This window comes from Ornithinibacillus bavariensis (assembly GCF_050433565.1).
Lineage (GTDB): Bacteria > Bacillota > Bacilli > Bacillales > Amphibacillaceae > Ornithinibacillus > Ornithinibacillus bavariensis.
Window position 1 is genome coordinate 1 of sequence record NZ_JBNPWZ010000012.1, and the last position, 57,671, is coordinate 57,671.

61 protein-coding genes (1 of these 61 running past the window's edge) are annotated in these 57,671 nt (G+C 36.6%); 22 read left to right on the forward strand and 39 right to left on the reverse strand.

Annotated features, from left to right (window positions below; all coding sequences use genetic code 11):
• Nucleotides 1-103 precede the first annotated feature (103 nt).
• On the reverse strand, nt 104-574 hold the full coding sequence (gene bcp / locus HNR27_RS15570) for a thioredoxin-dependent thiol peroxidase (RefSeq protein WP_429340430.1): 471 nt from the start codon (nt 572-574) through the stop codon (nt 104-106).
• Between the two features lie 58 nt (nt 575-632).
• Nucleotides 633-1,025 carry a potassium channel family protein gene (locus HNR27_RS15575; protein ID WP_429340431.1) on the reverse strand — a complete coding sequence of 131 codons (393 nt, stop codon included), beginning with the start codon at nt 1,023-1,025 and terminating at the stop codon, nt 633-635.
• A gap of 185 nt (nt 1,026-1,210) precedes the next feature.
• Here HNR27_RS15575 and HNR27_RS15580 point away from each other — a divergent pair, with 185 nt between their 5' ends.
• Entirely contained in the window at nt 1,211-2,509 is a 1,299-nt protein-coding gene (locus tag HNR27_RS15580) for a glutamate-1-semialdehyde 2,1-aminomutase (protein ID WP_429340432.1), read from the forward strand.
• Nucleotides 2,510-2,577: 68 nt separating this feature from the next.
• Here HNR27_RS15580 and yidC read toward each other — a convergent pair whose 3' ends face one another.
• The 6 genes from yidC to mutY form a co-directional block, all read right to left on the reverse strand.
• Entirely contained in the window at nt 2,578-3,387 is an 810-nt protein-coding gene (gene yidC, locus HNR27_RS15585; protein ID WP_429340433.1) for a membrane protein insertase YidC, read from the reverse strand.
• Nucleotides 3,321-3,710, reverse strand: a complete 390-nt coding sequence (locus HNR27_RS15590) for a hypothetical protein (RefSeq protein WP_429340434.1) — start codon at nt 3,708-3,710, stop codon at nt 3,321-3,323. The genes yidC and HNR27_RS15590 overlap by 67 nt, the downstream gene beginning before the upstream one ends.
• Nucleotides 3,711-3,800: 90 nt before the next feature.
• Nucleotides 3,801-5,549, reverse strand: coding sequence for an ABC transporter ATP-binding protein (locus HNR27_RS15595; RefSeq protein ID WP_212921577.1), 1,749 nt, complete (start codon nt 5,547-5,549; stop codon nt 3,801-3,803).
• Nucleotides 5,550-5,642: 93 nt separating this feature from the next.
• Nucleotides 5,643-6,173: a nucleoside tri-diphosphate phosphatase gene (gene ntdP, locus HNR27_RS15600; RefSeq protein ID WP_212921325.1), complete on the reverse strand. Its 531-nt coding sequence runs from the start codon at nt 6,171-6,173 to the stop codon at nt 5,643-5,645.
• Nucleotides 6,174-6,468: 295 nt separating this feature from the next.
• Nucleotides 6,469-6,633, reverse strand: coding sequence for a gamma-type small acid-soluble spore protein (locus tag HNR27_RS15605; RefSeq protein ID WP_212921326.1), 165 nt, complete (start codon nt 6,631-6,633; stop codon nt 6,469-6,471).
• A gap of 110 nt (nt 6,634-6,743) precedes the next feature.
• A complete protein-coding gene (mutY, locus tag HNR27_RS15610; protein ID WP_429340435.1) occupies nt 6,744-7,817 on the reverse strand; it encodes an A/G-specific adenine glycosylase in 1,074 nt (357 codons plus the stop codon).
• Between the two features lie 181 nt (nt 7,818-7,998).
• On the opposite strand from mutY, the gene HNR27_RS15615 reads away from it, so the two are divergent.
• Entirely contained in the window at nt 7,999-8,985 is a 987-nt protein-coding gene (locus HNR27_RS15615; RefSeq protein ID WP_212921328.1) for a metal-dependent hydrolase, read from the forward strand.
• Nucleotides 8,986-9,036: 51 nt separating this feature from the next.
• Here HNR27_RS15615 and HNR27_RS15620 read toward each other — a convergent pair whose 3' ends face one another.
• The gene (locus HNR27_RS15620; RefSeq protein WP_212921329.1) at nt 9,037-9,372 is read right to left on the reverse strand and encodes a YfhH family protein; all 336 of its coding nucleotides are present in this window, start codon (nt 9,370-9,372) and stop codon (nt 9,037-9,039) included.
• A gap of 102 nt (nt 9,373-9,474) precedes the next feature.
• Between HNR27_RS15620 and HNR27_RS15625 the strand changes: the two genes are divergently transcribed.
• Nucleotides 9,475-10,134: an SDR family NAD(P)-dependent oxidoreductase gene (locus tag HNR27_RS15625; protein WP_212921330.1), complete on the forward strand. Its 660-nt coding sequence runs from the start codon at nt 9,475-9,477 to the stop codon at nt 10,132-10,134.
• 73 nt (nt 10,135-10,207) lie between these two features.
• Here the strand turns inward: HNR27_RS15625 and recX are convergent, their stop codons facing one another.
• Nucleotides 10,208-11,026 carry a recombination regulator RecX gene (recX, locus tag HNR27_RS15630; protein WP_212921331.1) on the reverse strand — a complete coding sequence of 273 codons (819 nt, stop codon included), beginning with the start codon at nt 11,024-11,026 and terminating at the stop codon, nt 10,208-10,210.
• A 68-nt stretch (nt 11,027-11,094) separates the two neighbouring features.
• Here recX and HNR27_RS15635 point away from each other — a divergent pair, with 68 nt between their 5' ends.
• The 8 genes from HNR27_RS15635 (at nt 11,095) to HNR27_RS15670 (ending at nt 16,655) form a co-directional block, all read left to right on the forward strand.
• On the forward strand, nt 11,095-11,979 hold the full coding sequence (locus HNR27_RS15635) for a TIGR01777 family oxidoreductase (protein WP_212921332.1): 885 nt from the start codon (nt 11,095-11,097) through the stop codon (nt 11,977-11,979).
• A 271-nt stretch (nt 11,980-12,250) separates the two neighbouring features.
• On the forward strand, nt 12,251-12,805 hold the full coding sequence (locus HNR27_RS15640; protein WP_212921333.1) for a GNAT family N-acetyltransferase: 555 nt from the start codon (nt 12,251-12,253) through the stop codon (nt 12,803-12,805).
• A 57-nt stretch (nt 12,806-12,862) separates the two neighbouring features.
• Nucleotides 12,863-12,979, forward strand: a complete 117-nt coding sequence (locus tag HNR27_RS15645) for a YfhE family protein (RefSeq protein ID WP_212921334.1) — start codon at nt 12,863-12,865, stop codon at nt 12,977-12,979.
• A 283-nt stretch (nt 12,980-13,262) separates the two neighbouring features.
• A complete protein-coding gene (locus HNR27_RS15650; RefSeq protein ID WP_212921335.1) occupies nt 13,263-13,655 on the forward strand; it encodes a GntR family transcriptional regulator in 393 nt (130 codons plus the stop codon).
• On the forward strand, nt 13,652-14,752 hold the full coding sequence (locus HNR27_RS15655; protein ID WP_429340436.1) for a DUF1648 domain-containing protein: 1,101 nt from the start codon (nt 13,652-13,654) through the stop codon (nt 14,750-14,752). Before HNR27_RS15650 ends, HNR27_RS15655 begins: the two co-directional genes overlap by 4 nt.
• A 21-nt stretch (nt 14,753-14,773) precedes the next feature.
• Complete coding sequence (locus HNR27_RS15660; protein WP_429340437.1) at nt 14,774-14,965, forward strand: PLDc N-terminal domain-containing protein; 192 nt, start codon at nt 14,774-14,776, stop codon at nt 14,963-14,965.
• The gene (locus HNR27_RS15665) at nt 14,965-15,879 is read left to right on the forward strand and encodes an ABC transporter ATP-binding protein (protein ID WP_429340438.1); all 915 of its coding nucleotides are present in this window, start codon (nt 14,965-14,967) and stop codon (nt 15,877-15,879) included. The genes HNR27_RS15660 and HNR27_RS15665 overlap by 1 nt, the downstream gene beginning before the upstream one ends.
• Complete coding sequence (locus tag HNR27_RS15670) at nt 15,879-16,655, forward strand: ABC transporter permease (RefSeq protein WP_429340439.1); 777 nt, start codon at nt 15,879-15,881, stop codon at nt 16,653-16,655. Before HNR27_RS15665 ends, HNR27_RS15670 begins: the two co-directional genes overlap by 1 nt.
• Before the next feature lie 38 nt (nt 16,656-16,693).
• On the opposite strand, the gene HNR27_RS15675 is transcribed toward HNR27_RS15670, so the two are convergent.
• From HNR27_RS15675 to HNR27_RS15690, 4 genes are all read right to left on the reverse strand, one after another.
• Complete coding sequence (locus HNR27_RS15675; protein WP_429340440.1) at nt 16,694-17,395, reverse strand: hypothetical protein; 702 nt, start codon at nt 17,393-17,395, stop codon at nt 16,694-16,696.
• A gap of 2 nt (nt 17,396-17,397) precedes the next feature.
• Nucleotides 17,398-18,252, reverse strand: a complete 855-nt coding sequence (locus tag HNR27_RS15680) for an ABC transporter ATP-binding protein (RefSeq protein WP_429340441.1) — start codon at nt 18,250-18,252, stop codon at nt 17,398-17,400.
• Complete coding sequence (locus HNR27_RS15685) at nt 18,242-18,616, reverse strand: GntR family transcriptional regulator (protein WP_212921342.1); 375 nt, start codon at nt 18,614-18,616, stop codon at nt 18,242-18,244. The genes HNR27_RS15680 and HNR27_RS15685 overlap by 11 nt, the downstream gene beginning before the upstream one ends.
• Nucleotides 18,617-18,762: 146 nt before the next feature.
• The gene (locus HNR27_RS15690; RefSeq protein ID WP_212921343.1) at nt 18,763-19,647 is read right to left on the reverse strand and encodes a ComEC/Rec2 family competence protein; all 885 of its coding nucleotides are present in this window, start codon (nt 19,645-19,647) and stop codon (nt 18,763-18,765) included.
• Between the two features lie 138 nt (nt 19,648-19,785).
• On the opposite strand from HNR27_RS15690, the gene HNR27_RS15695 reads away from it, so the two are divergent.
• The gene (locus tag HNR27_RS15695; RefSeq protein ID WP_429340442.1) at nt 19,786-20,346 is read left to right on the forward strand and encodes a maltose acetyltransferase domain-containing protein; all 561 of its coding nucleotides are present in this window, start codon (nt 19,786-19,788) and stop codon (nt 20,344-20,346) included.
• A 69-nt stretch (nt 20,347-20,415) separates the two neighbouring features.
• On the opposite strand, the gene HNR27_RS15700 is transcribed toward HNR27_RS15695, so the two are convergent.
• The 6 genes from HNR27_RS15700 to HNR27_RS15725 form a co-directional block, all read right to left on the reverse strand.
• A complete protein-coding gene (locus HNR27_RS15700) occupies nt 20,416-20,712 on the reverse strand; it encodes a hypothetical protein (RefSeq protein ID WP_429340443.1) in 297 nt (98 codons plus the stop codon).
• Nucleotides 20,713-21,047: 335 nt separating this feature from the next.
• Entirely contained in the window at nt 21,048-23,204 is a 2,157-nt protein-coding gene (locus HNR27_RS15705; protein ID WP_429340444.1) for an ATP-dependent Clp protease ATP-binding subunit, read from the reverse strand.
• A gap of 380 nt (nt 23,205-23,584) precedes the next feature.
• A complete protein-coding gene (mbcS, locus tag HNR27_RS15710; protein ID WP_429340445.1) occupies nt 23,585-25,174 on the reverse strand; it encodes an acyl-CoA synthetase MbcS in 1,590 nt (529 codons plus the stop codon).
• Between the two features lie 115 nt (nt 25,175-25,289).
• Entirely contained in the window at nt 25,290-26,090 is an 801-nt protein-coding gene (pdaA, locus tag HNR27_RS15715) for a delta-lactam-biosynthetic de-N-acetylase (protein ID WP_212921348.1), read from the reverse strand.
• A 73-nt stretch (nt 26,091-26,163) separates the two neighbouring features.
• Nucleotides 26,164-27,471, reverse strand: a complete 1,308-nt coding sequence (locus HNR27_RS15720; RefSeq protein ID WP_429340446.1) for a Na+/H+ antiporter family protein — start codon at nt 27,469-27,471, stop codon at nt 26,164-26,166.
• Nucleotides 27,472-27,643: 172 nt separating this feature from the next.
• On the reverse strand, nt 27,644-28,438 hold the full coding sequence (locus HNR27_RS15725) for a YfkD famly protein (protein ID WP_212921350.1): 795 nt from the start codon (nt 28,436-28,438) through the stop codon (nt 27,644-27,646).
• A 133-nt stretch (nt 28,439-28,571) separates the two neighbouring features.
• On the opposite strand from HNR27_RS15725, the gene HNR27_RS15730 reads away from it, so the two are divergent.
• A complete protein-coding gene (locus tag HNR27_RS15730) occupies nt 28,572-29,747 on the forward strand; it encodes an MFS transporter (protein WP_212921351.1) in 1,176 nt (391 codons plus the stop codon).
• A gap of 36 nt (nt 29,748-29,783) precedes the next feature.
• Here the strand turns inward: HNR27_RS15730 and HNR27_RS15735 are convergent, their stop codons facing one another.
• Both HNR27_RS15735 and HNR27_RS15740 read right to left on the reverse strand, forming a co-directional pair.
• Entirely contained in the window at nt 29,784-30,482 is a 699-nt protein-coding gene (locus HNR27_RS15735) for an amino acid ABC transporter permease (RefSeq protein ID WP_429340447.1), read from the reverse strand.
• A gap of 9 nt (nt 30,483-30,491) precedes the next feature.
• Complete coding sequence (locus tag HNR27_RS15740) at nt 30,492-31,334, reverse strand: transporter substrate-binding domain-containing protein (RefSeq protein WP_429340448.1); 843 nt, start codon at nt 31,332-31,334, stop codon at nt 30,492-30,494.
• Between the two features lie 248 nt (nt 31,335-31,582).
• Between HNR27_RS15740 and HNR27_RS15745 the strand changes: the two genes are divergently transcribed.
• A complete protein-coding gene (locus HNR27_RS15745; protein WP_429340449.1) occupies nt 31,583-33,508 on the forward strand; it encodes a heavy metal translocating P-type ATPase in 1,926 nt (641 codons plus the stop codon).
• 32 nt (nt 33,509-33,540) lie between these two features.
• Here the strand turns inward: HNR27_RS15745 and HNR27_RS15750 are convergent, their stop codons facing one another.
• From HNR27_RS15750 to HNR27_RS15760, 3 genes are read right to left on the reverse strand one after another with little or no spacing between them, the layout of a single operon-like run.
• Nucleotides 33,541-34,350 (reverse strand): YihY/virulence factor BrkB family protein, encoded by an 810-nt coding sequence (locus HNR27_RS15750; protein ID WP_429340450.1) that lies wholly within the window; start codon nt 34,348-34,350, stop codon nt 33,541-33,543.
• 21 nt (nt 34,351-34,371) lie between these two features.
• Nucleotides 34,372-34,662, reverse strand: a complete 291-nt coding sequence (locus HNR27_RS15755; protein ID WP_429340451.1) for a YtxH domain-containing protein — start codon at nt 34,660-34,662, stop codon at nt 34,372-34,374.
• A gap of 21 nt (nt 34,663-34,683) precedes the next feature.
• A complete protein-coding gene (locus HNR27_RS15760) occupies nt 34,684-35,154 on the reverse strand; it encodes a low molecular weight protein-tyrosine-phosphatase (RefSeq protein WP_212921357.1) in 471 nt (156 codons plus the stop codon).
• A gap of 170 nt (nt 35,155-35,324) precedes the next feature.
• Between HNR27_RS15760 and HNR27_RS15765 the strand changes: the two genes are divergently transcribed.
• Nucleotides 35,325-36,680: an alanine/glycine:cation symporter family protein gene (locus tag HNR27_RS15765; protein WP_212921578.1), complete on the forward strand. Its 1,356-nt coding sequence runs from the start codon at nt 35,325-35,327 to the stop codon at nt 36,678-36,680.
• 96 nt (nt 36,681-36,776) lie between these two features.
• On the opposite strand, the gene HNR27_RS15770 is transcribed toward HNR27_RS15765, so the two are convergent.
• On the reverse strand, nt 36,777-37,319 hold the full coding sequence (locus HNR27_RS15770) for a transcription repressor NadR (protein WP_212921358.1): 543 nt from the start codon (nt 37,317-37,319) through the stop codon (nt 36,777-36,779).
• Between the two features lie 205 nt (nt 37,320-37,524).
• Here HNR27_RS15770 and HNR27_RS15775 point away from each other — a divergent pair, with 205 nt between their 5' ends.
• Together HNR27_RS15775 and HNR27_RS15780 are read left to right on the forward strand one after the other, a co-directional pair.
• Nucleotides 37,525-37,713, forward strand: coding sequence for a hypothetical protein (locus HNR27_RS15775; RefSeq protein ID WP_212921359.1), 189 nt, complete (start codon nt 37,525-37,527; stop codon nt 37,711-37,713).
• A gap of 1 nt (nt 37,714) precedes the next feature.
• Nucleotides 37,715-39,199 carry a sodium:solute symporter family protein gene (locus tag HNR27_RS15780; protein WP_429340452.1) on the forward strand — a complete coding sequence of 495 codons (1,485 nt, stop codon included), beginning with the start codon at nt 37,715-37,717 and terminating at the stop codon, nt 39,197-39,199.
• 111 nt (nt 39,200-39,310) lie between these two features.
• Here HNR27_RS15780 and HNR27_RS15785 read toward each other — a convergent pair whose 3' ends face one another.
• The 3 genes from HNR27_RS15785 to HNR27_RS15795 form a co-directional block, all read right to left on the reverse strand.
• Nucleotides 39,311-39,979, reverse strand: coding sequence for an SOS response-associated peptidase (locus HNR27_RS15785; protein WP_212921361.1), 669 nt, complete (start codon nt 39,977-39,979; stop codon nt 39,311-39,313).
• Between the two features lie 25 nt (nt 39,980-40,004).
• On the reverse strand, nt 40,005-41,000 hold the full coding sequence (locus tag HNR27_RS15790) for a glutaminase (protein ID WP_212921362.1): 996 nt from the start codon (nt 40,998-41,000) through the stop codon (nt 40,005-40,007).
• 155 nt (nt 41,001-41,155) lie between these two features.
• On the reverse strand, nt 41,156-41,929 hold the full coding sequence (locus tag HNR27_RS15795; protein ID WP_429340453.1) for a lysophospholipid acyltransferase family protein: 774 nt from the start codon (nt 41,927-41,929) through the stop codon (nt 41,156-41,158).
• 398 nt (nt 41,930-42,327) lie between these two features.
• Between HNR27_RS15795 and mreBH the strand changes: the two genes are divergently transcribed.
• The 5 genes from mreBH to HNR27_RS15820 all read left to right on the forward strand — a co-directional run bounded on the left by mreBH (nt 42,328) and on the right by HNR27_RS15820 (nt 48,147).
• A complete protein-coding gene (gene mreBH / locus HNR27_RS15800; RefSeq protein ID WP_429340454.1) occupies nt 42,328-43,335 on the forward strand; it encodes a rod-share determining protein MreBH in 1,008 nt (335 codons plus the stop codon).
• A gap of 465 nt (nt 43,336-43,800) precedes the next feature.
• Nucleotides 43,801-44,958 carry a CaiB/BaiF CoA transferase family protein gene (locus HNR27_RS15805; RefSeq protein ID WP_429340455.1) on the forward strand — a complete coding sequence of 386 codons (1,158 nt, stop codon included), beginning with the start codon at nt 43,801-43,803 and terminating at the stop codon, nt 44,956-44,958.
• A gap of 5 nt (nt 44,959-44,963) precedes the next feature.
• On the forward strand, nt 44,964-45,383 hold the full coding sequence (locus tag HNR27_RS15810; protein WP_429340456.1) for a DUF1801 domain-containing protein: 420 nt from the start codon (nt 44,964-44,966) through the stop codon (nt 45,381-45,383).
• Between the two features lie 15 nt (nt 45,384-45,398).
• Nucleotides 45,399-46,601, forward strand: coding sequence for an acyl-CoA dehydrogenase family protein (locus HNR27_RS15815; protein WP_429340457.1), 1,203 nt, complete (start codon nt 45,399-45,401; stop codon nt 46,599-46,601).
• A gap of 97 nt (nt 46,602-46,698) precedes the next feature.
• Nucleotides 46,699-48,147 (forward strand): NAD-dependent succinate-semialdehyde dehydrogenase, encoded by a 1,449-nt coding sequence (locus HNR27_RS15820; RefSeq protein WP_429340458.1) that lies wholly within the window; start codon nt 46,699-46,701, stop codon nt 48,145-48,147.
• Between the two features lie 48 nt (nt 48,148-48,195).
• Here the strand turns inward: HNR27_RS15820 and HNR27_RS15825 are convergent, their stop codons facing one another.
• The 10 genes from HNR27_RS15825 to dhaL all read right to left on the reverse strand — a co-directional run.
• Nucleotides 48,196-49,233 (reverse strand): hypothetical protein, encoded by a 1,038-nt coding sequence (locus HNR27_RS15825; protein WP_429340459.1) that lies wholly within the window; start codon nt 49,231-49,233, stop codon nt 48,196-48,198.
• The gene (locus HNR27_RS15830; protein WP_429340460.1) at nt 49,220-49,744 is read right to left on the reverse strand and encodes an RNA polymerase sigma factor; all 525 of its coding nucleotides are present in this window, start codon (nt 49,742-49,744) and stop codon (nt 49,220-49,222) included. The genes HNR27_RS15825 and HNR27_RS15830 overlap by 14 nt, the downstream gene beginning before the upstream one ends.
• Before the next feature lie 123 nt (nt 49,745-49,867).
• Entirely contained in the window at nt 49,868-50,683 is an 816-nt protein-coding gene (locus HNR27_RS15835; protein ID WP_212921371.1) for a ZIP family metal transporter, read from the reverse strand.
• 176 nt (nt 50,684-50,859) lie between these two features.
• Entirely contained in the window at nt 50,860-51,699 is an 840-nt protein-coding gene (locus HNR27_RS15840) for an alpha/beta fold hydrolase (protein WP_429340461.1), read from the reverse strand.
• A 3-nt stretch (nt 51,700-51,702) separates the two neighbouring features.
• A complete protein-coding gene (locus HNR27_RS15845) occupies nt 51,703-52,164 on the reverse strand; it encodes an NUDIX hydrolase (protein ID WP_429340462.1) in 462 nt (153 codons plus the stop codon).
• 357 nt (nt 52,165-52,521) lie between these two features.
• Nucleotides 52,522-54,180: a glycerol-3-phosphate dehydrogenase/oxidase gene (locus HNR27_RS15850; protein WP_429340463.1), complete on the reverse strand. Its 1,659-nt coding sequence runs from the start codon at nt 54,178-54,180 to the stop codon at nt 52,522-52,524.
• A 276-nt stretch (nt 54,181-54,456) separates the two neighbouring features.
• On the reverse strand, nt 54,457-55,947 hold the full coding sequence (glpK, locus tag HNR27_RS15855; RefSeq protein WP_429340464.1) for a glycerol kinase GlpK: 1,491 nt from the start codon (nt 55,945-55,947) through the stop codon (nt 54,457-54,459).
• Between the two features lie 45 nt (nt 55,948-55,992).
• Nucleotides 55,993-56,793, reverse strand: a complete 801-nt coding sequence (locus tag HNR27_RS15860) for an MIP/aquaporin family protein (RefSeq protein WP_429340465.1) — start codon at nt 56,791-56,793, stop codon at nt 55,993-55,995.
• 409 nt (nt 56,794-57,202) lie between these two features.
• The gene (gene dhaM / locus HNR27_RS15865; RefSeq protein WP_429340466.1) at nt 57,203-57,577 is read right to left on the reverse strand and encodes a dihydroxyacetone kinase phosphoryl donor subunit DhaM; all 375 of its coding nucleotides are present in this window, start codon (nt 57,575-57,577) and stop codon (nt 57,203-57,205) included.
• Nucleotides 57,578-57,579: 2 nt separating this feature from the next.
• On the reverse strand, nt 57,580-57,671 hold the 3' end of the coding sequence (gene dhaL / locus HNR27_RS15870) for a dihydroxyacetone kinase subunit DhaL (protein WP_429340467.1). Its footprint extends 529 nt past the window's final position; the window shows 92 of its 621 coding nt (coding positions 530-621); the start codon falls outside the window, past its right edge — the gene reads right to left on this strand; it ends in the stop codon at nt 57,580-57,582.

Consider the following 57,671-nt stretch of genomic DNA (forward strand, 5'->3'; position numbering starts at 1 on the left):
AAAGGTGTCCTTTTTGTGTGCATAAAAAGAGTGGTATTCACCTGTTTAGGTAAGTACCACTCTTTTTTTATTTACTGGGGTTTTGTCCCAGCCTCCTTCACTATCACGATAAATTTTCACGAATATAATCGAGAGCTTCCTGTACATGGCCTTCCACTTTTACTTTTCGATATTCTTTTTGAAGAATTCCATTCTTATCGATGATAAAGGTAGAGCGTTCAATGCCATAGTACTCCTTACCAAAGTTCTGTTTTAGCTTCCAAACACCGTATGCCTCTGCTACCTCATGTGATTCATCTGCTAATAGCAAAAACGGTAAATCATGTTTGTCCATAAATTTTTGATGGGAATCAATTGGGTCAGGACTAACACCGATAATTACAGCATTAAGTTCACCAAAGCTTACATGGTGATCTCGAAAATCACAAGCTTCCGTTGTGCACCCTGGCGTCATATCTTTTGGATAAAAATATAAAACAACATGTTTTCCTTTGAAGTCTGCCAAGCCAACTTCCTTACCATCTGAACTAGGTAAAGTAAAGGTAGGTGCAGTTTTTCCTATCTCTAGATGCATTTTATTACCTCCAACTATCTATTGTATCTTCACTATAACACTTCAAAAGCTGGAAAAGCTAATCTCTTGTCCGTTCCCCCTTATGCTGTACGATATGGAAAACAAAAGCTGTCGGAAGAATATAGCCGATTAACGCTTCAATCAATGCTAATAAGCGTCCAATCCCAATTGGAGTAATATCGCCATACCCGATAGTTAACATAGTAACCCCACTAAAATAAAAGGAATGGACCATGGAACCTAATGGGCTCACTTGCCGTAGCTCCCCTCCCTCAACTAGTAAAACACCTTCAAATGAAAGTATAAAATAGATTAAACCAAAGCCAAGAATAACAATAGTATAGGTAATGATTAATGCATAGAAAATTTCAGCTGAAAATCGCTTATCCCTCATACTAATTCCAAGTAGATTTTTTTCACCTGAGATGAACTGAGACAAACTTTTTATCATTACAAAACAAACTCCTACTATGAGGAGCCATGGCAGTATATTCATATAATCTCCCTTTACAATCTGCTATTATATGTATATGCCGTAAACTAGAAGGGCTTGTCATTTAATTTTCATCTTATTTGCGTTAAAATAGGTAAGTATGAATCATGGTCAATTGACCATTTATATAGGAGGTTTACATAGTGGATTTTACGAAGTCAGAGCTTCTACATGAAGAAGCGCAAAAACATATAGTCGGTGGTGTTAATTCACCTTCACGTGCGTATAAGGCTGTTGGTGGAGGAGCACCGGTTTACATGGATCGAGCAAAAGGAGCATATTTTTGGGATGTGGACGGTAATAAATATATCGATTATCTTGCAGCATATGGTCCAATTATTACGGGACATGCTCACCCGCATATTACAGAAGCTATTAAGAATGCAGCAGAAAATGGTGTCCTGTATGGAACACCAACACCTCTGGAAAATAAATTTGCTAAAATGCTAAAAAAAGCGATTCCTTCATTGGAAAAGGTACGTTTTACAAACTCTGGAACAGAAGCAGTAATGACAACTATCCGTGTAGCAAGAGCCTACACTGGGCGTACAAAAGTCATCAAATTTGCTGGTAGCTATCATGGTCACTTTGATGCTGTTCTTGTCCAAGCCGGATCAGGACCGTCCACATTAGGAACTCCTGACTCTGCTGGTATTCCATTATCTGTAGCACAAGATATGATTACTGTACCATTTAATGACATCGATGCTTATAAAGAAGCTTTAGATAAATGGGGAGACGATCTTGCTTGTGTACTAGTAGAGCCGATTGTTGGTAACTTCGGTATTGTTGAGCCTAAGGAAGGCTTCCTTCAAGCAGTAAACGACTTAACCCATGAGGTTGGAGCACTAGTTATTTATGATGAAGTTATTACTGCTTTCCGCTTTACTTATGGAAGCTCTCAGCAAATCTATGGTATTGAACCGGACATGACCGCTATGGGTAAAATCATAGGTGGCGGGTTACCAATTGGTGCTTATGGTGGTCGTAAGGATATAATGGAACAGGTTGCTCCACTTGGCCCAGCATATCAAGCAGGAACAATGGCTGGTAATCCTGCATCCATGTCAGCAGGTATCGCTTGTCTAGAGGTTTTACAACAAGAGGGCGTTTACGAAAGACTAGATGAACTTGGAGAACGACTTGAAAATGGAATACTTGCAAAAGCAGACAAGTATAATATCGCCATTTCTATTAACCGATTAAAAGGCGCTTTAACTGTTTACTTTGGTAGCACGAATGAAGTAACTAACTATGCCGAAGCTGAGGCAAGCGATAGTGAAGCCTTTGCGAAGTTCTTTAAGCTAATGCTTAAGCAAGGCATAAATTTAGCGCCATCCAAATACGAAGCCTGGTTCCTGACTACTGAACATACTGAAGCAGATATAGATGAAACAATTGATGCTGTTGGAAATGCTTTTAAAGAAATGAGTACAAATTAATTTTTATATTCATTAAGGCAAACTAAAAATCGCCTACAAATTCTAGTTATTTGTAGGCGATTTTTATATTACTTTTGCTCAGATTGTTCTATCTCACGTTTGTGTGCCAAGTAAATTCTCTTGGAGATTAAGGTTTGAATAATAACGATAATACCTCCAACTGTCCAATATAACGGTAAAGCAGAGAAGGTGTTTAATGATATTACACCAATCATAATTGGTGACATTAATCCGATTATAGCCATTTGTTTTTTCATTTTTGGATCAAGACCAATTTGTGATACCTTATATTGAATAAAATAGACAATCACCGCTATTGCTATCATCAACATATCTCTTTCTCCTAGATTGAACCAAAGAAAGGTATGTGTCGCTATTTCTGGTGTTTGCCGGATTGCATAATAAAATCCAATTAGAAACGGAAACTGTATAAGTACCGGTAAACAACCACCAAATGATGCTAAAGGATTAAAATTATGCTTTTGATATAGTTGCATCATTTCTGCTTGCATCTTACGCTGAGACTCAGGATCTTTTTTATCCTTATATTTCTTCTGGATTTCGTCCATTTCTGGCTTAAGTTCTTTCATCTTATCTTGCATAATCAGATTATTCTTCGTTTGTTTAATCATAAATGGCATGACGACTAATCGAATAGCAATTGTGATTATGATGATGGATAAGCCATAATTATCATTAAAAAACTCTGCAATAAATTTAATAAGTGCGGAGAAATTATCAACGAATACTTCATGAAACCAGCCTGATGAATTAGCTGAATTACTACCTGAGCATCCTGCCAAAAAGACGGTTAATAAGATAAATACTCCGATGATATTTGTTTTCTTAAGGAAAGTGAATACAGACTTTTTTTGCATAGTAATCCTCCTTGTAATGTGAGTCGTAGTAGGTTTGTTGAGGATTTCGTTGCATCTTCTTCTTCATCTGGAAGTTCAATTCTTTTCGTGACTATAGCACGCCAGTTCCGCCTTGTTATAATTTCATTAGTAGCATTTTGATTTATCTTTAATTGTACTTTACTTCGTTTTATGCCATGTATGTCTATAGATGTATCACGATATAACTGATTTGCAACGACAGAAATGAATTGAAACGCACATAGAACAGATAACAGCACACTCAAATAAAAATACATCGGTGAAAAATCACTAAAAAGCTCTATTAAAAAGTCCAAAATCATCTGTATTCACCTCCAATCTCTATCCTTTTCTACGTAACTAATCTTAATTCTGTTTCATCTTCTTTACAAAAGGAAATTTTTTCCTTTATATCAATCGTTTAAATGCTGAACTTGGTATAAATCATAGTAACTTCCCTTTTTCTCCATCAATTCCGAGTGTGATCCTATTTCAGTTATTTTTCCATTTTCAATTACTACAATTCTGTCGGCATGAGTTATAGTTGCTAAACGATGTGCAACTATAAATGTTGTTCGATCAGATGCTAATTTTTCAACAGCTTCTTGAATCATATGTTCACTCTCTAAATCTAAAGCAGATGTAGCTTCATCAAATATTAATATAGGCGGATTCTTTAAGAATACACGGGCAATAGCAATGCGCTGTTTTTGACCACCAGAAAGTTTGACACCTCTCTCACCTACTAGAGTAGCATAGCCCTCGGGCAATTCTTGAATAAAATCATGTGCATTTGCAGCCTTAGCTGCTTGAATAACCTCTTCATCTGTTGCATTTGGATTTCCCATCCGTATATTCTCTGCTACTGAATCACTAAATAATATATTATCCTGTAAAACCATTCCAATGTTATCGCGAAGTGAACGTGCTACAAAATCACGAAGATCGATTCCATCTATTTTAATCGCACCATCAGTCACATCATAGAGACGTGGGATCAAACTAATTAAAGTTGATTTCCCACCTCCACTCATACCAACAAAAGCAATTGTTTCTCCCTGTTTAACCCGAAGATTAATCCCTTTAAGAACTTCGGAATCTTCCTCGGCATATTTAAACGATACATTTTCAAAATCAATAGCACCATTTAATCGTCCAGCTTTTATAGCATTTGGCTTATCCACTATTTCATACGGCTCATTCATTAATTCAAAGACACGATCAATTGAAGCAATAGATTGTATGAGAATAGTTGAAGAGTTAATTAATCTTCGCAAAGGACTGTAAACTCTTTCTAGATAACCAACAAAGGCTACCATGGTACCAAGAGTTAAATTATCTGTAATAACCTGGTAACCTGCAAAAGTTATAACTAATAAAGGTGCCAAATCGGTAATTGTATTCGTGACTGCAAACGTTTTTGCATTCCAAGTCGTATGTTCTAGTGCCTTGTTTAAAAAGCTCTTGTTTCGAACATTAAATTGCTCTTGCTCATAATCCTCTAATGCAAAGCTCCTAGTGACAGGTACGCCTTGAACTCGCTCATGCAAATGCCCTTGTACTTCAGCCAGTGCCTGAGAGCGCTGGCGTGTTAACTCTCTTAAGCGACTAAAGAAAAACTTTATGGAGAAACCGAACAACGGGAATAAAATGATTGCTACAATGGTTAACCAGATATCCATAGTTAGCATGATGCCAATCGCAATTAATATTGTTATTAAATCTAGCCATACATTCATTAATCCTGTCATCACAAAATTCTTTGTTTGTTCGACATCATTTATTACCCGGGAAATAATTTCGCCAGTTTTTGTCGATGCATAATAACGAAGACTCAGATTCTGCAAGTGTCCAAAAAGCTTATCTCGTATATCGTAAAGTATCTTATTCCCTACCCATTGGGCAAGATATTGCCGAATATACTCAATCGGTGGACGTAACACTAGAAAAATAAAGAAGGAACCACCCATTATCCAAAATAAGTGACTTAGTTTTTCATTTGTATTCCAACCATTATGTCCGATTATGTCATCAATCACATATTTTAGAATTAAAGGTATCAATAATGGTATTCCAAATTTTAGGATTCCGATTAATATCGTCCAAAGTATTTTCCATTTATATGGTTTTACAAATTCCATATACTGCTTAATACTGCTCATTTTCATCAACTTTCTCTTCATATTTAGTAAACAAGCTAAAAAAGTAGAAAAGCCTTGCTACATTTGGTGTAACAAGGTTACTGGTGATGCAATTTACCAACGATACGTCAAAAATCGTTCATACCATTGATCAATAAAGCCGGGTGAGAATGGCCCCTTTCTTTGGTGAACCCAGCGTTGTAAATCATTAATATTATTATAAAGAATACGATCTAGCACTCCAGGATAATTCATTTGATTACGATGCATTTGATACTCATCTTCATCTAATAAATCAAAGGTCATATCTGGATATACTTTTAAATCTAGGTCATAGTCAATATATTTAATAGCATCATCTTCATAGACAAATGGTGAACTTATATTACAGTAATAATGAATTCCATCGTCACGTAGCATTCCAATTATATTAAACCAATGCTTTGAATGAAAATAACAAATAGCCGGCTCTCTTGTAACCCATGTGCGACCATCACTCTCCAGCACTAAAGTCCTATCATTTGCCCCGATAATAACCTGTTCGGTCCCCTTTAACACAATACTACTTTCCCATACACGGTGTAGGTGACCATTATGCTTATAGCTTTGTATTTGTATTTTTGATCCAGCCCTCGGAGCAGTCATGATAATCCCTTCCCATCTTACTGATTAGAAAAACTTGCATTCGCTCATCTCTTAACGAATAGGTTAGTTTTTCTTATGCCGGCGGAAAGTTGCTATACTTTCCTAACTGCCAAACAAGGATGTCCTTACCTTTTTTTGTTACTATTATATAGGTAAAGAAATAAAAGATAAAGCCAAAGGGCTTTTACAGGAAAGGTAGTTTTCTTTTCCAAAAAATATCCTGTAGTACGTGTTTCAAGCAAAAAGAGCTTCCGGGAGAGTGGAAGCTCTTTTTGTAGATTCGAGGGTAGTTAGATTATTTTTTGTTAGCTTGAGATTGTTGATTTTGCTTTTTAACTTCTTGTACATCTGTTTCAGAAGCAAACTCTGTACCGTATTTTCCTTGTTGTGCTGCTGCGTTCTGCTGTTGTACTTTTTGAACATTAGTTCCTGAAGCAGATTGGTTAGGATTTTTAGCCATCTATATCACCTCCGCAGTTTTAATTTCTCCAGTTCTCTATTTGTTATCCAAGATAATTTACTTCCATATTTTTTCTTTTTATGAAAACTGTACTTGCGGAGAGGATTATTTTAAAGATACTGCATCATTTTTTGATGTGATACCGGAAATGGATAAGAACTTAACTCTTCTACTGGTACAAAGCACAAACTATGATTAGTCCCATCCTCTACAATTAATTGTGCAGGATGAACCTCAAGTTCCCACGTTATATGGGAAAAGACATGTTTTAATTGTCCCTGCTTTTTCCCCATTTTAATTCGCAATCCGTATTGGTTATAAAACCATTCCTCAACAGGACTACCGTTTAATTCTTTTACAGGAATCATTGGAAATTGCCAAAGATTAGCTAAAAGTCCATCCTTTGAACGTTTTTCAATTGCCACTTCTCCATTTTCATTTCGTATTTGCAAAACATGATAAGAGATTGTTTTGTTCTTCTTTGCTTTTGCTTTTACAGGTAGTTGATCTTCGATTCCAAGTGCAAAAGCTTGGCAATGTTCTTGAACAGGACAAAATAGACAGGAGGGCGATTTTGGCGTGCATACTGTTGCACCTAAGTCCATAATTGCTTGGTTAAATGATGATGGATCTTCATGGGAAATAACTTCATGTATGATTTGTTCAAAAAGTTTTTTTGTCTTCTGCTGAGCGATATCATCATCTATATTTAAAAGTCGAGAAAAGACACGCATTACATTCCCATCAACTGCTGGCACTGGTTTATTAAATGCTATGGATAAAATTGCACCTTTTGTGTAAGATCCTATCCCCTTTAATTGTTCTAGGTCCTTAGGATTATCAGGAACTTGTCCATTATATTGCTCCACCACCTCACGTACAGCATGCTGTAAATTTCTAGCTCTAGAATAATAACCAAGTCCTTCCCATGCTTTTAATACTTCCTGTTCCTCAGCAGCAGCTAAGTCATACACTGTCGGAAATTTTTCCAAAAAGTTATGGAAATATGGAATAACTGTATCTACTTTCGTTTGTTGAAGCATAATCTCAGAAACCCAGACTTTGTATGGATCCTGGTCTTTCCTCCATGGCAAATCTCGTTTATTAGCTTCATACCAGGACAGTAAATCCTGTTGAAAGCCCAAAATATTAAAATTATGTAACGTTCTATCTTGAACTGTCATATTAACACTTCCTTTATGGTACACTAAAGAAACACTACCAATACTTTGTTCATACATTTTTTTAAGTGAATCTTTTCAGATTTAATGTTGTAGAGAAAATTAAAACCTCATATTGCTATAAAAACGATTCATATAAAACAGACTATATCACATTTTAATTGTACAAGGAGGAATCTGCTTCATGGATACTGGAACCCACATTGTTATGGGGGTTGCATTGGCAGGCCTATCCACACTTGATCCTGTCGTCAGCAATGATCCTGTACTATTTCACGCTATATTTGCCGGCACAATTCTTGGTTCACATGCACCAGATTTTGATACGGTGTTAAAATTACGTAATAACGCTACCTATATAAGACACCATCGAGGTGTAACGCATTCTGTTCCTGCTGTTATCTTCTGGGGGGTTCTTATTGCAAGTATAATTCATCTATTTGTACCACAAATCAATTTCTTTCATTTATGGCTGTGGACTGCTTTAGCAGTTGTTATCCATGTCTTTGTTGATATTTTTAATGCGTATGGAACGCAGGCATATCGCCCATTTACAAATCGATGGATTGCCCATGGCTTTATAAACACCTTTGATCCATATATTTTCACCTTGCATTTAGCAGGTATAGTTGCTTGGATTATAGGTGCAAATCCCGGGTACACTTGGCTCATCGTATACGCAGTGATTGTATTATATTACCTCAAACGGTATATGGATAAAAAAGAAATTGTAAGAACGATACGAACATATTTTCCAAATACAATAGAAGTTGCAACTTCGCCGACGGTTAAGCAAAACTATTGGCGAATAGCCATTACAACATCAACTCATTTTTATGTTGGAACAGTGGAGAATGGTCACATTGAAATTATTGACGAGTTCGAAAAGATTCCATTACCAGATTGGCCGATTATCAATATAGCGAAACAAGACAAAAACATTTCAGCATTTTTATCCTTTTCCCCGGTGTATCGTTGGGAAGTAAGTGAATTTAATGATTACACAGAGGTACGCTTTATTGATTTACGTTACCGGTCCAAGTCATACTATCCTTTTGTGGCGGTTGTAAAAATAAACCAGGATTTAGAAATAATTAGTTCCTATACTGGCTGGATTTTCTCTGAACACAAGCTACAGAACAAACTATATGTTGGAGATAGTCCTATTTAAGCTTTATTAGAAAAGAGGTGCTAATCTTATCGATTAGTACCTCTAATCTTATTAGCCTAATAGCTTTTTCCCTAATAATGAAATGGGAATTGCTTCTTCTTTTTCATATACTTCATCCAATAGATTAACTCGGTGCCCCCATGCAAAAACACCTTCCATATAATTTATTTTGAAGCTATGTCCTAAGTCATTACGCATTTCGTATATGCTCCCTGGTAAAAAGTCTTCTGGGTTTAATGTATATGCTAATGCTACTTGCATTTTACGTTCGTACACAGCTAATTCACTAATATTTCCTAATTGTTCTGCCTTTTGTGCTTTCTCCTTAAGCTTCCCGATTTCCGCATATAGCTGTTCAACAGACAAATCACTGTAACGATAGTTCATATTGTTCTTCCCCTTTCAACTCTCTTTACATTTTATCAATTCTTTAGGACAATTGAAATGGTAATCACTTCAAAATACTTTCTAAAAAGGTGGTAATTCATCATGCCTTCAGTTGCAATAACTGGTGCAGGAACTGGGCTTGGGAAGGCCTTAGCATTTCAATATGCTAAAAATGGCTATAAGGTATATTTATTGGGTAGAAGAAATGCTCCATTACAGATTGTCCAACATGGAATACTTCAAAATGGTGGTGAGGCTGAGGTTGTACTCTGTGACGTAAGAGAAATTGCTTCCGTTCAAATTGCATTCCAACGAATTGAGAAGCTCGATGTTTTTATTAATAATGCTGGAATAGGTATTTTTGGTCCTGTAATGGATTACTCTGTTGATGATATAGATGCTATATTAGATACGAATGTAAAAGGAACCGTACTGACTGTACAAGCTGCCCTTCCTCTTATACGAGAAAGTAAAGGAAGAATCTTAACGATTATTTCCACTGCGGGATTGCGTGGGAAGGTAGATGAATCCTTATACTGTGCAAGTAAGTTCGCGGTTCGTGGCTTTACAGAAGCTCTTCAAGAAGAATGGAACGATGAGGACTTCACGATAACTGCGGTATATATGGGCGGAATGAATACTCCATTTTGGAATAAATCTAAACATGTTAAGGATCCCTCTAACCTTAAAGCTCCAGAGATAGTTGCTGAGCAAATTTTTGCAGAGGATGATGGGCGGAAGGAAATTATAATTGACCGATAGACGGGTCCTTTAAAAGCATCAAAATATAATCAATACTCAAAACAAGGACTTGCCTAAAGTGACAAGTCCTTTACTATACTCTATCTTCTATTTCATCAATAAATTGATTTATTAATTCCATATGAAATCCTTTCCGATACAAGCCTTCTTTCACTTTCATCTTTAATTCATAACCAAATTTCTTACCTTCATATTTACGTAAAAGCTTATCGCCTTGATAAACTAATGCTTCCCATTCATCCGTATCGTTTGCCTGATTTCTTAGTTGCATGATGACATCGCTTATTACAGGCTGTTCAAAGCCCTTTTGGATCAAGGTCATTTGCAGCTGTTGGAGCTGCTTTTTATAGGATTCCTTTTTACTTGTACCTATTTTTTTATTTACCCATTTCATTGCTTTTTCAAATTGTGTATCATAGGTGTAAAGAGCTATAGCCTCATCAGCTATAACAGCAGAAACGCCTTTATCCATTAGTTCTCGTTTAACCAAAAGTGGCCCTTTGGATGAAGTATTGATCCGTGTTAGCGTAAAAGCCTCAGCAAATTGCTGATCATTCAAAAGTCCTTCCTTCGTTAAGCGTTCCATAATTACTGCTATATGCTCTTCTTCTACTTCTTTTTGCTTTAGATAGTCGTACATTTCTTTACGAGAACGCATCCGGTAGCTTAAATAGTTTATGGCCAGAAGATACGATTTCTGAATAGTATCCTGCTTAATAAGTTGTTCTATTGTAGCTTCATCTAATTCAAGACCTTTACGAAGTCCAAACTCCACCAGGATAGCTTCATCAACACTGAATCCATAGGCATCGCTATCACCTTCAACTAGATAAACATTATATCGCTGTTTACTTTTTTTCTGTGTTGTAATACGGCTAATTTTCGCTGGCAACTTCTTCACCTCTTTTACTCATCATAACATGATAAAAAGAAAAAAGTTCGAAAAAGTGAGGGATCCTTATGAATTATCTATTAACTGGTGGAACTGGATTTGTCGGAAAACATCTCGTACAAAAACTAGTACAAAATGGCCACCAAGTATATATCTTAACCCGTACACCTGAAAAATTCCCCAATAAGCAAAATATCACTTACATCGGTTTTGAAAATTCTCTTCTTCTCCCGCCCATTCACGGTATCATTAATCTTGCTGGGGAAAGCCTGTATGGATACTGGACGAAAGAGAAGAAACAAAGAATAAAATCGAGTCGTATCAAAATAACACAAAAACTAATTGACATAATGAATAATATGAAAGAAAAGCCAAACGTTTTTATTAGTGGTTCGGCTGTAGGCTTTTATGGTGTATCGGAAGAAAAGATTTTCACGGAAGCAACCAAAAAGCCAGGAAAGGATTTTTTAGCAGATGTCGTTGTCAATTGGGAAGAGACTGCCTTCCAGGCGAAACAGCTAGGAATCAGAACTGTTTACGCAAGGTTTGGAGTAATCCTTGGAAAGGATGGAGGTACCTTTCCATTAATGACTTTACCAACTAAATTATTTTTTGGAGGTAGAATTGGTAGTGGAGAGCAATGGACGTCATGGGTTCATATAGAAGATGTCGTTCAGATGCTGTTATTTGCTCTACATAATGATCAGTTATCTGGGGCTTACAATATAACTGCACCTTATCCAGTTCGTAATAAAGAGTTTAATCAGGTCCTAGCCAAAAGCCTTCATCGTCCATACTGGTTCCCAACACCAAATATATTCGTACGAATTGCCACTGGTGAAATGAGTCAACTTGTTTTGAATGGGCAGTATGTCTTACCAAAAAAAGCATTGGATTATGGCTATTCCTTTGCTTATCCTTCACTCGAGTTGGCATTAAAAGACCTATGTTAATATCTGTTAAAAAAATTCACAAATTTTGTCGAGATTTTTGTTAAAAAAGTTGTTCCCTTTTGGATTAAATCATAGTATTATATGTATTGTTATAAATGAAAGTCAAAATATAATAGGGAAGGCAAATGGTGCGCCACCAGTTAATCTGGTTCTAGTGGGTTCGATTCCCACCCCGAATTTTTGTTGATCTTAATAAAAATTCGCGGGTGGGGTCCTAAACTAGATTCCTTTTCTTAGAACACCCTCCTGCTTAAATAAGGAGGGTTTTTCTATGCTAAAAAGACGTGAGTTGTGTGAGGTCCCGGTATTATTTGAGTTGATGTCACACCCTGAAGTCTTTCCTTTCGTTAGACATAAAGCAGCAACTAGTGATGAATTCTACTTTATCACCAAGAAAACTATAGAAGCAGAAGAATCTGGGAGATTAATATCAAGAACAATAGTTGACGAATACCAACAACCAATAGGGACAATTAATTTATTTGATATAGAAAATAATTATGGCTTTTTAGCAACATGGATTGGCCAGCCTTATTTTGGAAAAGGATATAATCGACTGGCAAAGGAACAGTTTTTCGACGAGTTATTTTTAGAATATGGTATCGAGACCATCTTCATGAAAGTAAGAAAAACCAACATCCGCTCCACTAAAGCCGTCCTTAAACTTCCTTACGTTGCCTTAGCCAACACTATTTATCCAGATATTTATACAAAAGTAAATGATAGAGAAGAAATTTATGATATTTTTGCAATTTCACAAGAGCATTATCTTTCCTATAGACAATTTGCAATTATCGACGCAAATGCAGATGGTGAGGTTGTTTAAATTTGTATAAAAATTCCTAAGTTGGTTATCCTAAGCATTAAAAAGCGAGGGATGACCATGCCTAAGGAAAAGCGTGAAATAAGGGATAAATATTTAAACAAAACCCAAGAAGTACTATATCAAAAAGAGTTTAAACGTGCTGACCGTGCAAGACATCAAGGAGATCGAGGCTAACCGCTTCGGTCTTTTTTTATTGTCTATAAAAAAACTAGATAATTTTAATTGAGCAACTTACCACCTCCTACTTCATGTTATTCACATAGTATTGTTGATATCTATTCACATACGCTTGTTGATAATGTGGATAATCAATATATATTCCTTTCCTTTAGTAAACAACTTGTGGACAAAGCTGTTGATAAAGTACGTTTCACTTCAAAATACTTTTCATTGACAGATTTGTTCCATCTGTTATACTATAAATATAACAGATGGAACAAAAGGAGTGTGCTGCAATGTGCTTATAAACCTTGACTTTGAAGCAAATGAGCCTATTTATCAGCAATTAACTAACCAAATAATTGATGGAATTGCACGAAAGGAGTTAAAGCCTGGTGAAGGCTTACCGTCTGTTCGATCCCTTGCAGCTGATATCGGTATCAATCTTCATACAGTGAATAAGGCTTACCAGCAATTAAAACAAGAAGGTTTTATCCTCATTCACCGTCAAAAAGGGGTCGTTATTAATCCAGATGGAGTGCCCAAGGCTGACGAGTCCTACCGTGCACAACTACAAAAAAAATTACGACCAATCATTGCTGAGTCAATTTGTCGTGATGTAGATGAACTCGAGTTTTTAGAGCTCTGCCAATCGATTTATAACTCATACAAGGGAGGGACTACCTCATGAACAATATCATTTTACTAACAGTATTGTTACCAATATTTATCTCGACTATCTTTATTCCGTACTGGACTAGGAGAACTGAAAGCTTTGGAATCACTATTCCTGAAGAGATTTATTATACGGATAGGTTAAAAAAAATGCGCAAGCAATTTGTGATTTTTTCCGCAGTTGCAAGCGTAATACTTACCTTATTATTTTTTATCGTCATTTCCATAAATGATATAAACGATGAAATATTTGCCATTTATTTCAGCTCTCTTATTGGGCTATATCTAATCGCTCATTTTTCCATTTATTATTATTTTCACCGCAAGATGAAAAAATTAAAGCAACAAGAGAAGTGGGGAAGTGATAAACCGCAGCAGGTATTTATAGACACTGAGTTTAGAAGACAACGACTAAATCATTCTAATCTTTGGTTTGTTATCCCTTTTCTTATTTCATTTGCTACCATTGCCGTATCATTCAAGTTTTACGATAATATTCCAAACCAGTTTCCTGTGCAATATAATTTTTCTGGTGAAGTAACGAATTGGGTTACAAAATCGCCACGAACAGTACTGGCTCTACCAATTATCCAGCTATATTTAATTCTATTATTTATGCTTTTGAATACAATGATTGCGAAAGCAAAGCAACAAATCCATGCTGAAAGACCAGTGGAATCCATGCAGCAAAATATAATTTTTAGAAGAAGATGGTCCATATTCTTGATAGGGACTGGAATCGGAACTTCCTTACTTCTAACATTAACCCAATTTTTTATTGTTTTCTCAATAAACCCAACGGTTATATCGTACATTTCAATAATCTTTACTTTTATACTAGTTGTCTGGGCTATAATTTTGTCGATCACAACAGGGCAAGGTGGTAGCCGAGTGAAAATCGCAAAAGGCAATAGTGGGGAAATCATCAATCGAGATGACGATAAGCATTGGAAATTAGGGGTTATCTATTTTAATCCAAATGACCCAGCAATATTCTTAGAGAAACGTTTTGGGGTCGGCTGGACAATTAATTTAGCAAGACCTCTTGCTTGGATTATATTTATCGTTCTAATTGGAACGTTAATTGCAATTCCTTATTTATTAGGAGTTTAAAATGAAAGGAGATACCATTAAATGGAGGCTATAAATTGGGCTTTACTTGCACCCTTACTAATTATTGAATTCCTTTTGCTAATTGTTGCAATCGTTGACCTGATAAAGGTTAAAGAGACGAATGGACCTAAATGGATGTGGGCTTTAATTATAATAGTGATAAGCATTATTGGTCCGGTCCTTTACTTTATTTTTGGAAGGAGACAGCGCTAATGGTTGCTTTACTAACGGTAGAAAAACTAACAAAAAAATATGGTACAAAAACGATCGTTGATCAGATAAGCTTTAAATTTGGTCACCACAAATGTGTAGCTTTAATCGGACCAAACGGGGCTGGTAAGACGACTACACTCCGTACCTTGGCTGGTCTTCTGAAACCTACCGAAGGAATTATTCAATTTGAATCACAAGCCAAAAATCAGGATATCCGTTCGTGGATTGGTTATTTACCACAGTATCCATCCTTCCATTCTTGGATGACTGGAAAAGAGTTTTTAACCTATAGTGGAAGACTAGCAAAGCTCCCTAAAATAGAAGCAGCTCAAAGAGCTATAGAGCTATTAAAGGTAGTTGGAATTTCTGAAGAGGCCAGTAATGAGCGTATTTCAAGGTATTCCGGTGGAATGAAACAGCGACTTGGCATAGCTCAAGCAATTATTCATAAACCAAAATTATTAATACTTGATGAGCCTGTTGCCTCTTTAGATCCAATTGGTAGAAGAGAAGTGCTTGTTCTAATGGAGCAGTTAAAACAAGTAATGACCATCCTTTTCTCCACACATATTTTAAATGATGCGGAAGAAGTTAGTGATGAACTCTTACTATTAAACAAGGGGAAAATAATTGAGTCTGGCTCACTTCAGGACTTACAAAAAAAGTATCAAACAACTGTAATAAAGTTAGAAATAGACGATAGTGTAGATATTTATCAGGAAAAAATTAATGCGCTTGAATCCGTAGCTAATACAAAGATAGAGCGGGGTGCTCTATTTATTTCTACTGTAGATTTGAAGATAGCACGCGAACAAATTTTAACTCTAGCAGCGAAGGAACACTGGCCAATAACAACGTTTTCAATTAATCGCGCTTCATTAGAGGATATGTTTATGAGGGTGGTGAATAACTAATGCAATGGTCTACATTATTTCAAAAGGAATTACTAGAGAATTGGAGAAACAAAAAATGGATTTGGGTTCCGCTTGTTATTATTTTAGTATCTATCATGGACCCAATAACGAATTATTTCCTGCCGCAAATAATTGAATCAGTAGGCGGTATGCCTGATGGAACAGTATTTGAACTACCTGATTTTTCACCCTCTGAGGTGATTATGATGAGTCTATCACAGCTTAGTAGCTTAGGCGTATTAGTTATTGTCTTACTTTCCATGGGAACAATTAGTGGAGAACGGAAAAGTGGTGTATCGGAACTAATTTTAGTGAAACCCGTTTCCTATAGTAATTATATTACATCAAAGTGGCTGTCTCTACTTTTACTTGTCTGGCTATCTCTTTTCCTAGGCTTATTAATGAGCTGGTACTATACAAATATTCTATATGGGACCTTATCCTTCGTCGATTTCACTAAAGTATTTTTCTTCTATGGAATATGGCTTACATTAGTTGTATCACTCAGTATTTTTTATAATTCAATTTTTAAATCCTCCGGTTTAGTAGCATTTTTTACGATATTGACCATTATGATCATGAGCATTATTACGAAAATTTTTCACCATGTTCTGGACTGGAGCCCGAATAATCTATCAATCTACATCCAGGAAATGCTAACTACAGAAAAAATTAACGGCGATCTTTGGGCGACTTCAGGTGTTGCGTTGGCTATTTCAGTGCTGTTGGTACTCGTCTCAATACAAATGTTTAAACGAAAAGAAATGGCAGGTTAATAATAAGCAGACTGGAAAGGCTATCCAGTCTGCTTATTTTAATTACGCTTCTCAATGGTAACTCTTCGAACAAATATAAAGGAGAATAAGTATAGTACTACACCTACTCCGAGGAGCTCAATAAAGAATACCATATCTAATTGTTTTGAAACACTGATGATAAATTCAAAAATCCACCCTTTTGCAATCCCAATGAGGAAAACGATAGCTAGAGTTCCAGCTACAATTCCACCACCAGCAAGACCATATTTATAAAATAATAAGCCCATAATAAACATAAATGCAAGGAGGAAAAACATTAAGCTAGTATCGATAAGAACACGGTTTAACCAGTTGTCTTCTACTAACATTGCTGGGTGTAGAAATTTAAAGTTATCGAGCACAGTACTTTTCGTAAGGAAAAGTACAATCTCCTGAATCGTATTAGCCACCAACGCTTTTACAAGAGCTACACCAAGAAAAAATATGCCTAAACTAATAAATAAATTTTTACGAGTTGCTCCTATTTTTATTGCAAATGGAATCGTTTCCTTTACAGTCAAAAATCCTAGGATGATGCAGTAGATGTAAATAGCGAATGGAAATCCAAATGTAAAAGCTCCATCTTCAATTCCGAGAAGATAGTATGAAAAAGCTAATGATACAATTAAAACAAGTAATAGAATTGACCAAAAAATGAGTAGGGAGTGACGAATATCAGTGATATAAAAATAGAGTAAACCCTTTATTTGTTTATTCATGACTATGCCCCCTTCCTTTCTGTTAAATAAATCATAAGATCTTGAATAGGTACACCTTCAACCGTAAGACCCGATACCTTTGCCTCTTCCATATTTCCAAAAACATATGCGGTCATCATACCTGCAAGTTGCTTCGTAGTTATTACCTCTTTATTTTGAATGAAGGCTTTCACCTGCTCGAGAGACCCTGATACTGCATAAGACCTTTTTCGTAATACATCAGCATCCTCTTGCAGGGCTAATTTTCCTTCTTGTAAAATGATAACCTCTTCAAACATTAAGCTAACCTCATCAATAAGATGTGTAGAAAATATAATCGTTCGTGGCTCCTCTTCAAACTCTTCTAATAAGATATTATAAAACTTCTTCCGTGCTGCGGCATCAAGACCAATGTATGGCTCATCAAAAACCGTAATTGGCGCCTTACTAGCGAGTCCGACAATAATTCCAAGTGCAGATTCCATCCCTTTGGATAATGTTTTCACCTTTGCCTTTGGATTAAGATTGTATTCCTTCACTAACGTATCTGCTAGTTTTTGATCCCAGGATGGATAGAAATAAGAATTAATTTTTAAGATGTTTTTTATGGTTAAATCTTTTTTAAAATTATTCCCCTCTTTGATTAAACAAACTGACTCTGTCAATGATTGATTGTCAAAAGGATTTTCTCCGTCTATTAAAATTTCACCATCACTAGCTAAAATCTGTCCTGCTAAGATCTCCATAAAGGTTGTTTTACCTGCACCATTCCGCCCTAGCAACCCATATATCTTCGGCTCATCAAGTTGAAAGGTTAGGCTATTTAATGCTAATTTTTCCCCATACTTCTTCGTTATATTTTTTACTTCAATCTTCATCCCCTTGTTCTCCCTCCATCATACTTATTAGCTCTGCTTGGCTAATGTGTAACTTTTTAGCTTCTTCCTTTAATGGCAAAATATAGCTTTCATAAAAGGTCTGCTTACGCTTATCTATAATAATTTCTTTTGCATCTTCTGTGACAAACATTCCGACACCCCTTCGTTTAAACAAAATATTCTCAGCCACTAGCTCATTTATCCCCTTTGCTGCGGTAGCCGGATTTATTTTATAAAAGGATGCAAATTCATTTGTAGAAGGTACTCGTTCCCCGGCTTTTATCGAGTCATTGATGATGGAATCTTCGATATGCTCTTTAATTTGGAGGTAAATTGGCTTGTTTTCATCCAATTGGTTTTTCATTTTTCTTCTCCTCGTTATATGGTTCATTACTTATGTAACTAACCATATAACAATAGAACCTTTTTGTCAACAATAATTTGCAAATTTTCTTAACAAATTTCAACAGGTGCCAGGAATCACAATACTGTGGCCCTGGCACCTGTCGTTTAGTTGGCATCCTGCAAGATTCCTTGCAGTGGTGATTTTTGAGGATAAATAAAGTAGTTTTTTCCTTCTGTATATATAACTAAATCACCAAATGCTGCAGTGGAATATATATGTGTGTTTAATTCGATTAGTTTTTCGATAACGCGATTGACGGGGTGACCAAAACGATTAAATTTACTGTAGGAGATAATGGCTACACTTGGATCCACTTCTTCTAGAAACTTACTGGAGCTACTTGTTTTAGATCCATGATGAGCAATCTTAATTATTTCTGCTCGTACATCATATTTTTGGGCGATTTTCTTTTCTTGTCTATCCTCAATATCTCCTAGAAACAAAAAATCCACGTCATTATAGCTAAGCTTAAGTGCAATCGAGGATTGATTATTACTCTTTCGTTTTCCATATCCATTTAAAATGCGAAAATCTAGTAGTGGATCAATGGAGATATGTTTGCCTACTTTGGCAATTGTCATTGGTATTTCCTGCCTTCGAACCTCATTCATGTAGCTAGCATAAGCCCTTGTTACATGTAGCTTCCCTGAATCTAAAATATGTTCCACCTCAAATGTATTCAAAACAGCTGGGAGCCCACCGATATGGTCTCGGTCTGGGTGAGTAGCTATAACAAGATGAAGCTTATCAACGCCAAGTCCTTTCAAATACTGAACTACTATTTTCCCTGCTCTTGGTGGTCCGGCGTCAATTAAGATATTCTTACCATTCGGAGTTTTAATAAATATGCTGTCACCCTGCCCTACATTGATAAAATGGACATCCATTTTTTTGGCAAGCTGTTTAGCATAGGTAGGTGACTTGTCTACCGCCGCAAAAACAAGGAAAAACAGCATTATGAGTGCAAATAATCTTTTGTATTGCAGCATGACGAATACATCCTTTTTATTTAATTCTTTATTATACTTTCACGCTTTCGAAAGAATTATTGTTTATTTTACTTTTCCCCTATTTAACAAGATAATAAGGCTAGATAGATTATTCACTAAGCTAGGGAGGGGAAACTTTTGAAAAATGAAAAAGAAAAAATGGTGAATGGTGAACTATATAATCCAGCTGACCCAGTATTAGTTGCGGACAGAATTAATGCTCGTAGGCTAACGAGATTATATAACCAGACCGTTGAAACAGAACTCGAGAAAAGAACAGAAATATTAAAAGACCTATTTGGATCAACTGGAAGTGAAATATATGTAGAGCCATCATTTCGTTGCGACTACGGCTACAATATTCATGTTGGGGAAAACTTCTATGCTAATTTTAATTGTGTATTTTTAGATGTATGTAAAATTAGTATAGGTGATAACTGTTTTATTGCACCAGGTGTTCACATTTATACGGCAACTCATCCACTCAATGCAAAAGAAAGAACCTCAGGAGTAGAATTTGGTAAGGCTGTTAGTATTGGTGGCAACGTCTGGATTGGTGGGGGTTCTATTATTAATCCAGGGGTTACGATAGGTAATAACGTTGTCATTGGTTCTGGAGCTGTTGTGACGAAGGATGTACCAGATAATGTAGTGGTTGGTGGAAACCCTGCAAAAATAATAAAACAGATTGAAAACTAAAATAAATATTAAAGGTAAAGGAATAACACCTCATTAAGAGAGACGTTATTCCTTCCCACAGAAACATATCTATTGAAGATTATTCATATTATCAGATACTTCTTTAGGCACCTTAAAGCTAAATGTTTGTTTTTTAATTTGAAAGTCGATATACGGAACATCCTGAAAAACCATTATCTTAGCGACTTCCTTTAGTTCTTTTTCTTTATCATTGGACCCGCCAAGTTTTTTCGTTTCACTATTAAATAAAATGAATCTCTTTTCAATGCTAGAATTTGAAGGTGCTTTTTCTAGTTTCCACTTATTTATCTGAAGTGCCTGAACAAATTCTTCTTTGCCCTCGTAATCCGTAATGGTTGCTATCACTTCCGAATTATTTTCTCCTAACACTTCAATTTTTTGTGTTTCTTCTAAGCTAGTGTTCCAGTCATTACGATTATCCTCACTCTTTCAGCCAAGTATAATAATAAGAAAACAGATTGCTAACACTAGCAAAACTTTTTTCAGCCTCATTTTATTCTCCTTTAAACATTTGATTATTTTTCTTTACAAATTGTTTATTATTCATCTTTATGTAAGAAGGTTAGTAATACCAACAATTGGTTTCATTCTAACATAGCTTATTCTATGGAGAGAAATAAAGGAAAATATCCGAAAAAAAACGCATTGGAAACTATTCCAATGCGTCACAACATTTTTACTTATTCAGATGCCATATTTACTACTATTTCGCCATCTTTCACTGACACGTGAATTTTGTCTACATTCTCTTCTTCAAGTAAAAGATCTGTTAACGGATCTTCTATTTTATCTTGGATTACTCGGCGTAATGGTCGAGCACCAAATTTAGGATCATAGCCAAGTTTTACAAGTGATTTCTTCGCATCACTAGTTATCGTAATTTCCATATTATTTTCTTTAATCGTGTTCTTCAATTCACCAAGCATTAAGTCAACAATATCCATTAAATTATCTTCACTTAATTCATTGAACTCCACTATAGAATCGAAACGGTTTAAGAACTCTGGTTTAAAATAAGCACTTAAATTTTCTAATGTTGATACAGACTCATGTTTGTCTTTATTAAAGCCAACCGTGATTGGTTTAAAACCTGTTCCAGCATTACTTGTCATGATAATAACAGTATCCTTAAAGCTTACCTTTCTGCCTTGGGAATCTGTTAAATGACCATCCTCCATGATTTGGAGGAAAATATTTTGCACATCAGGATGAGCTTTTTCAATTTCATCTAGCAAGATAATAGAGTATGGACTACGACGAACACGTTCTGTTAATTGACCTGCTTCGTCATGGCCAATATATCCTGGAGGTGCACCGATGATTTTAGACACAGAATGTTTCTCCATGTACTCACTCATATCAAGACGAATTAACACTTCACGCGAACCGAATAACTCTTCGGCTAATGCTTTCGTTAGTTCTGTTTTCCCAACACCAGTAGGGCCAATAAATAAGAAGGAACCGATTGGACGATATTTAGATTTTAGGCCTGCTCGACTGCGTCGAATTGCCTTAGCAACTTTATCTACTGCTTTATCCTGACCAATTACTTTTTTACGAAGATTTTCACCAATATTTTTCATTTTCTCTTGTTCATCAGCTTGTAGCTTCGTTACAGGAATACCCGTTTTCTCTTCAACAATCAATTGTATATCAGAGACATCCACATCTATTACCTGTTCTTCACCTTTTGCCTTTTCCAGCTGCTTTTGTAATTGTATTTCTTGGTAACGAAGATTTGCTGCACGTTCATAATCCTCTTGTTCTGCAGCAGCTTCTTTTTCCTTCACAATTTCATCAATACGCTTTTGAATGGAGACAGAATCGTTTTGTGAATTAGTTAGGTTTAATCGTGAACCAACCTCATCCATTAAATCAATTGCCTTGTCTGGTAAAAAGCGATCCTGAATATAACGTGCAGAAAGTGTAACAAATGCACGGATTGCTTCATCCGAATAGCGAACTTCATGGAATTTTTCAAAACGTTCTTTTAAACCATTTAGTATTTGAATTGCTTCTTCAATAGTTGGTTCCTTTACCATAATTGGTTGGAATCGACGTTCAAGAGCAGCATCTTTTTCTATTTGACGATACTCTTTTAGGGTTGTTGCACCAATTATTTGTAACTCACCGCGGGCTAAGGCAGGCTTTAAAATATTACCTGCATCCATCTGAGAACCTTCTGCAGTTCCTGCACCTACTAAAAGATGGACTTCATCCACAAATAAAATGGTATCCTTTCGTTGATGCAATTCTTTTATTAATTGTTTCATACGTTGTTCAAATTGACCGCGAATGCCAGTATTAGCAACTAGTGAAGCTACATCTAAAAGATATATTTCTTTATTCATTAATTTTGCTGGTACGGCACCCTCAGCAATTTTTAATGCTAGTCCTTCCGCAATTGCTGTTTTACCAACTCCAGGCTCACCAATTAATACGGGATTATTTTTTGTTCTTCTATTTAAGGTCTCAATTACTCGCTTAACCTCTTGATCACGACCAATGACTGGATCAATTTCGCCAGCACGAGCTGCGTCTGTTAAGTTTTTACCGAGCTGATCTAGTAATCCATTACGTTTCTTCGCTTTTTGTTTGGTTTGTGTAGCAGTGTTAGAATTTGCATTTGCGAAACCGTTATCCTGGAAAAAATTTGGTGCAAATGCATCATTTTCTCCATCAAAGAACGGATTTTGGAAAAATCCATTTGCATTCATCATATTTTCTTGGATTTCACGGAAACATGAATTGCAAAGGTGCATCTGCATTTTTTCATCATTAAATTGCATTGCCATGTTAATATTCGCTTCATTTACACCACATTTTTGACATTTCATATTCCATTCCTCCTATTTCATCGTTAACCATTTTAGTAAGATCAATTTGACTTTGACTATCTTTGACCTTATGCCTACATTATACTCTGACCTTTTTTGACTTTCAAGTATTTTGTTATGTTTTTTAGAAATTTATTTTTAGATTGATATGATGGTAGATTTTATAGTGGGTTGGTATCTTGAACTACAATTATTTCGCAGGTTTGAATTTTATATATCGTGTACATTTTGGAGGTTTATATTTTGGTTTATTGAGCATATTATCGTCTCGTTGGGGTTCATACTTTTGACTATTGGGTACATGCTCATCTCGTGAGGCTCATAATCTTTAACTACTAAGCACGAAGAAAAAGACAGCAAGTGCGCTGTCTTCACATCTATTAATTGGACTTAACATTCCTATCTGCTTCTAACTGCCGTAATTCCACTCGTCTAATTTTCCCAGATACTGTTTTGGGAAGCTCTTCGATGAACTCGATCACACGAGGATATTTATAAGGGGCAGTTAAATTTTTTACATGCTCCTGTAATTCCTTCACTAGTTCGTCGGGATCTATTAATATATTTTTCTTTAGCACAACAAATGCCTTAACAATACTTCCCCTAATTTCGTCTGGACTAGCAATAACTGCACACTCTGCCACAAAAGGATGTTTAACTAAGGCATCCTCTACCTCAAAAGGACCGATAGTGTATCCTGAGCTAATGATTATATCATCACTTCGTCCCTCAAACCAAAAATATCCATCTTCATCTTTTCTTGCTCGATCTCCAGTAATATAAAAATCACCACGTCGAGAACGATTAGTACGGTCCGGATCCTTATAATATTCGAGGAATAATGCAGGACTATTTAATCGAACAGCAATGTCACCAACCTCGTTTACTCCCACCGGTTCCCCAAATTCATCAACAATTTCCACATCATTACCAGGGGTTGGTTTACCCATCGAACCTGGCTTCACCTTCATATCCTTCATAACACCCAACAATAACGTATTTTCAGTTTGACCATAGCCATCACGAACGGTAACATGAAAATATTTTTGGAACGTGTTAATTACCTCTACATTTAATGGTTCACCTGCTGAAACTGCACTATTTAAATGTGGAAGGTGATATTTATCTAGGTTATCCACCTTTGCCATCATACGATATTCCGTTGGTGTACAGCAAAGAACATTTATTTCATGTCTTTCTAACAGAGACAAATATTTTTCAGCATGAAACTTTCCGTTATATATAAAACCAGTTGCACCCATACCAAGGACAGACAAGAAAGGACTCCAAATCCACTTTTGCCAACCAGGTCCTGCAGTAGCCCAGACCTTATCCCCTTCTTTTACACAGAGCCAATTTTCTGGTGCTGTTTTCAGATGTGCGAATCCCCAACCATGTGTATGTACAACCCCCTTCGGATTACCAGTCGTACCTGAGGTATAGGAAATAAAAGCAATATCGTCCCGAGTCGTTTCTTCCATATTAAGTTCCATAGAAGCGTCTTCCATCAGTCCATCAAGATACTTCCAGCCATCTACAGATTCTCCAACTACAAATTTAACTAATGAATTATATTCAGAAAGCCCCTTGTATTGCTCTGTAAAGGGATAGTAGCTTACAACACCATTTATTTCACCGTGGCTTATACGGTATTGGAGATCCTGTGTTTTTAGCATTTCAGAACTTGGCACAATGATGATTCCATTCTTAAGTGCTGCCAAGTATACCTCGTATGCTTCAATCATTCTAGGGATCATGACAAGTAGTTTATCGCCTTTTTTCAGACCATTACTTTTAAAAACATTCCCTATTTTATTCATATTTTCTATGAGTTTACCATAAGAAATTTCCCGTATATCTCCACGTTCATTTTCCCAAATTAATGCTTTTCTGTTCGGTTGACTAGCATATTTTTCAACTTCCATTGCGATGTTATAATCCTCTGGTGCTATTAATTCCTCTCTATTCATACAATCACTCCCCTATTATAATTGTAGGGTTTATTATATCAATAATTCTGAAATGTTTAAATATTATTCAGCGAAAAATAAAAAAGAGACAGATTGTCTCTGTCTCAGTTCTACCTTAAAATCCGTATATTCCTTTAGGAACCTTATCTTTTATCACAAATTCGTCCAGACTCTTAAATGTATAGCCATTCTTTTTTAAATCCTGAAGCATTTTTTCCATTGCCATCGCATTATCCTCTGAAACTGCATGCAGTAGAATTATTGCACCAGGGTGCACCTGTTCCATGACTTGGTCATAGGCATACTGCCAGCCCTTTTGTGCATTTGTATTCCAATCAATTATAGCTAATGACCAGAATACATGAATGTACCCTAGTTCATTTGCCCATTCTAATGTTTGTTGATTGAACATCCCCTTGGGTGGTCGAACATACTTTATATCATCTTGACTAGATACCTTCCGAACAGCTTCCTCCAGCGTTTCTAATTCTCTCTTCATGACCTCTTTGGTAAGAATGGTAAAATCGGGATGGTGATACGAGTGGTTTCCGATTATATGTCCTTCATCAACCATTCGCTTAATTAACTCTGGTTGACTATTTACATAATGGCCGGTCACAAAAAACGTTGCAGGGACTTTTTCTTTTTTTAAAACATCCAATATCCCTTCCGTATAGCCCTGTTCATAGCCATTATCAAAGGTTAAGTAAAGTGTCTTTTCACCCGAGTCGTCTACATAATATGCGCCATACTCTTTCAAGATTTCTCCATATCTTCCAACGTCAGGAATCTCATGATCTTTATTTTTTTTATACCCCCAACCATACCCTGCAGCTTCTGTCCCATGAATATTAACGAAAAAAAAGGCAAGAAAAAACACAAAGGCAGTTGGTCGTAAACGATTTATTCTAAACATAATACCCCACCTATTTTTTTCTTACCTTTTGCTAAATGAACTATTTTTATACAGGTTAATACTTCTATGCCTATTACAGGAACAATGCAGCCATCCATCCAAATAAGAATAGTGGAATATTAAAATGAGTAAATGTAGGTACACAGGTGTCCCAAATATGATTATGTTTTCCATCTGCATTTAGTCCTGATGTTGGCCCAAGGGTACTATCTGATGCAGGTGATCCTGCATCACCTAACGCTCCCGCTGTCCCTATTAATGCAGCTGTTGCAATCGGACTAAAACCTGCTGACAAACAAATAGGAACGAATAATGCTGCAATAATTGGAATGGTTCCAAACGATGAGCCGATTCCCATCGTAATTAGTAAACCAACTAGCAGTAAGACAAATGCGATTAGTGCTTTATTATTCCCTAAATATCCAGACGATGCTTCTACTAATGCATCCACTGCACCTGTATCTTTTAAAATAGTCCCATATCCAGATGCAACCAACATAACAAATGCAATAGAACCCATCATACCTACACCATCAGATATTATTTTATCTCCTTTTGAAAATGGAACCACGAAGAAAAGAAACATCAATCCTAAACCAATTAGAGCACCGATTATTAAGCTACCAGAAATTATCTGTGCGATAAGTGCCCCTACAATAGCGAAAACTGTCAGCAAATGCTTCAAATTAAATGAAATATCAGCTGATTGCTTCTCATTATATAACGTTGCATCTTGACCATTAGAAGTATATTCTTTATCCTTACGATACGTTATAAATAAAGCGATGAGTAAACCAACAATCATCCCTAGCCCTGGAATTATCATCGACTTAGCTACTTCTCCCATTGTTATAGTGGCACCATTTTGCACCAATCCATCGTATATGATCCTGTGAAATATAAGTCCAAAACCTGCTGGAATCAAAATATAAGGAGCCTGCAATCCAAATGTTAAGGCAACTGCCACACCTCTTCTATCTACCTGCATCCTATCAAATAATGTTAATAAAGGCGGTATTAATATAGGAATAAAGGCAATATGAACCGGCACAACGTTTTGTGACAAGGATGCGACACCAGCTATAACTAATAAGAGCGTAGTTTTCTTTCCACTCATAATCCGAATTAAATATTTTACTAATATGTTTGTTATGCCTGTATAACTAATCGCAACAGCAAAAGCACCAAGTAATACATAGCTTAGCGCTGTGTTAGCTTGACCACCCATGCCACTAACTAGCATCTCAACAGCTTCTACTATATTTAGCCCTGACATTACCCCAGCAACTATTGCCGCGATAATGATAGATAAAATAACATTAACTCGTAATAAACTTAGAATAACCATTAATAACACTGAAACAACAACGACCCACTCCATATTTTCTTCCCCCTGCATTCCGTTTGCTTTATCACTTTAGTATGATAAAGCAATAAAGCAATTTTATCAACCTCTTATTGTAGAAAAACGGATAGACTTATTTCTAATAGAACGAATACTGTAATCAAAAAGGCTCCGCACGTATGAATGCAGAGCTTTTCCTTCAACTAACTTATCTAACCTCATAAGAAAAAGAAATATGGTCTTGAATCGGAATCCAAGCACCGATACCTTGTTTGGTTACATTTTTTATCACTAATGTAGTTTTAGTCCCTTTCAACTGAATGTAAACCTCTCCAAATGTTACTTTTCCTTTTTCGTTAACTGCAGGAGCAAACGCGTGTAATAATCCGTATTTTTGTGGTTGAACCCCATAGGAATTTTCCTTTTTTGTTCCATTTCCAATGGTTGTATTATAGGATAGGGGGAGCTTTGTTTTTTGCTTTGCTGCCATAATTATCATTTGCTTTACATCGTCTGGATTCGCTATTTTGTTGGTTAGGGCACCTTTTATATTTTTCTGTTCTTGTTGAATATAGTTAATTTTTTGTACTTCTCCACCACCAATATTATTTAGCTCATTAACATTAATTTTTTGATATTCCCAGTTAATATTGGTATCGTCTGATTCATAATTTAGTGGCCATCTTCCTAAAAAAACCATGCCACGATATCCAAAGGCAATTGGAGATGGATTTAAAGTTGTTTCATTGAGCATTTTAATTAAATTTGGATTGGAAATCTTTACTTTTGAGGTATCTATTAATTCTTGTGAAAGCTCACTAGGCTCGATAACCTCTTCATCCTCGGTAGAATTAGGGAAGGTATTTTCCTTTGCAATATCTAATACATGGCTAGGAATATCGAATTTATTCGTTTTTGCCTCTTTTTCCTTAGCAACAGCAGGTAAAGGAAATTGTAATGCAATGAAAATCGTAATTAATGCTATGATGTATTTATTATTCATCTGCCCATTCCTCTCTTTTTGCCTTAGTTTTTTCGAGCACAAATTTTTTATACATAAATAATAGAAAAGTCGGCATGGGCGTACTACACATCACTTAATCTGTTCATTTATTTTATCATCAGGGGGAACAAGCATGATATTAGATCGTTTTCGCTTTTGGATTTTAACATTACTTGTTACAATATCAGGAATGTCACAGGGTATGCTAATGCCACTATTAGCCATCATTCTTGAACAGGCTGGTATCTCATCTTCTATAAATGGGTTACATGCCACAGGTCTCTATATCGGTGTCTTACTCGCTTCGCCATTTATGGAAAAACCGATGCACAAGTATGGCTTTAAACCAATAATCGTAATAGGTGGACTAGTTGTTATCGTCTCTCTTGCCATTTTCCCTATATGGGAATCACTTTGGTTTTGGTTTATTCTCCGCGTTACAATCGGTATAGGCGATAATATGTTACATTTTGGAACACAGACATGGATAACAACTACTGCAGATAAAAACTCTCGTGGTAGAAGCATTTCCATTTACGGCATGTCGTTTGGACTCGGATTTGCAATTGGTCCATTGTTAACACGACTAATAGAATTCCATGAATCCCTACCCTTTATTGTTTCAGCTGCACTTAGTACATTAGTATGGTTACTAATGTTATTCGTTCGAAACAAATGGCCAAAAAATACTGTGGATACAATCTCTACCACAAAGGATAGCTCTATGAGACGATTTATCCAAACGACCAAAATAGCGTGGATTGCCCTTTTACCACCACTTGCCTATGGCTTTTTAGAAGCAACATTGCATGCTACCTTTCCTATTTATGGACTGCGAATTGGTCATAATGTTGACGTGCTCTCACTAATTATTCCATGTTTTGCCGCTGGAAGTTTAGTTTCCCAGCTGCCATTAGGAATTCTTAGTGACAAATATGGCAGAAGACATATTTTACTCGTTATTATTTCTTTAGGTCTATGCTGTTTTTTCGCTGCAGCATTGCTTGAGACATCTTCTGTCTCCTTATTTATCTTATTTTCCTTAGCAGGGGTTTTCGTTGGATCACTTTATTCATTGGGAATATCCTATATGACAGACTTGTTACCAACAGCATTACTACCTGCTGGTAATCTTTTATGCAGTATTGCCTTTAGTGTAGGAAGTCTAGGTGGACCTTATCTAGGCGGACTATTTATCGAGCTTTTTCCTGGAGTTTCATTCTTTTATGTAATAGCTTTTGTATTAGCGATAATAGTAGCCTTAATGCTATTTAAAGGGGATAAGAATGCAGAGATGCTTCCCCTTTAACTTCTTGGTTTTGGAAATGTAAAACAGGAGACCTCATCAGATCTCCTGTTTTACATATTTATTAAACCTTTTTTCCAATCGTTCCTGCAAAAATGCAATTCCAATCCCTATCGGCCAATAAATTAGTGCCACCATAATGTACATTGTCATCGCATCAAAGGTACGTCCAGCTACGATTTGTGCCTTTTGAAAAAGTTCTGGTACAGTAATAATGGCTGCAAGTGATGTTGACAGCATTATACTCAAGAAAACATTCGCCAATGGTGGTATAGCTATTCGAATCGCCTGTGGGAGAATAATAATCCTAAGTGCCTGCCAGTATCCGATGTTCAGTGCTTTAGCTGCTTCCCACTGGCCTTTATCCACACTACTTAATGCTGCTCGATAAATCTCAGCAATATAAGCCGCACTATTTAAACCAAAAGCAATAGAAGCAGCTAGAAACGCAGTAAGCTTAATTCCAATAATCGGTAAGCCATAATAGATAAGAAACAAAAACACAATAATCGGTGTACTTCTCATAAATGAAATATACAGCCGTGATGGCCATCTTAGAACAAGCTTAGCTGATCCTCTTGCCAAAGCTATGAAAAATCCTAATAACAAACCAACTAACATTCCAATGACTGCTAATAAAATTGTTACAGGAACACCCTGCAATAAGAATGGTAAGCTCTCCCACGCTAATTCTGTATCAAACAAATTGTTTAATTGTACGCGATCTATTTCAAACATACGATCACCTTAGTCAATACCCTCAATTTCAATTACTTCTTCTTCAGGTTCCTTCGAGACGTCTAATCCCCCGAAGAACTCACCAGATATTTTCGTTAAGGTACCATCCTCTTTCATATCGGCTATTACTTCATCTATCTTCTCTAAAAGCACTTTAGCCTCTTTTGAAACGACTACATTATTTGTTGTTGGATGAAAGCGAAGGTCCGGATGTAGCGTAATATTGAACTCAGGAAATGCAGTAATCGCAAGCTTTTGTAAATAGTAATCATTTATTACTACGTCTGTTCGCCCATTATGAACATCACGAAGATAAGCATCATTCGTCACATTACCATATGTAACAACCTCAGCATCAAATTTTCTAGCAATATCACTATAAACTGTAGTTGCCGCACCTCCAGCTTTTTTCCCTTTTAAATCTTCTAATGTATGAATTCCTGATAAATCATCTGCCCTTACAATCATCGTTGCAAATGAATATTTAATCGGTTCAGAAAAACCAAATTTATCTCGACTTGCCTCACGTGGACCTGCTTGGATCATATCAACACGTCCACTCTGCAATGCAGAAAGCATCGCATCAAAAGCCATCGTCTCGAATTTAACGTCAACCCCTAAACGTTTACCAATTTCACGAGCAACTTCTACATCATATCCAGTCAGCTCCTCTGATCCTTCTGGATAATAAGATGCTGGAAATAATGTCCCAGCTGTCCCTACAACAATCTCGCCAGATTCTTGGATTGATGCCCAAATTTTATCTTCTGTTTTTTCTTCCGTATCGTTCCCACATGCTGATAAGAGCAGAAAAATACTAGATAAGATGGTTAACCAAATAATTTTTTTCACAATAACTCCCCCTTTTTAACCTGTTACATATTTTCAACAATTCTGATTGTAACAGTATATATTATTCATAGCAATATAATTACTCACAGAGAAAAAGCTGTATTCGCATTATTATTAGATGAAATGTAACAATATGTAGGTTAGACTGAAAAATTGACATTACTAGTATTCATGTTAAACTATAATAAATATTACATTATAATAATTATAATTTAGGTAGGGATATATCATCTTAGGAGGGGAAAATATTGCATTTACTTTCAAGACATAAATTAGATGAACGTTCATTTACAAAATCCAAGGTAGCATCTTGGGAAAAAGTATTTTCTAATCTAGAATTAATTGCTGCTTTCATAAGTGGGGCAATCATACTAATTACATGGCTTTCAAAAGAGCATCTTTCGGATACCACGTGGGTTATATTACATCTATTTGCATTTGCTATTGGCGGATATGCAAAAGCAAAAGAAGGAATTACCGAAACAGTAAAAAATAAAGAACTAAATGTAGAATTGCTTATGATTTTCGCTGCTATCGGTTCTACTATTATTGGTTATTGGACAGAAGGAGCCATACTGATATTTATTTTCGCTTTGTCTGGTGCACTAGAGACATATACAACAAATAAGAGCAATAAAGAAATTTCTGCACTTCTAAAATTACAGCCGGAAACAGCTACTGTGATTAAAAATGGTTCAGAACAAATAGTTCCAGTAGAAGAATTAGTAATAGGAAATAAAATTCTCGTGCGTGCCGGGGAGAGAATCCCTGCTGATGGGATGATAATAAAGGGCACTACATCAATAGATGAAAGTGCGATTACCGGTGAATCGATACCAGTTTTAAAAGAAAGAAACGAACAAGTCCTAGCTGGGACAGTTTCGATCGATGGGACCATCACAATTGAAATTACAAAACAAGCCAATGATACCATGTTCCAGAAGATTATTAATCTAGTCCAATCCGCACAAGAAGAAAAATCCCCTTCTCAACAATTTATAGATAAGTTCGAAGGGACATATGTAAAGTTTGTTCTTGTTGTGTTTTTGATTATGCTATTCTTACCTTACCTTTTATTTGATTGGTCCTTAGAAGACAGTATTTATCGAGCAATCATTCTTCTAGTGGTTGCATCACCCTGTGCATTGGTTGCTTCGATTATGCCAGCAACTTTATCTGCTATTTCAAATGGTGCTAGGATTGGTGTGCTATTTAAAGGCGGCATACACATAGAAAATCTTAGTCAGATCAAGGCTATTGCATTTGACAAAACAGGTACCTTAACAACTGGAAAACTAGCCGTAACAGATTATTACATTACACCTGATATGGATCAAAATACTATCATTGGAATTACTGGTGAAATTGAAAATGGGTCTTCACATCCGGTTGCCAATGCTATCTCCTCTTTCAGTATAAATAATAGTTTGAAAGGAGATTGGGAAATTTCGAATATAAAGACCGTTAGCGGTAATGGTGTAGAAGCATGTGTAGATGGTCAGCTATGGAAGATTGGCAAAGCTAATTATGTAGGCATTGAGCTGGCAGAAGCCTTTCATGGCGGAATAATGAAGAAGCACCAAAGTGAAGGAAAAACCATTGTTTTCGTAAAAGCAAATGAAAAAATAGTAGCACTATATGCCTTAAAGGACTCTATACGAGAAGATGCTAAAGAATTAATTCATAATCTAAGTAAGCTTGGTGTAGAAACAGTTATGTTAACAGGGGATAATGAATTAACTGCTAAAGAAATCGCTAAGGAATCTGGTATTACACATTATATTGCTAATTGCCTCCCCGAAGAAAAAGTAACACATATAAAAAAACTTAAAGAAACTTATGAGAATGTAGCAATGGTTGGTGATGGAATAAATGATGCTCCAGCACTAGCTACAGCTAATCTCGGTATTGCAATGGGAGAAGGAACTGATGTCGCACTAGAAACTGCTGACGTTGTTCTTATGAAAAGTGATCTAGTCAAGATTACTAAAGCTATAAAGCTTTCTAGTAGAATGAACCAAATCATCAAACAAAATGTATTCTTCTCCATTAGTGTTATTGCTATCTTGATTCTATCCAACTACTTTCAAGCCTTGGATTTACCACTTGGAGTATTAGGTCACGAAGGTAGTACTATCCTTGTAATCCTAAATGGGTTACGGCTATTAAAATAAGCTCCTTTGGGGGTTATCCCCTAGGAGCTTTATTACATTTTGATAAGTGTTGCGTTTATAATTCCACCAACAATTACAATAAATGCTGATATATAAAACCATATCATCAACGATATTACTGCCCCTAAACTACCATACATGGTTGAATAATGCGCTAGATTGGCTACATAATAGGAGAAAACATAGGAAGTTAATTGCCATGCTATGGTAGAAAAAAGCGAACCCCAAAATACATCTTTAAAACGTACTTTCGCATTTGGGGCAAAGCGATATAGAAAAAGAAATACGATAAAAAACACAATTGATGTAAATACCCATCTGAGCATTTCCCACACTGTTACAAAGTCGTCGGATAAACCAAAAAACGAGAATAAATAAATCCCGATCATTTTTCCTAGGACAGGAAGCAAAATAGCAAGAAACAATATACCAACCATTGCAATCGTAAATACTACTGCTATAAACCTAGAAAAAATAAATGAACGATTCTCTTCAACCTCGTAAGCACTATTTAATACCCTCATAATTGCATTAATCCCATTTGAAGCTACCCATAATGTACCAATTATTCCTATCGACAACAGATGACCATTTTGTTGCTCAACCAATTGCTGGACGTTTTCCTCAATCAATTGCATCGAATCTCGTGGAGCCACTGATGATAGCATTAAGGTCAAGATATCAGTATTTATAGGAAGATACCCAAGCAATGTCACCAATACAACTAGTAAGGGGAAAAGAGATAATAGAAAAAAATAAGCTAACTGTGCAGATAATCCAAATGCTTGTTCCTCGTATATTCGCCCAATTAGCTTTTTTAAGAAAGCTTTTGCCTTTTGCAAGCCATCCCCTCCCAACTAACATTATCCCTCTATTCTTTTTGGTTTTGACAATTTTTCTAATGAGTTTTCAACTTGTTCAAGTGCATTCATAGCATTTTGCGCTTGGTAACTGAAGCTTTCACTAAATTCTTCTACCGCAATTCTTGCATTACGAATCCCTTGTGTTGGATTATGAATAAAGTTAGATGACTTATCTCTAATTATTCTTAATTTATGCTTTGAATAATTTCTAGTCTCCCAGTCACATAGCGCTACAACTCCACCCACTGCTGCACCAATAACCATACTAGTGATTAATCTTCTCTTTCCCATCTGTTCGTTCGCTCCTTTTTATTAGATGTTATGGTTGTCCCGAATATACGAAAGTAAATGCCCACATCCTTTTGAAACTAACTCATAAGTATAGTCAAAATCTCCCGTATAATAAGGATCTGGAATATTTTCTTCCTTCGCTTCTGGTACGAATTCCATCAATTTTGCTATCCTGACATGACCATCGTCCGAATTAATTTGATATAGGTCTTTTATATTTTGGTCATCCATCGCAATAATATAATCAAAATCATCCCAATCCTGTTTTGACACCTGTCTCGCTTTCAAGCCAGCATAGTTTATATGATATTTATCTAAAATTTTTCTTGTTCCCTCATGAGGTGGTTCTCCAACATGCCAGTTCCCAATTCCACCAGAATCTACTTTAATTGCATTGGATAAATTATTCCTATTTACAAGGTCACGAAATATCGCCTCTGCCATTGGCGAACGGCAAATATTTCCTAGACAAACAAATAATACATGAATCATCTATTATTCCACCTTTCAACTCCTATTATAATCCTATAATTACCATTGTTTAAATGAAAAGTATGAAAAATAGAATCTATTGTCTTTATCTGTCAAACAAGTCATTTTCTAAGAAATCTTTTATACATATGATATAGATAAAAGAATTATTAAAAAGGGAGGGATAAATGATGCAGGCTGTAATAAATAATATTAGTAATTTTGTATGGGGACCACCAATGTTGATTCTGATTGTAGGGACAGGTATCTATTTAACTCTACGTCTAGGATTTCTACAAATTCGCACCCTTCCATATGCACTACGACTCGCTTTTAGCCCTAAACGTCAGGATAAAAAGTCAAAAGGAGATATTAGTCACTATCAAGCACTTACTACTGCAATGGCGGCAACAATCGGTACAGGAAATATTGTTGGAGTTGCAACGGCTGTTGTACTAGGGGGGCCAGGAGCAGTTTTTTGGATGTGGATTACTGCATTATTCGGTATGGCAACAAAGTATGCTGAGGCTATACTTGCTGTCAAATACCGAGTAGAAAATAGTAAGGGTGAAATGTCTGGTGGTCCGATGTATTACTTAGAAAGAGGGTTAAATGCCAAATGGTTAGGAATATTATTTGCTCTATTTGGTGCTGTCGCAGCATTTGGTATTGGAAATATGGTCCAATCCAACTCCGTATCCGATGCTTTGGAGAGCTCATTTAATATTCCAACATGGGCAACTGGAATTGCTCTCACTATATTAGCTGGCTTAGTTATCATTGGTGGAATTAAAAGTATCGGAAAGGTGACAGCATTCTTTGTACCAATAATGGCATTATTTTATGTCATCGGTGGTCTTATCATTATCTTCATGAATCTTTCAATTGTTCCAGATGCTATTGCTCTTATATTTACAGATGCCTTTTCCGCTAGTGCTGTAGGTGGTGGAATTCTCGGTACTGTTATCCGTTATGGAGTTGCACGTGGAGTTTTCTCAAATGAAGCAGGTTTAGGCTCAGCACCAATAGCGGCAGCAGCTGCAAAAACGGACTACCCTGGCAGACAGGCCTTAGTATCCATGACACAAGTATTTATCGATACTATTATTGTGTGTTCTATCACAGGAATAACCATTGTTATGGCTGGCTTAGCTGATAGCGGCCTTGAGGGTGGCCCATTAACCATGGCTTCCTTTGAACTTTTCCTAGGAGAAACTGGAGCACATATCGTTACAATTGGTATCGTGTTATTCGCTTTCTCAACGATTGTCGGCTGGTCTTATTATGGAGAAAAATGCTTTGCTTATCTATTTAATAACGATAAAGTAGTTCCAATATATCGTGTACTCTTCGTTCTAGCTGTTCTCTATGGTTCTATCGAAACACTTGACTTAGTCTGGGGAATCTCTGATGTCATGAACGCATTAATGGCAGTGCCTAACTTAATCGGAATTCTAGGATTAACGGGTGTGGTCGTATACGAAACCAAGAAATTCCTAGAGGTTGCCAAAAAGGAAAAAGAGCAAGAACGAATAAGTAATACGTAATAAATATAAAGGAAGAATTTAGAAAAGCATTCGTCAACCTGCTTGTTGGCGGATGCCTTTTAAGTTTCAAAGTACACTAATAAATTCTCACTTTAACTAATCCTCAAGTAATATCCCTGCTATTCTTAAAGCCTCACATGCCTCATCAAGAATTAATTCATTCTCCGCTTCAATGGTATGTAAGTGTACACCTTCTGTAAGCTGGGAAAGAAGCGATGCACCTGTGTTATTCAGTTCATCAAGAAAAGTATTAACATCTTTTCTATTTTTCAGCATCAATGATCCTGTGATATCGCCATAAATAGGATGTTCTACCATGACATTTCGTATTACAACTCCATGATCAACTAATATATACAGCTCCTCTGCTGTCTGTTCGGCTGTGTGCTTTACTACTATTACTCTAGAAGCATGCTGTTCATAATTATTTTCCCGCAAGTAAATATATCCTCTGGCAGTCGCTATAATTGGCTCACCTGTTGCTTTTAATAGAGAAATATCCTGAACAATGACCTGACGACTTACATTGGTTCGCTCTGATATCTCCTTTCCAGTTAGGGGCTCACTTTCTTCCTTTAACCACGATAGTATTAGTTTCCGCCTATTTTCCCCTAAAATCTTATTCGTTTCCCCACTCATTCTCTATTAACCTCCACATCAAAATTTTATCAGGAATAGTGCTAAATGTTATTTCTATTATAGCTAACTTTCTTAGACAAAGCATTTGAGGAGATAAAAAAATCAATTGCAAATTAGAGCTATTTGTGTAAATATATGTGTAAAGACATATGTAAACATTATTTTGTATTAGTATGGGGTTTACAACTTGTGGAGGAGATAAGAAATGGAGAAAAGAAAATCAAATTGGTTTTGGGGAATAGTTATTAGTTTCACCATCCTATTAGCCTATATCGTACCATACACTATTCTTTCCAAAGTACACGCCTGGAATGGTAGCTTCCTATACTGGACTATAACAGGCATTATTATCATCATAGCGAATTTATTTATCACTAGAGGCTGGAGGGATTAGCTTGAATACTAGTCTTGTTATTTGGGGAATTGTTATTTATACCATTGTTGCTTCTCTGATTGCGATTTTATCAAGAAAAGGGAATCTACCTGGGATGTCGGGCTATTTTATAGGAAATCGTAAAATGAACGGAATTCTGTCCGCACTTAGCTATAGTGCTACAACCTATAGTGCATTTATGATGGTAGGACTTGCAGGGCTAACCTATCAAGGGGGTGTAGGGGCATTAGGCTTTGAAATTGTTTATTTTACAGGGGTTTCACTCATTTTGATCTTCGGGCCAAGATTTTGGTTAATAGGAAAGAAAAATGGCTATGTTACACCTTCAGAAATGGTTGGAGATCGTTATAAGAGCAAGGCTGTTGCGGCTGTAATTGCACTCGTTAGCTGCTTGTTTTTAATTCCGTATAGTGCAGTTCAGCTTGCAGGAGTCGGCTACCTACTCCAAGGAATGACCAATAATTCTATTCCATTTACTGTTGGAGTTATTATTGCTGTTATCTTAGCATTGTTCTTTTCCTATACTGCTGGTATCCGCTCTGTTGTTTGGACTGATTCATTACAGGCAATATTTATGATTATTACCTCAACACTAGTAGTCATTCTAATTGTTCATTCATTAGGAGGGTTTACTCAATTCTTTGCGAATATTCAAGCTACAAAGCCTGAGTCTCTATCGGTTCCAGGAAATGGCTACTTTAGCTTCATTACATTTCTTAGCTTAACCATACCATGGTTCTTCTTTAGCATATCAAATCCACAGGTTAGCCAACGGATGTTTATGCCAAACTCCTTTAAGGGGTTACGTCAGATGCTAATTGGGTTTCTAATATTTGGACTCATTTATACGTTAGTTTCCGTTTTATGGGGATTCTCAGCTTTACAGCTTTATCCTGATTTAGACAATGCAGACCTAGCAACGCCTAGCTTATTATCTTCTAGTGTCGTCCCACCACTATTAGGTGTTATCGTTATGGTAGGTATCCTAGCAGCAGCTGTATCAACCATTGACTCTATTATGTTAACCTTATCTTCCATGTTTGCTCGGGACGTATATGGAAATATGAAAAGTCGACCAGATGATAGCAAACAATTAAAGGTAGGAAAGATAGTCATTCCAGTAATTGCTATCCTGGCATATGCCTTTGCCGAATTAGAATTAAATTTGATAGCTGTATTATCCGTAGCAGCTTCCTCTGGATTAATTGTCGCCGTTCCTGCAACAATAGGAGCTTTTTTCTGGAAAAGAGGTACTGCACCTGCTGTCCTTTCAAGTGTATTAGTCAGTGCGTTCTTAGTATTGTTCTTGGAAGCGACTGGCACTAAACCATTCGGACTTGGATCAGGGATTTGGGGGCTTCTCGTATCAACACTCTTATTTGTAGGGGTTAGTCTCTTCACCAAGGCTCCAAAGGAAAAAGCAGAGGAATTTATTTCTATAATGAAAAATTATCATCGAAAAGTTAGCACGAACAAAAATGGATGAAAAATATTAATAATATAAATACGCCAAAAGAGCCTGTAAGTATATCTCACAGGCTCTTTATTAGATTATATACCGAAGTAGAATCAGAATTTGTCGCTATATATTAGAAAACTAATTCGCTAAAGGCGCAATACAAGCTTCATCATTGTTCTTAGCAGTATTAACATAGTTTGAAACATTATAAGCTGCAAATTTTTCTGGTTCTAGGTTAAAGAGAAATTCATGTGCTTTATTAGGTTCCATCACTTCTGGTGCAATCCATTCATCCTCCTTATTCTTCGGAAGGATAATTGGCATTCGATGATGTATCTCCTTCATAAAAGGATTTGCTTCACGTGTTAATATCGTGCAAGTAAACAAGTCCTTTCCATCATGGCTCCACCTATCCCACAAACCTGCAAAAGTAAAAAGCTTTCGGTCCGTTAAGTGGATGCGCTTAGGTTGTTTCGTATCCCCTATTCGTTGCCATTCATAAAAGCTATCAGCTACTATTAAACAACGCTTACGCTTCATAAGATTTTTAAAGCTAGGCTTTTGATGTGCAGATTCACTTCTGGCATTAATCATTTTATAGCCAATCCTGTCATCTGTTGCGAATGAAGGAACAAGCCCCCAGCGTAAATATCCTGCTCGCTTCGCTTTTCCATCGTTAATAATAGCTAACACTTTTTGACCTGGAGCAATATTAAAGCTAGGCTGATAATCATCAATCTCTTGTTGAATTCCATACTCCTCTAAAATTTCTAGCTCATCTGCTAAAAGCGTGTACCTCCCACACATGAAAATACCTCCTTCAACATAGCTATTAGAAAACACTTAAATCCCACTGAGAGGCAATATGCTTCAATAGCTTTATACCTGCTATACTGTTCCCTCTATCTTCTAATGCCGGTCCATAAACTCCAATTCCACAACCTTCTATAAAAGGAAGGTATCTTTCTCTTACCCTTGGTGGTGCTACCGCCATGATTCCACCAGAGACCCCACTTTTTGCAGGGATTCCAACATAGGTAGCAAATTTTCCTGATGCATCATACATACCACAGGTTAGCATTAAGGCTTTTACAATTCGAGCTATTTGTCGTGGAATGATTTCTCCCTCACCAAAGGGATCCCTTCCATCATTGGCAAGTATTAAACCAATCCTTGCTAAGTCATCAACCGTTATTTCAATGGAGCATTGCTTAAAATAAGTCTCTAATGTTAATTCAAGATTAGACTCCAAAAATCCTGTCTCCACTAAATAATAACCAATTGCCCTATTTCTAGCCGAAGACTCCTCCTCTGATTCAAATACAGCCTGATTTATAGTAGGGCGATAGCCAATCATTTTTTCCAATAGCTTTAAAATCGGTTCTAGTTTTTCCATTGCCGTCTTACCATTTAACATTGATGTAACGGTTAATGCACCTGCATTCACAAAAGGATTTAACGGTTTATCAATGCTTTTCATTTCCAAGTGCATGATAGAATTAAATGCCTCCCCGGTCGGTTCAACGTCAACCCGGTCAAGAACATAACCAATCCCCTTTTCCATACAGGCCACCATAAAACTAATTACTTTAGAAATGCTTTGGATTGTAAACGGAATATCCGTATCACCTGATTTAACAATCATGCCATTCTTTCCATGAATAGAAATTCCAAGATGGTTTGGATTTGCTTTTGCCAAAATTGGAATATAGGATGCTACTTGTCCCTCTTTTGTATGCTTTCGATAAAAATCAACCCAATCATCTACATATCCTTGCAACCAGTCTTTGTCTGCCTTTGTGCTCCAATTCACAGTACCCTGAACCATCTATTTCACCTCAAAAAACTATTCGACAAAAATCATCTGCTAACAGTAGTATGTATCGTAATTCTCTATATATCAACTAAATTAACTAACATTTTCCGTTACAAAAAAACAGCGGGCTGGAACTATAAGCCTCACTGCTCTTAGAATAGATAAAACTAGTGTGTGTGAATTACAATATCCTCATTAGAGGCATCCTCATTACTAAGCACATCGTTCAGTGGTAATGCGGATTGAACAATTCCTTGAAGCTTTGCAGCTAATTCAGCACTTTTTAATGATATAAATTGTTCTGGTAAAATCGGTTTATGAATAGTCATGTAGATGGTTGTACCCTTTACACGTCCATTCTCTTCCTCTAGCATTTTATAAGTTCCATTTATTGTAACAGGCACAATCGGCACTTTAGCTTTAGTTGCTAGACGTAAACTACCTGGTTTAAATTCATTAAGCTTCGTCCCTCTACTTCGGGTACCTTCAGGAAAAATAACAATGGAATGACCATTTTTCAAATTTTCAATCCCTTGATTAATAGCGTTCATTGATTGACGCCGATCAGATCGGTCAATAAACACACACTGAAGCAGCTCCATCCAGGTACTAATAATTGGTAGTTTTTTTATCTCTTTTTTAGCAATGAATCCAACCGGTCTTCCAAGATGTCCTAAAATGGCTAATATATCAAATAACCCTTGATGGTTTGCTACATATAGAACTGGCCCATCAGGAATATTTTCTCTTCCTGTAACATGAACATTTGTGCCTGTTTTCTGAATTACCTTTTGAGAAACACGCATCGGTGTCTCAAAAATTTTTCTAAGAGTTTCATCTGTGCTAGGTTGTTGAATGAATCGCTTCGCTTGTTTTAAATTGAATAGACTTCCAATAACTAATATAATGGCATATGTATAAATCCAAAACGTAAATAACATCGCTGTCCCCTCCATTGTTCATTATACTAAGAACCTAGCAATGTTAAAAGTTTTGAGTGAACTAAAAGTTTGCCCAAGGAACTGTAATTAAATTCCCCAAATAAAGCTGAGAAAGAAAATCCCTTTTATTCTTAGACATATTTTTCACCATATTTTTCCTCTTCTATTACAATCGGAAAAAAATGTAAAGCAATTGAAACTTGAGTTTGTCTCCAGAATATCTTATTTTAGTATAGTAGCTATTTTTATATAAAACATTAGAAAGCCAATAATTGCTAATAATGTTAAATATATTGCAGATAATAAATTTATCTGACCTTATAACACCCATAAATTTATTGTCGAATAAGAAAGTTATAATACACAAACATTATTCGTCATCACTGGAGGATTTTATTATGTTTTCAAATGCAGAAATTGGAATTGATCTTGGAACTGCTAATATACTTATTTATTCCAAAAACAAAGGAATTATTTTAAACGAGCCATCTGTCGTAGCCATAGACATAAACACAAAACAGGTAGTTGCTGTCGGTGCTGATGCGAAAGAGATGATAGGTAAGACCCCAAGAAACATTGTCCCTATCCGACCATTAAAAGACGGTGTTATTGCCGATTATGATATTACTGCACAAATGCTAAAGGCTTTTCTTAAAAAGGTAAGTAAAACACTAGGCATGTCAATGCGTAAACCAAATGTAGTTGTATGCACACCATCTGGAAGCACAACTGTTGAACGAAGAGCAATCCATAATGCCGTGACAAGCTATGGTGCAAAACAGGTTCATTTGATTGAAGAACCAGTAGCAGCAGCTATTGGTGCTGATTTGCCAGTGGATGAACCAATCGCTAACGTTATTGTTGATATCGGCGGAGGTACCGCAGAGATTGGGATAATTTCTCTAGGTGGAGTAGTTTCCTCAAGCTCGGTTCGTGTTGGTGGAGACAAGATGGACGACGAAATTATTCAATACATCCGTAAAAAATATAATATTTTAATTGGTGAACGTACTGCAGAAAATGTAAAAATTGAAATTGGTTATGCACATCCAAATCATAAAGAAGAGTTTGTTGATGTACGTGGTCGCGATATGGTAACAGGTTTACCAAAAACCGTAACCATTTCATCAAAAGAAGTATACCAAGCTATTAAAGAGTCCTTAGAGCAAATACTACAGGCTATTCATGTTACGCTTGAAAATTGCCCACCAGAACTAAGCGGTGATATTGTTGATCGTGGAATTGTTATTACTGGTGGAGGTTCCTTATTAAAGGGTATGCAAGAATGGCTTGCAACCGAGCTATCCGTTCCAGTTCATATTGCACCAACCCCACTTGAATCAGTTGCAATTGGTACAGGTAAAGCAATTAAAATGATAGCAAAGCTCGAGAAAGCTGCAAAATAAAACGGGAGTTCTCTCCTGTTTTATTTTTTTATGATTACTAAAATTTTATTATACAATTTTCCCACTATATTTCCGTAGCTTGGTGTTGTTTTTTAATATCAGTATTGTAATCCCCAACATTTAATTTATGATTACAATTTTGAATGACGACGAAAACGAAAGCTAGTCTTCCTTTAAATTGAAAAAATTCCTCTAACACTATTTACAAATTTTTCAGAATACATTAAACTGAAACTAACGAGTCGTGTAAAACGCTTACAAATCAATGTGACATGACTGTTTATACAATTCTATTAGTATCAAAATAACTGCCTAGCTTGTTCACAGTTCATCTCCTGACCTGTTTCAACAAGCCTAAAGCCAGTTCATCATGATACAGCTTCCTTGCTGTGTTCATTTTGAGATTGGCTTTTTTTGTTTGTTAAAATGTAACATCACATGGAAAAATTAGAAAGGAGTGAAGTCGTGACGGGAGCTTTAAGTAAAATAAGAGTACTTGACTTATCCCGTGTTCTTGCAGGACCTTACTGCACGATGATCCTAGGTGATCTAGGTGCTGAAGTGGTAAAAGTAGAAGCACCCGGTGGAAGTGATGAGACACGATTCTGGGGGCCACCTTTTCAGAATGGTATAAGTGCCTATTATTTGTGTGCTAATCGTAATAAGAAAAATATCACACTTAACTTAAAGTCCACAGAGGGAATTGATACAATTAAGAGCTTAATTCAGGAGTCTGACGTCATTATTCATAATTTTAAAACGGGAACCATGGAGCGTTTTGGAATTGATTACGAATCATTAGAAAAACTAAACCCTGGTATCGTGTACTGCTCCATTACTGGCTTTGGTGAAACTGGCCCGTATAAAGAGTTACCTGGCTATGATTTTATCATTCAAGCCATGAGTGGGCTAATGAGTATTACTGGTGATGAACATTCCGGTCCCCAAAAGGTAGGGGTCGCAATTACAGATATTTTGACTGGAATGTATGCAGCAATCGGTATCCAAGCAGCATTGCTTGAACGAGAAAAGTCAGGACGAGGTCAAAAACTGGATATTTCTCTATATGACTCTGCTGTGAGCGCATTAGTCAATATTGGAAGTAATTATTTAATGGCTCAAAAAGTCCCATCTCGACTTGGTAATCAGCATGCCAATATTGTTCCCTACCAAACCTTTGAAACAATGGATGGACATATGGTGATTGCAATTGGAAATGACAATCAATTCAAAGCTTTTTGTACGATTCTAGGAAAAGAACAATATAGTGAAGATGAGCGTTTTAAGACAAATCCAAAGCGTGTAGAAAATCGGGATACGATTGTTCCACTAATCCAAAAAGTTTTACTGACAAAACCAACTAGCTACTGGCTAGACAGATGCCATGAACACAATATTCCATGTGGACCAATTCAAAATTTACAAGACGTTACGGATGACCCTCAATTACACGCACGGGAAATGTTTTGGGAAATGGAACACCCAACTGCTGGCGTTATAAAGATGATTGGAAGTCCGTTAAAACTATCTCGAACTCCAGTTACATTAAGACATCATCCCCCAAACCCTGGAGAGCATAATGTTGAACTATTAGATTCTCTTAAAGTGAATAGGGAGAAGTGAATAAAATGGCTCCAAATAATAAATTGACTGATTCTGAACAAGTGGTTGAATTTATGAACAATCTGGAACATCCTTTTAAAGAGGAAATTATTGCAGTAAGAAAAATAATTTTAGCAACGAACAACAGAATCACCGAAAAAATAAAATGGAACGCACCAAGCTTCTGTGTGAATGGTGATGATAAGATAACATTCAATCTTCGTGGAAAAGGATTTTTTCGATTAATATTTCATTGTGGGGCAAAAGTAAAGGAAGTCCCAAATAGGCAACCCCTCATTAACGATGAAGGCGGTTTATTAGAATGGGCCAGTTCGGATAGAGCAATATTGAAATTTACTGACATGAATGATGTGATATCGAAAGAAATTTATTTGAAAGAAATTATTAATAAATGGATTGATGCAACAGAAAGTTATCCAAATTAAATAGGAGTGATACAAATGAATTTTAACTTTTCAGAAGAACAAAACTTGTTACGTCAAACGGTAAGAAGTTTCGTAGATAAAGAGATTATGCCATATATCGCAGAATGGGATCGCCAAGGTCAATTTGACCCAACTATTTATAACAAACTTGCAGACTTAGGATTTATGGGAGTTTGCATTCCTGAAGAATATGGTGGAAGTGGAATGGATTATAACTCTTTAGCGATTGTGTGTGAAGAGCTTGAACGTGGGGATACAGCATTTCGAACTGCTGTTTCGGTTCATACCGGATTAAATTCTATGACTCTATTACAATGGGGAACAGAAGAACAAAAACAAAAGTATCTGACACCTCAAGCAAAAGGAGAAAAAATCGGCGCCTTCGGTTTAACTGAGCCGGGAGCTGGTTCTGATGTAGCTTCTCTTCAATCGACTGCAGTGCGAGATGGGGATTATTATATTTTAAATGGGCAAAAAACATGGATTTCACTTTGTGATGTTGCTGATCACTTCCTAGTTTTTGCTTATACAGATAAATCGAAAAAGCATCACGGTATTTCTGCATTCATTGTGGAAAGAACCTGGGAGGGGTTCTCCTCTAAAGCAATTAAGGGGAAGCATGGTATTCGTTCTGGGAATACTGGGGAGCTTTTCTTCGATAATGTAAAAGTACCTACTGAAAACTTACTAGGGGAAGAAGGTGAAGGCTTTAAGATTGCCATGTCAGCTCTTGACAATGGTAGATTCACCGTTGCGGCTGGTGCAGTTGGGCAAATAATGGCTTGCCTTGAATCAAGTGTGAAATACTGCCATGAACGTGAAACATTTGGAAAACCAATCGGTAAGCATCAGTTAGTACAGCAAATGATTGCAAAGATGGAAGCAGGTCTACAGATGAGTCGACTCCTTGTCTATCGTGCTGGCGAACTGAAAAACGAAGGAAAACGGAATACAAGAGAAACCTCTCTAGCAAAGTGGCAAGCATGTGATTTTGCTAATCAAGCAGCAGATGATGCAATGCAAATTCATGGTGCATACGGTTATTCCGACGAATATCCGGTTGAGCGCTATCTTCGTAATTCTAAAGCACCGGTTATTTATGAAGGAACTAGAGAAATTCATACCATTATGCAGGCAGAGTATGTCCTTGGTTACCGTAAAGATAAACCATTAAATAAAACATTACCAGCCTGGAACCCAGATAAAGAATTAGTGTAAAGTTACCTGTAATTATCGCACCTGTAAATTGATAGAACGATACGGGTGCGATATGCTTATTTATAGAAATAAAATACTCTTTAGGGAGGATGAAAATATGATTTCCACATTAACAAAAAGTATTTATATTAATGGGGTTTGGCGTGAGGTAGATGAGGAAAAAACACAAACTGTGTATAATCCTGCTACATTAGAACCAATAACAGCGGTTGCTTATGGAGGACAGGAGGAAACAAGAGAAGCAATTGAAGCTGCTGCTAATGCCTTTCCACAATGGAGCGAAATGACCGGAAGACAGCGTTCTCGCATTCTATATAAAGCTGCTGAGCTGATGCGTAAAGATGCAAAACGACTAGGAGAAATCCTTACTTCTGAGCAGGGTAAACCTCTTAATGAAGCTATTGGTGAGGTAAAAGGTGCGGCTGGCTTTTTACTTTGGTATGCAGAGGAGGCTTCTCGTGGATATGGTGAATGGATCCCTTCTTCCGTTAAATCAAAACGCATGTTAGTTATACCAAAACCCATTGGTGTTGTAGGCGCCATTACACCATGGAACTTTCCCTCATCCATGATTACTCGTAAGTTAGGTCCCGCTCTAGCAGCAGGGTGTACGGCTGTATTAAAGCCTTCACCTGAAACACCGTTATCTGCAATTGAAATCGTTAAAATATTTGAAGAAGCCGGCATGCCTCCTGGAGTCGTGAATCTTGTAACAGGGGATGCACAGGAAATTGGAAAAGAAATGCTAACGAATAAAGAAGTGAAACTTATTACATTTACTGGTTCGACTGCTGTCGGAAAATACTTAATGCGTGAAGCCGCTGACCAGGTAAAAAAAGTATCGCTGGAGCTTGGTGGTCACGCACCAATCATTGCCTTTGAAGATGCCGATCTGGAAAAAGCAACTTCCCTATCTTTAGCAAGTAAATTTCGTAACAATGGGCAAACCTGTATTTGTGCTAACCGCCTTTATGTACATGAATCCATTGCTGATAAATTTACGGCTCTATTAAAAGAAAAGCTGGAAAAAATGAAGGTTGGAAATGGCATGGATGAAGGGGTTGAACTAGGCCCGCTAATTAGTGAACAGGCACGTGAAAAGGTTGAGGCCCATCTTCTCGATGCACTTGAAAAAGGGGCCGAAATTGTGTCTGGTGGAAACAAATGGGAAGGTGAATTAAAAGGTTACTTCTGCCCTCCTACCATTGTTAAAAACGCAACAGATGATATGATTGTAATGAATCAAGAAACATTTGGACCGTTATTCCCAATCCAAACATTTACTGATGAAGACGAAGTAATTCAAAAAGCAAACAATACAGATTATGGTTTAGCTGCTTATATTTTTACAGAGAACACTGCCCGGACATTACGAGTTGCGGAAAAACTAGACTATGGTATGGTTGGTGTAAATGATGTCTTCCCTTCCGTTCCAGAGGCACCATTTGGTGGAATTAAACAGTCTGGTAGTGGTGGTAAAGAAGGTGGTCATCACGGAATGGATGAATTTTTAGAGAGAAAATTGGTCTCGATTGCAATTGACTAAGCATAGAAAAAATCGGTATTAGCTTTTTGCTAGTACCGATTTTTTCTCTTAATTAGGACAATTCCATCCATATTCTTCTTCAAAGCTACAGACAAGCCCTCCATTAGTGCTTCCATCTGGTTTTACATGGTAGTAATGAATTTCTTCTCCCTTCTTATCAAGGTATAACAAGGTGTAGCTTTCTACTTTTTTATTTTCATTCCATTCTACGAATAATTGGGCTTGAATGATGCCATTTTCCATGCCATGAATATCTGCACCATTCTGGAATCCTTGGTCATCATAGGCATACCCTCCAATTGTTCCAAAATCATATCGCCAAAACTTCGTTCCATCATTAGTTGATTTCCCAGTAATAAATTCGCTACCGAACAAGGTTTTCACTTCATTTTCTGATAGTAAAATATTTAGTTTTTTCTTAAATTCTTCCATATGCTTTATTTGATCATTACTTTCCTTAAACGTTGGGTTTACTAAATAAGAGTTCATGATAGAATCACCCCTTATTTGTAGGCTATAGCCCCTTTGTTCTGTAACGTTTAATAATACCCTTGAAGTAGAATATGTTGTTGTACTTCCGTTGGACAATTCTAATTCAACTTCAAATAGCCCTTCCCCAAGTTCAGAATCATAAAAACTAAAATTGAATGTATCACCTCGTTTTATTTCAGAACTATCAGCATTTGCCGCACCTTGTGACCGCACCATTCTCCCGTCCTGATAGATTTTTAAATATATGTGACTTATATTAAAACCAGTTTGATTCTCGATACGAATCGTAATTTCATCCTCTTCTTCATTTGCAATGGGAGCATCACCAGTTACTTCAGGTGCCGGTTCTGTTTGATTGTTTCCTGCTAGGTTGAGGTTGCTATAATTCAATAGTGGTAAAGCGATGATAATGATTAATCCTAAAACAACAGCAGTTGCGATATAATGCTTCCATTGAAAGGCTGTTTTTTGGGGGAATGGTTCTTCCATTTTTCGATTGATTTTAGTGAGAATTTCCTGTTGCTCATGGTTAGAAAGCTTTATTCTATTGTTCAATCCTTTTAACCCTTGATTCATTTCATCATATGGTCTCATGACTAAAATTCTCCTTTCCCAGTTCTTTTCGCAGTGCTTTAATTGCTCGAAATAAAGTAACCTTTACCTTTTTTTCCGTCCAGCCTAGAATTTCAGCTGTTTCACTTATCGAAAATTCCTTAATCTTTCTAAGTACGATAACATCCCGATAAGATAATTTCAGTTTACTAAGTGATAAGTATAGTTCTTTTTCCGTCTCATTTAAAATGGCCATTTCCTCTGGACTTGGTTCATTTGCATTCAATAAGGAAAATGAATCCAATAAAGATGCAATTGGCTTCTTCTTCCTGATATCATCAATAGTCACATTTCTAGCAATTCGAAAAAGCCAGCCTCTGACATTGTCGCCCTTGAACGAATTAATATTTCTGTATGCACGAAGAAAGGTATCCTGTAAGATATCCTTTGCTAGCTCATGGTCACTGACTAAAAAATATATATAATTATAAATATCATTACTATAAGCTAGGTACCAATCGCTTATACGCTGTTTCCCGACATGTTGGTCCATAACCTCATTTCCTCTCCATTAATTTAGTGCCTTCACTTAATCAACGAATCTAAATTTAAAAAGTTACATATAAAAAAATAAACGCCGATTATAGCGTTTATTTCTTCTATTTTTATATCCTGACTAACCAAATGCCACATCCAAAATCATCATTAAAACAAAGCCAATCATTAAACTCATCGAAGCCAGGTCCTTATTTCCTTTTTCCTGCGAGCTCGGAATAACTTCTTCAGCGACAACAAATATCATCGCGCCAGCAGCAAAGCTTAAAGCATAAGGCAATAACGGCTCAATAAAGGCTACTGCAAATGCACCGATTACTGCTGCTATTGGTTCTACCATTCCCGAAAATTGTCCATAAAGGAAGCTCTTTCCTCGAGACATTCCCTCACCTCGTAATGGCATAGATACAGCGACACCCTCTGGGAAGTTCTGTATACCAATTCCAATGGCCAATGTTATTGCACCTGCCAATGATGCCTCGGTTCCACCATTTGCTAAAGCCCCAAATGCTATACCTACCGCTAGACCCTCTGGAATATTATGCAATGTGATAGCCAATACCAAAAGCGTACTCCTTTTTCTTTCGAAATGACGCCGTCCCTCCGCCTTTCCAATTGGTGTATTTGGATGAAGATGAGGAAGAATTTTATCGATTCCCCATAAAAATACACCACCTAATAAAAATCCAAAAGCAGCTGGAAACCATGCCGCAATCGCATTATCCTTTGACATTTCGATGGAAGGAGCAAGCAATGACCAGTAGCTTGCTGCTATCATAACCCCACCAGCAAACCCAAGCATACTGTCCAGGAGACGTTGATTTAAATTCTTTGTCGCAAATACTACTGCAGCCCCAAGTGCTGTCATTCCCCAAGTAAAAAGTGTTGCAAATAATGCTTGCGTTATTGGGCTAAACTGTTCAAAAAACTCTACCATATTAAAAGAACTCCTTAGTAAGTAACCTGTATTATGATTAAAATGTTTCCTTTAGTAAACATTTTAATCCCAGACCATAAAATAGTCAATTATAATAAATTAGAACATCAATACTAGTTTCATACAAAAAAACAATTTCATGCTCACAAGCTACTAAAAGTTCCTTAGATTTTATTTCATGATGAAAGTGTTTTCCTCACAAATTCGTCAAACCTCTCTTCTTCCTCAGAGAATGGATTGTGATTACTTTCTTCAAATATGGTTAATGAAGAATTTACGATTGATTCGGCAATTTCAATTCCGAATTTCATTGGGCATTGTGCGTCATATTTACCCGTATAAATAAAGCTTGGAATTTGGATCTGTTTAATTTCTTCACGAATATCAAAAGTAGGGTATTCTACTTTTCTGAAGTAGTCAAGCCGTGGTCCAACAGTCCTGCCACTATTTGGTTTCTTGTATGCCGCTAACATTTTCTCCTCAGAATAAAAGGACATTAAATCCCATTCATATCCTAATTTTCTACGAACCTCAAGAGGAGTATTGGGGTTATTAAGTTTATCCATTATTTCTACGATACGCTTAAAATTAGGATTTTTACTACAATAAATCGAGTCTGGATCTTGTCCGTATTTATAGCTTGCTGCCGCCCCTCCAGCAACTATTTTCGTCAATCTGGAAGGACGATTAATCGCATACTTTAAAGCGAGCATACCACCTGCAGAATGTCCCGCGAAGCCCCATTTGGAAATACTAAGGGCTTCTCTAATCGCTTCTAGGTCTAGCACAGCAGCATCCATACTGTATTCACTTTCATCACTTGCTTCTGAAGAGTTACCAGCACCCTTCAGGTTAATTAAATACACTTTATAATACTTGGTGAAGGGATTGGCAAAGGTATTCCCACGCTCATTGAAGGCACTATAATGATGTGTAACAGCAAGTGGCTCTCCTTCCCCTTTTTCAAATAACTCAAAAGTCCCTCTATCTGTCTCTATTAATCTTTTCTCCCACATTTGTTACTCCCCCTTTGATAGTTCTTGTATGTAATCATTAATAATTGGTATATCTGGTGGACTTATGTTTTTAGGAAGGTCGTCAAAACGAAAAAACCGTAAATCGTCCACTTCATTTTCATCCTTAACAAGCTCGCCTTTATAATCAATACACAAATATGCAGCTACAACATTGTATACCTCATCACCATGGGGGTATTTATAGTAGAACGCTTCCCCTGAGTATATGTTAATGAGTTCTAAGTCCTTTGCTGTTAATCCCGTTTCTTCTCTTAACTCTCTTCTTGCCACTTCTTCCAGTGATTCACCCAGCTCCATGGAACCTCCAGCTAATCCCCAGCAATGATTGTCCTTTCGCAGTTGAAGTAATATTCTATTTCGATTGTCAATTAGCAACACACAGGCACCTACCATGATAATTGGGCGTGAACCTACGATCTTTCTTAAATCCTTTATGTATCCCATTTAGATTCCCCTTTTAAGTTCACAGTAATTGGAAGTTACAATTGTTAGATTGTAATATGGTTAACAACTTCTTCAATTTGAATGGTTATTTTTCGTAACTTTTTTATCTTACTCCAATTTATCTCTTATTTTGTTTAGTCTTTCACCTGATTTTTACAATGATTTTGAGTAATATTCCTTTCGTCGATGTAAAGAAGGCATCGTTGGAAATGAATTAATGGAATCATTTATTTTCATGACTGTTACCACCTTTTAGATTATCTATCAATTATTATAACAAAAATTCCAAAATCTCTATAAAATAAAAACGCATAGTAGCAATTACTATGCGTCGTGTATCTCAATATTTTGCTTTGACTATTTCGAATCAACTGGATGTATTGCCTCAAACAATAGCTGGTCTAGTTCCTTGGTGTATTCTTGAACTTGTTCATTCGACCAGTTGAATACTTTTGCCAAATAAGAAATTACTTGTTCCTTATGTTCTTTCACCCAATTTATATTAAAAAACAATGCTCCAGTACGTCTGATGAAGAAGTCGACTGGTTTATATACTAATTCATACTCAATTCCGTAACGAAGCATAGCAACTACTACTGGGCTCATATTTTCAGATTGGACATTTTCTTTTTCACGCTGGTATATGTCAAAAATGATATCAACGTTTGAACCATATCTTTTAACTAGACCTTTAGCAAGGTTTTCATCGATTCCAAGCTGTATACCTTTAGATACCTTTTGATTTACGAACCTTTCAAAACCTGTAGAACCGCCTACATCACCTCCAGAAATACGTAATTCCTTCGTTTGTGTTCCTGGAAATGCTCTTCCTTCTTCTTGCTGAAGTTGTTTTCCAACTAAATCAACAATACTCTCGGCCATTTTTCGATATCCCGTTAACTTTCCACCAGCAATAGAAATAAAACCTGAATCAGATATAAAAATCTCATCTCTTCTAGATATTTCTGAAGGGTTCTTACCTTCTTCGTGAATTAATGGTCGTAAACCAGCCCAACTTGATTCTACATCTTCTGACTTAATTTTAACGTTAGGAAACATATAGTCAATTGCCTTTAAGACGTAATCTCTATCCTCTACAGTCATTGTTGGGTGTGCAATCTCTCCTTTATAGACAGTATCGGTAGTACCTACATAGGTTTTTCCCTCTCGTGGAATAGCAAATACCATTCGTCCATCAGGAGTATCAAAATATATCGCTTGTCTTAATGGGAATCGTTTCCCATCAAATACAAGATGAATCCCTTTTGTAAGCTGTAGTGTCTTACCTTTTTTTGAATGATCGATTTCCCGTAACGTATCCACCCACGGTCCAGCAGCATTAACAATCTTCTTCGCGTAAATCTTTTGAGTGGAACCATCTATTTGATCTTCTACTTCCACACCTGTTACCTTTTTATTCTCATAAATTAAATTCGTAACTTTCATATAGTTTATTGCATGTGCACCTTTTTCAACTGCCTTTTTCATGACCTCGATAGTTAAACGTGCATCATCTGTTTTATACTCGACATAATATCCTGCACCTTTAAGATTTTTAAAATTCAACAGCGGTTCTCGTCTCATCGCTTCGTCTGGTGTAAGCATCTTTCTTCTTTCGCTCTTCTTAACACCTGCAAGAAAATCGTACACTCGTAAACCTATATTTGTGGTAAACGGACCAAATGTACCTCCTTTATAGAATGGAAGCATCATCCATTCTGGAGTAGTCACATGTGGGCCGTTTTCATAAACAATTGCTCGTTCCTTACCAGTCTCTGAAACGACACCAATTTCAAATTGTTTTAAATACCGAAGACCTCCATGAACAAGCTTTGTCGACCTACTAGAAGTACCTGCAGCAAAATCTTGCATCTCTACTAACGCTACCTTCATACCTCTTGTTACAGCATCCAGTGCAATACCAGCACCAGTAATTCCTCCACCAATGATAAGTAAATCAAGGGATTCATTACTAATTTTAGTCTTTAAATCATCTCGTTCTAAGCTTGAAAACATATTATTCACTCCTTTTTAATAACCAATCGGTTCACTATTGGATAGGTAAATAATTCGTCGAAAATAAATAGAGAGACCACAAATTACCCTATACTATAGAGCACTGTGGTCTCTCAAGGAAATCTGTCCAAGCTTAACATGCCTTTATTGAAACGTTTAACCACTACTTTATGATTGACATTTTTGTGATATCTTATGCGGTAGGATACTCCCTATGGTGTGGTGGGAGAATTTGATATCATCTCAACATCTAAGCATTAATCGTAATGACATCCGTTATTTAAATGCTCTGGTTGCTGCGACAGCTTTTTTCCATCCATTATATAGATTGTCTCGTTTTTCTTCGGTTAGATTAGGTGTGAAAGTACGATCAATATTCCATTGTTTTGCAATTTCATTTTTGTCCTTCCAATAACCAACAGCTAGACCAGCTAAATATGCTGCACCTAGAGCAGTTGTCTCATTGATTACAGGACGGTCAACCTGAACACCTAATATATCACTTTGGAATTGCATTAAGAAGTTATTTTTAACGGCACCACCATCTACTCGAAGTGACTTAACATCGATACCTGAATCTGCAACCATTACATCTACAAGGTCTTTGGACTGATAAGCTAGAGACTCAAGAGTAGCCCGAATAAAATGCTCTTTTGTTGTTCCACGAGTTAGTCCGAATACAGCCCCACGTGCTTCACTATCCCAGTATGGAGTACCTAAACCAACAAAGGCTGGAACAACATACACTCCATCGGTTGAGTCTACTCTAGTAGCATAGTCTTCACTTTCTGGTGCATTATCAATTAATTTCAAGCCATCACGTAGCCATTGAATTGCGGATCCAGAAACGAAGATGCTTCCTTCTAAGGCGTATTCTACCTTTCCATCAACACCCCAAGCAATTGTTGTTAAGAGACCATTCTGGGATTTCACACCTTCTTCTCCAGTGTTCATTAACAGAAATCCACCAGTTCCATAGGTGTTCTTTACCATTCCTTTATCAAAGCAAGCTTGCCCAAATAATGCTGCTTGTTGATCACCAGCTATACCTGCAATAGGTACTTCTTCACCGAAGAAATGATAATCAACTGTGTTTCCATATACTTCTGATGACTGTCTAACCTCTGGTAACATGCTCTTTGGTACGGTTAATATTTCGAGCAGCTCATCATCCCATTTTAAATCATAAATATTAAACATTAGGGTACGAGATGCATTCGAATAATCCGTTACATGGACTTTTCCTCCAGATAATTTGTAAACTAACCAGCTATCAATAGTACCAAACTGAAGCTCTCCATTATCCGCTTTTTCTCTAGCACCTTCGACATTATCTAATATCCATTTCACCTTTGTACCAGAGAAATAAGGATCTAGAAGCAATCCTGTTTTTTCTTTGAATAAATCATTATATCCTTTTTCTCTTAGCTCTTGAACGATTCCTTCTGTTTGACGAGATTGCCATACTATTGCTCTATAAATGGGTTTTCCAGTATTTCTATCCCAAACAACTGTTGTTTCCCTTTGGTTCGTTATTCCGATACCAGCAACTTGGTCAGGTGTTATATCTGCCTTTCTAAAAACATCAGCAATACAAGATAGGACAGAAGTCCAAATTTCATTTGCGTCATGTTCTACCCAGCCTGGCTTTGGAAAGAATTGTTCAAATTCCTTTTGTGCGGTTTCAATAATCTCTCCTTCACGATTAAATAATATTGCACGTGAACTAGTTGTTCCTTGGTCTAAGGATAAAATATAATTACTCAAAACAGTCTCCTCCTTATTATTTCACCATTTCTAAAAACTCTTTCATTAATTATGTGCTTTTTTAATTTCTATTGATGCAGCTGCTACTAAAATAATAGCAACAACAGCACTAAACATCCAAAATCCTGCAGAATATACGCCGTCAAATATTGCTTTATAGAAGAACCCTCCATAAATACCACCCAATATTGGGCCAATTACTGGAATCCAAGCATATCCCCAATTCGAGCTTCCCTTTCCAGGGATAGGAAGTAAAGCGTGTGCAATTCTTGGCCCTAAATCACGAGCTGGATTAATCGCATATCCAGTAGGACCACCTAAGGACATACCAATTGCTACAATTAATAGACCTACAATAGCAGGGTTTAACCCTTCAGTAAACTCATTGATTCCGATAAATAACAATCCAAAGACTAGAACAAACGTACCAATCATTTCAGTTACAAGATTTGATAGTGGACTACTTACTGCTGGATCTGTAGAGAACACAGCTAGTTTAAGCCCTGGATCTTTCGTTTCTTTCCAATGTGGTAAAAATGCAAAATAGACTACTGCGGCACCAATGAATGCTCCTATCATTTGACCAGAAATAAACATTGGTACTTTAGACCATGGAAAATCTCCAATCGATGCAAAAGCTAATGTTACAGCAGGGTTTAGATGCGCACCAGAAATACTACCAGCGGCATATACCCCCATTGTTACAGCTAGACCCCAGCCTAATGTGACTAGTACCCAGCCGCCACCTTCGCCTTTTGACTTATTTAAAATATTAGTAGCAACCACTCCACCACCGAAAATGATAAGGATCATGGTACCAATAAGTTCTGCTACAAATTCTGACATGTAAAATCCCCCATTCTATAATTGGAAACGTATTCAACAAGTTGTATACATGTTGACAATACAAAAAGCCCACACTTAGTTTGTATACTCCATAACAGAATATACGAATAAGTGTGGGCTCGATGTCTCCGTCACATGAATTAACTTGTACTGTTATTCTACTCCTCCATGAAACCGTTGTCAACGAATTATTTTTTAATAATTTTAGTTTCCAACGTTTTAAATTGGAGGTGCTTACTGCTTTAGCTCCGCTTCCTAAGACATATAGAACATTTTGCTCGGACCTATTAAAGCCAGATACCCCCGTTTATTCCCACTTATGGATAATTTTCCATCAAATGATAAAAGAATCCCTTCAAAGTAATCTTTCTCTTTGAAGGGATTCAAATAAATATGCTAAATCTAAGTCTTATTTAACAGCTTTTTCAGCTGCTTCTTTTACTTCCTCAAGCGTTTTTCCCATCCCTGATTCAACTGATGCAACAAACGCACCCTCTAGGATAGGAGCATTTGCAATTTCAATGTTTTCGTGCTCTGACAATTCAATAGCTAATTCTGCATTCATCATTGCACTTCCAATATCGTAAAATAAAAGGACACCTTTTTCACTATAAGCATTTTCAATTGCTTGCAAGATCTTCTCTACACTGGTACCTATTCCATGATCTTCAGTGCCACCAGCTGGCTCTACTACTACATTTGGAACCATTTGATTAATAATATCTTTAATTCCCTTAGCCACTTTAGAACTATGTGAAATTAATACAATTCCTACATGTGACATTGTTATACACCTTCCTTTATTACATCTGAAAGTGCAGAAAAAATGTAATAGGAAGAAACTGATCCTGGATCTAGATGGCCTACCGAGCGCTCAC

What these genes read in the sequence shown, in the direction of transcription:
- bcp (WP_429340430.1), bottom strand. Translation starts at nt 574, where the DNA reads ATGCATCTAGAGATAGGAAAAACTGCACCTACCTTTACTTTACCTAGT.
- HNR27_RS15575 (WP_429340431.1), bottom strand. Translation starts at nt 1,025, where the DNA reads ATGATAAAAAGTTTGTCTCAGTTCATCTCAGGTGAAAAAAATCTACTT.
- yidC (WP_429340433.1), bottom strand. Translation starts at nt 3,387, where the DNA reads ATGCAAAAAAAGTCTGTATTCACTTTCCTTAAGAAAACAAATATCATC.
- HNR27_RS15590 (WP_429340434.1), bottom strand. Translation starts at nt 3,710, where the DNA reads ATGATTTTGGACTTTTTAATAGAGCTTTTTAGTGATTTTTCACCGATG.
- HNR27_RS15595 (WP_212921577.1), bottom strand. Translation starts at nt 5,549, where the DNA reads ATGAGCAGTATTAAGCAGTATATGGAATTTGTAAAACCATATAAATGG.
- ntdP (WP_212921325.1), bottom strand. Translation starts at nt 6,173, where the DNA reads ATGACTGCTCCGAGGGCTGGATCAAAAATACAAATACAAAGCTATAAG.
- HNR27_RS15605 (WP_212921326.1), bottom strand. Translation starts at nt 6,633, where the DNA reads ATGGCTAAAAATCCTAACCAATCTGCTTCAGGAACTAATGTTCAAAAA.
- mutY (WP_429340435.1), bottom strand. Translation starts at nt 7,817, where the DNA reads ATGACAGTTCAAGATAGAACGTTACATAATTTTAATATTTTGGGCTTT.
- HNR27_RS15615 (WP_212921328.1), top strand. Translation starts at nt 7,999, where the DNA reads ATGGATACTGGAACCCACATTGTTATGGGGGTTGCATTGGCAGGCCTA.
- HNR27_RS15620 (WP_212921329.1), bottom strand. Translation starts at nt 9,372, where the DNA reads ATGAACTATCGTTACAGTGATTTGTCTGTTGAACAGCTATATGCGGAA.
- HNR27_RS15625 (WP_212921330.1), top strand. Translation starts at nt 9,475, where the DNA reads ATGCCTTCAGTTGCAATAACTGGTGCAGGAACTGGGCTTGGGAAGGCC.
- HNR27_RS15635 (WP_212921332.1), top strand. Translation starts at nt 11,095, where the DNA reads ATGAATTATCTATTAACTGGTGGAACTGGATTTGTCGGAAAACATCTC.
- HNR27_RS15640 (WP_212921333.1), top strand. Translation starts at nt 12,251, where the DNA reads ATGCTAAAAAGACGTGAGTTGTGTGAGGTCCCGGTATTATTTGAGTTG.
- HNR27_RS15645 (WP_212921334.1), top strand. Translation starts at nt 12,863, where the DNA reads ATGCCTAAGGAAAAGCGTGAAATAAGGGATAAATATTTAAACAAAACC.
- HNR27_RS15655 (WP_429340436.1), top strand. Translation starts at nt 13,652, where the DNA reads ATGAACAATATCATTTTACTAACAGTATTGTTACCAATATTTATCTCG.
- HNR27_RS15660 (WP_429340437.1), top strand. Translation starts at nt 14,774, where the DNA reads ATGGAGGCTATAAATTGGGCTTTACTTGCACCCTTACTAATTATTGAA.
- HNR27_RS15665 (WP_429340438.1), top strand. Translation starts at nt 14,965, where the DNA reads ATGGTTGCTTTACTAACGGTAGAAAAACTAACAAAAAAATATGGTACA.
- HNR27_RS15670 (WP_429340439.1), top strand. Translation starts at nt 15,879, where the DNA reads ATGCAATGGTCTACATTATTTCAAAAGGAATTACTAGAGAATTGGAGA.
- HNR27_RS15675 (WP_429340440.1), bottom strand. Translation starts at nt 17,395, where the DNA reads ATGAATAAACAAATAAAGGGTTTACTCTATTTTTATATCACTGATATT.
- HNR27_RS15680 (WP_429340441.1), bottom strand. Translation starts at nt 18,252, where the DNA reads ATGAAGATTGAAGTAAAAAATATAACGAAGAAGTATGGGGAAAAATTA.
- HNR27_RS15685 (WP_212921342.1), bottom strand. Translation starts at nt 18,616, where the DNA reads ATGAAAAACCAATTGGATGAAAACAAGCCAATTTACCTCCAAATTAAA.
- HNR27_RS15690 (WP_212921343.1), bottom strand. Translation starts at nt 19,647, where the DNA reads ATGCTGCAATACAAAAGATTATTTGCACTCATAATGCTGTTTTTCCTT.
- HNR27_RS15705 (WP_429340444.1), bottom strand. Translation starts at nt 23,204, where the DNA reads ATGAAATGTCAAAAATGTGGTGTAAATGAAGCGAATATTAACATGGCA.
- mbcS (WP_429340445.1), bottom strand. Translation starts at nt 25,174, where the DNA reads ATGAATAGAGAGGAATTAATAGCACCAGAGGATTATAACATCGCAATG.
- pdaA (WP_212921348.1), bottom strand. Translation starts at nt 26,090, where the DNA reads ATGTTTAGAATAAATCGTTTACGACCAACTGCCTTTGTGTTTTTTCTT.
- HNR27_RS15720 (WP_429340446.1), bottom strand. Translation starts at nt 27,471, where the DNA reads ATGGAGTGGGTCGTTGTTGTTTCAGTGTTATTAATGGTTATTCTAAGT.
- HNR27_RS15725 (WP_212921350.1), bottom strand. Translation starts at nt 28,438, where the DNA reads ATGAATAATAAATACATCATAGCATTAATTACGATTTTCATTGCATTA.
- HNR27_RS15730 (WP_212921351.1), top strand. Translation starts at nt 28,572, where the DNA reads ATGATATTAGATCGTTTTCGCTTTTGGATTTTAACATTACTTGTTACA.
- HNR27_RS15735 (WP_429340447.1), bottom strand. Translation starts at nt 30,482, where the DNA reads ATGTTTGAAATAGATCGCGTACAATTAAACAATTTGTTTGATACAGAA.
- HNR27_RS15755 (WP_429340451.1), bottom strand. Translation starts at nt 34,662, where the DNA reads ATGGGAAAGAGAAGATTAATCACTAGTATGGTTATTGGTGCAGCAGTG.
- HNR27_RS15760 (WP_212921357.1), bottom strand. Translation starts at nt 35,154, where the DNA reads ATGATTCATGTATTATTTGTTTGTCTAGGAAATATTTGCCGTTCGCCA.
- HNR27_RS15765 (WP_212921578.1), top strand. Translation starts at nt 35,325, where the DNA reads ATGCAGGCTGTAATAAATAATATTAGTAATTTTGTATGGGGACCACCA.
- HNR27_RS15770 (WP_212921358.1), bottom strand. Translation starts at nt 37,319, where the DNA reads ATGAGTGGGGAAACGAATAAGATTTTAGGGGAAAATAGGCGGAAACTA.
- HNR27_RS15775 (WP_212921359.1), top strand. Translation starts at nt 37,525, where the DNA reads ATGGAGAAAAGAAAATCAAATTGGTTTTGGGGAATAGTTATTAGTTTC.
- HNR27_RS15785 (WP_212921361.1), bottom strand. Translation starts at nt 39,979, where the DNA reads ATGTGTGGGAGGTACACGCTTTTAGCAGATGAGCTAGAAATTTTAGAG.
- HNR27_RS15790 (WP_212921362.1), bottom strand. Translation starts at nt 41,000, where the DNA reads ATGGTTCAGGGTACTGTGAATTGGAGCACAAAGGCAGACAAAGACTGG.
- HNR27_RS15795 (WP_429340453.1), bottom strand. Translation starts at nt 41,929, where the DNA reads ATGTTATTTACGTTTTGGATTTATACATATGCCATTATATTAGTTATT.
- mreBH (WP_429340454.1), top strand. Translation starts at nt 42,328, where the DNA reads ATGTTTTCAAATGCAGAAATTGGAATTGATCTTGGAACTGCTAATATA.
- HNR27_RS15810 (WP_429340456.1), top strand. Translation starts at nt 44,964, where the DNA reads ATGGCTCCAAATAATAAATTGACTGATTCTGAACAAGTGGTTGAATTT.
- HNR27_RS15815 (WP_429340457.1), top strand. Translation starts at nt 45,399, where the DNA reads ATGAATTTTAACTTTTCAGAAGAACAAAACTTGTTACGTCAAACGGTA.
- HNR27_RS15820 (WP_429340458.1), top strand. Translation starts at nt 46,699, where the DNA reads ATGATTTCCACATTAACAAAAAGTATTTATATTAATGGGGTTTGGCGT.
- HNR27_RS15825 (WP_429340459.1), bottom strand. Translation starts at nt 49,233, where the DNA reads ATGAGACCATATGATGAAATGAATCAAGGGTTAAAAGGATTGAACAAT.
- HNR27_RS15830 (WP_429340460.1), bottom strand. Translation starts at nt 49,744, where the DNA reads ATGGACCAACATGTCGGGAAACAGCGTATAAGCGATTGGTACCTAGCT.
- HNR27_RS15835 (WP_212921371.1), bottom strand. Translation starts at nt 50,683, where the DNA reads ATGGTAGAGTTTTTTGAACAGTTTAGCCCAATAACGCAAGCATTATTT.
- HNR27_RS15840 (WP_429340461.1), bottom strand. Translation starts at nt 51,699, where the DNA reads ATGTGGGAGAAAAGATTAATAGAGACAGATAGAGGGACTTTTGAGTTA.
- HNR27_RS15845 (WP_429340462.1), bottom strand. Translation starts at nt 52,164, where the DNA reads ATGGGATACATAAAGGATTTAAGAAAGATCGTAGGTTCACGCCCAATT.
- HNR27_RS15850 (WP_429340463.1), bottom strand. Translation starts at nt 54,180, where the DNA reads ATGTTTTCAAGCTTAGAACGAGATGATTTAAAGACTAAAATTAGTAAT.
- HNR27_RS15860 (WP_429340465.1), bottom strand. Translation starts at nt 56,793, where the DNA reads ATGTCAGAATTTGTAGCAGAACTTATTGGTACCATGATCCTTATCATT.
- dhaM (WP_429340466.1), bottom strand. Translation starts at nt 57,577, where the DNA reads ATGTCACATGTAGGAATTGTATTAATTTCACATAGTTCTAAAGTGGCT.